Genomic DNA, 57,671 nt, shown 5'->3' on the forward strand with positions numbered 1-57,671 from the left:
CTGGTGCACGCGAGCAAGCCCTCGGCTCTGCGCAGTTGGGCCCTGGCGATCGCGCAGCGTCGTGGTCTGCAGAAGGCTCGAGTGGCGCTCGCGCGTCGCCTGGCTGTGGTCCTGCACCGCATATGGTCCGACGGAACCACGTTCCAGCCGCTCGGGAGGGCCGCCGCCGCGTAATCGGACCAGCCGCTCCAACGAGATCCGCGCGCGTCGCGGAGTGGTGTCCCCGTGGGGACGAGGGTGAAGCGAGGACGAAGCCGTTCCTGCTCCGGGCATCCCTGGGTGCCGAGGGCGCGTAAGGGAGATTGGTCCCGCCCCCCTTTAGAACCCCATCCTGGGGCGGCCAGTGCGCCGACCCCGAAGAGAAGCGTGAAACCCACGCGGGGCAGCACCACTGCCTGACGCACGTGCCCACGATTTCGGCTGGTGCGTGCTTGGCTGCGCTAGACGAAACTCTACAGGAGCGTCAATGCACCGATCGAGAGCTTCGAAGCGGCACTGAAGGGCGAACTCGTCGAGCCGCGCGCCTACCTGACGCGCGACGAAGCTAGGGCTGACGTATGCCAATCCTTGGAGAATTGTTACAATCGACGCTGCTTGCATTCGGCACCGGGCTATCTCACGCTAGAGCTGAAGGTGGCGACCTTCCATGCGGCTGCTTCAGCAACGCTCCTTCGCCTGGACTACGCGCTTCCGCCGCTTTGTGAAGGATTATGAGCGCTACGCCAGCACGCTCGCCAACCTCCACACCTCGTCGCCTTCGTCTGCCTCAAGCTCAAGCAAGCAGTTCTCCTGGCAGCAGGTATCTGACAAGTTCTAGGTCAAACCAACGGACCGACAATTGACCGCCTTAAGGATCAAGCTTGGCATCGCCTTGGAGTAAACTCTACCCGCCGGTCTAGCGCGTCCCGCATGTCATCCGTGCCGAGGCCGACGATCGGCTCTCGGCTGCCGCGCCCGACAGCGTCGCTGCGGTCCCGCAAGGGTGGTGCATGGCGCACCAGGGTGGCACGGACGGCTTGGGCCCGGGCGAGGGACAAGCGGTCATTGGTAATCGATGCCCCGGTCATGCTGGCATGGCCAGTCACCCGCAAACAAGTTTCCCGTTGCGCAACGCGCGACGCAATTTCCTCGAGCCACATCGGATAGGCTGCACTGACGCCTGGATCTCGCACGAACGCCGTGCCGCCCGGGCGGAACAGCAGCTTCAACCCCAGCCGATTCTTGCCCAAGCCGTAATCCACCACGCGACCGAAGGCGTCCCGTGCAGCGTCACGTTGGCCAAGCTCCAAATTCGCAAGATAAAGGCCGTTCAGCACGCGCAATTGCTGCCCACTCGGTTCGCCATCTGCCTGTCTGTAGAACGCCAGAGCGGATGCCATGTCGCCGCGCTCATAAGCCTGGATGCCTTCCGCAACCACGGCCTGAGCCCGAAGCCCACGCAGATAGGCAGGATCCATGGGTGTGCCCGGGGCTCCGGCACAGGTGCGGAGATACGCCGCCTTCGCCTCGTCGTCCGTCCAGGTCACGCTGTCGCGGAAGAAGGCGGTCGGCGTGGCATCGACGGTCTCGGCACGAACCCACGCCGTCGGATGCGACAGGATCATGCCGGTCTGCACATCCCCAAGCACCGCCCAAATGCGGTAGGTGTTGCTCGCCTCGGTACTATTGGTGAGGCTGCCAGCCTCGGTGACAGCCGTGATGGCACCGAGCAGGATCAATGGCTTCTCGTCGAGGGCGGCGAGGGTGAAAGGCTTGAGCTCCAGCTCGGGATGCTTGTCTCGAGCCAGTGCTGCGATCCGGCTCGCCATGGCGCGCGTCGCCGTCGTTTCTGCGCCGCTCGCGCGGTCAATCAATGGATCGATCACCAGGGTTCGGCGGGTCCCCGGCGGAATGTTCTTCTCGACGGCGAGGGTTGCCTCGGCCAGGCGCATCACCGCCTCGTCCAGAGGTAAGGCCTCCTTTGGAACAGCGACCGCGGCGGCGCTGGGCGGCGAGGGTGTTTGGGCGGCGCAAGCCGCGAGCAGCAGCATGACGGCGAGACCACAAGCTTGCAGCAGGTCACGGCCGCGGGGCGCAGGCCGATTGCAAGATCTGTCGAGCATCGGGAATTGGTACCTCGCCGAGTTGGAGACGTGCGAGCAGGGGCGCACAGCGGGAACTGACAGGTTGCCAGGGTGGCGCGGGGTGACCCGCATCGGCGGCCGCAAGCACCTTGTTCGGTACTGGTCGTTGTGCGCGCAGCCGTTCATCCGGCGGAGGCCGGAGACCGGGGGCCGTCGGTTGCCATCGAGGAGCATCCATCCGGGCCGAGGGCGTCCCCGGTGCGCCTCTAGCCACCGCAGTGGGGACCGGCGCCGCCGAACCAAGCATCATGCTCGGCATCGAGGCAGGCGCATCCACGGACGATGCCGCGGCAGCCGGCGGCTCCGTGACGCTGAGCGGCCAGGGTACCGCAGAATTTGGAGTGCGCGGGACGTGATGAGGCGGCGCGGATGCTGGGTCGTCAGGTTTGAGTGCCGGCAGCGCGCGATCGTCAATTATTGTGGCAGCAGCCGGGTCGTTGGGCCGGTGCAAAGCGTCACCAGCCGGCTTGGCTGTCGAACCAGGCTGCAGCGCATCGCTGAGCTCGCCAAGACGATTGATCGAGGCAACCGCGGACTCCGTCGACGCCAACGGCTCGGTGCGTTCAGATCGTCCCGCTGGTCCCTCGGACGGTATCTCACGGAATGCTCGCTCGGCAGTTTTAGATCGAATCGCACGTATAGATTGGTCATACAATGCCATGGCTGCTTCGAAGTCGCCTTGCTGAAACGCAGCATCACCGGCGCGCAGCAGGTCGCGGCTGGATGGTGATGGCTCGACCCTCGATTGGTGTTCGTTGGTTGCCGGATACAGCGGTCCTCGATGCAAAGAATTCACGCGAGCGTTGGCTGCGGCGTAGGCAGACGGCGAGACGCCGCTCATGTCAGCTGGCGTTGGCCCGTCATCCCACACAACCACCCCACCCAAGACCGCCAAGACCGCAACCGGCATGGAGATTGACAACCACAGTCCCAGCGCTCGGAACGGCCACCGCTTGTCATCTGCAACACCAACCGACCTTGGGGCCTGAAAGGTGTCGGCCGGCGAAGCCCTGCTGACACGCCACGCCGCTTCCGAAGGAGCATCGGCCAACGCTCGCGCCCTAACACTGTTGCGCTCGCTCAAAAAGCGAGAGCTCGGCATTGATCGAGGGGCCTGTTTGTTGCCGGAAAAAGACGCTGGCGCCGGAGATAACCCTTCCGGTCTGCGCGCGTCGGCAGAATTGGGCCATGGAAATGAAACTTGCATTCGAAAGTCGCGGTGCAGATGGCGGAATGGATGCCTGTCTGTTGGGGGCCGCGGCACGGTACCATCCGACATAAATGCCTCCTCGTACTTCATGTTCGTCCCTCTCCGACCGGAATTCTAGAGCATTTCAGGCTTGTACGGACTCACGGGGTCTGATTCGACGCTATTGGTGGAGCAGCGAGGCTGACGATGACGGCACCCCTGTCGCAGGACCTGCGGAAGCGTTTGGTTCGAGCTGTTGAGGAGGGCACCTCGGCCCGGGAGGCGGCGGCCCGCTTCGCGGTGAATGCCTCGGCGGCGATCAAGCTGGTGCGGCGGGTGCGCGAGACTGGCAGCACGGCACCAGCCCGGATGGTGGCTACCGCAAGCCGCTGCTGGCTGGGCAAGAAGAGTTCCTGCGCGACCTGACGGCCCAGCGGAAAGGCATCACTTTGGCCGAGATCCGGACAGCGCTGATTGAGCGCGGTGTGGTGCCGGTTTCGCTGATGACCATCTGGACCACACTGAAGCGGCTCGACCTGCCACACAAAAAAAGCTGCTGAGGCGGCCGAACAGGGTTCGAGGCACTGCCTCGGACGGCGATGTGGCCGAGCATCGGCGCCACTGGCGGGTCTGGCAGCGCTACATGGACCCTGAGCGCTTCGTCTTCCTGGATGAGACTGGCGCCGCCACGAACATGATCAGCCGCTACGGCTGGGGGCCGCGGAGCGAGCGTTTGGTCGACGCCACACCGCATGGCCACTGGCGCACTACCACCTTCATCGCAGGGCTGCGCAGCACCGGCCTGGTCGCCCCGCTCGTGCTGGACGGTCCCATGACCGGTGGGGCCTTCCTCGCCTATGTCGAGCAGCTCCTCGTGCCGGTCCTGTCCGAGGGCGACGTCGTGGTCCTCGATAACCTCGCAGCCCACAAGGTCGCCGGTGTCCGCGAAGCCATCCGCGCCACCGGCGCCAGCCTGCTCTACCTCCCACCCTACTCGCCGGACCTGAACCCGATCGAGCAGGCCTTCGCAAAGCTGAAGGCGTTGCTCCGCAAAGCCGCGGTCCGCACCCGTGAAGCGCTCTGGACCAGCATCGGCCGCCTGCTCGACACCTTCACCCCAGCCGAATGCCGCAACTACCTCGCCAACTCAGGCTATGCGTCCGAGTGAACTGGAAATGCTCTAGTGTCCTGACCGCGAAATAGCTAGCCACTGCTGATCACCTGTGATTCGCTGCGGGTTGCGGCGGAGATTGGGCATGGCGGCACCGAGGGCGGTTCAGATTGAGCTGTCTGACGCCGAGCGCGGCGAGTTGGAGGCGCGGCTGCGCCGTCGGAAGGTGGGCCGTAGCGACGCGCTGCGGGCACAGATCGTGCTGCTGGCGGCCGGAGGGTTGAGCAACCTGGCGATCGTGGAGCGGCTCGGGGTGGCTCGCATGACGGTGGCCCTATGGCGACGTCGTTTCGCCGAGCTGCGGATGGATGGGTTGGCCGAGGAGCCTCGTCCGGGCGCGCCGCGGACCGTCAGTGACGAGAAAGTGGCGGAGGTTGTGACGGCGACGTTGGAGACCTTGCCGGCGGGCCGGACGCACTGGAGTAAGCGTGGCATGGCAAAGGCGGCCGGGCTGGCACCATCCACCGTGCAGCGTATCTGGAAGGCGTTTTCGCTCCAGCCGCACCGGGTAGAGACCTTCAAGCTCTCGACCGATCCATTGTTTGTCGAGAAGGTCCGCGACATCGTCGGCCTCTATCTCAGCCCGCCGGAGCGTGCTCTCGTGCTGTGCGTCGACGAGAAAAGCCAGATCCAGGCCCTCGACCGCACGCAGCCACTGCTGCCGCTGTGCCCTGGCCGGGTCGAGCGGCGCACCCACGACTACAAGCGCTGCGGCACGACATCGCTGTTCGCCGCACTCGGCGTGAAAGCCGGTACCGTCATCGGCAAGTGCATGCCGCGGCACAGGGCAGCGGAGTTCCAGCGCTTTCTCGACACAGTCGAGGCCCGCGTGCCGGCGAACCTCGATGTCCACATGGTGATGGACAACGCCGCTGGCCACAAGAAGAAACTCATTCAGAGCTGGTTCGCCAAGCGGCCGCGCTGGCACGTCCACTACACGCCGACCTCGGCCTCTTGGATCAACCAGGTTGAGCGGTTCTTTGCGCTGCTGACTGAGGATGCCATTCGGCGCAGTGCCCACCGCTCAACAGCCGAACTCGAGGCCGCCATCAGAGCCTACATCGACGCCCACAATGCTGAACCGAAGCCGTTCACTTGGACGAAAAGCGCCGAGGACATCCTCGCCGCCGTCCAACGCTTCTGCCAGCGCACCGTGCACGTCCAAGCAAAGTGCCCACAAATTTCAGAATCAGTACACTAGCGGTCTGAGTCGGAAGTTGAGCTACAGTTTCCTGGGACTTGAGGATTAGGATGCTGCGCCTGGATTGGGAGGCGCATCATGTCCCGCGGGCCCAAGGCTGTGGCGCTGAAACTGACCGAAACGGAGCGGGCCGGGCTGCATCGCCTGTTGCGTCGGCGTGGCGTGGGCCAGGCTCTGGCCCAACGCATCCGCGTCGTGTTGGCTTGCGCCGAACCCAACGCGACCAACCTCGGGGTGGCCGAGGTCCTGGGCGTCAGCCGCCAGACGGTGGCGACCTGGCGCGGACGCTTCGCCGAGTACCGCTTGGAAGGATTGATGGACGCGCCGCGCTCTGGGGCACCACGCAGCATCAGCGACGATGCGGTCGAGCGCCTAGTCGCCCTGACGCTGGAGCAGGCGCCGCAGAACGCCACGCACTGGAGCACGCGCTCCATGGCGCGCCGCATCGGCATGAGCCAGACCGCGGTGTCGCGCATTTGGCGCGCCTTCGGCCTGCGACCGCACCGGGCAGAGACCTTCAAGCTGTCGTCCGACCCGGCCTTTGTTGAGAGGGTGCGCGACGTGGTCGGGCTCTACCTTGCCCCACCAGACCGCGCTTTGGTGCTGTGCGTGGACGAGAAGCCGCAGATCCAGGCGGCGCAAGGCACGGCACCGGCATTCCCGATGCGCCCAGGTCAGGCCGAACGCCCCACGCATGACTACCACCGTCATGGCACGGTCGACCTGTTCGCCGCGCTCGACGTGAAGTCCGGCAAGGTGATCGGCGCCTGCGAGCGGCGCCACCGCAGCGTTGAGTTCCGCGCCTTCCTAGATCGGGTCGATGGCTGTGTGCCGCCGGATCTTGAGATTCACCTCGTGCTTGATAACCTGAAGACCCATAAAACCCAGCTGATCCACGACTGGCTCGTCAAACGCCCGCGCTTGCATCTGCACTTCACGCCGACCAGTGCCTCCTGGCTCAACTTGGTCGAGTGCTGGTTTGCCCTCCTGAGCCGTCGACGCCTCGAGCGCGGCGCGTTTACCAGCACAGCTAGCCTGGAAGCGGCGATCCAGTCCTACATCGCCGAGACAAATGCCAATCCGAAGCCCTTCGTCTGGACCAAACCGGCAGACGACATCCTCGCCAGCGTCGCTCGGTTCTGCCTCAGAACTTCCAACTCAGACCACGAGGAAGCGGTTCACCAGATTCAGGTCGTTGACCGCCGCCTTCGCGCCAGCCAACTCTACCTGAAGCATCAGCACCTTCGCTTCGAGCGCGATGCTGGGTTGGGACCAGCTCGTAGCGCACGGTCCGGCACAGTGCTGCCAAGCCAACCTTGCTCGACATGCACCGGGGTTGGCCAGTCGGTTGGAGTACCGCCCTGGCGTGGCATCCGGATCCCAGCCCGCTCGGCTTCACGCAGCAAGCGGTTGGCCACGTCGAAGATCTGCTTCGCCGCCCTCATGGCGTTCTGATCGGGATTGACCTGCCGGTGGAGGGCTTGAGACTGCTGGTGGCTGGCAAGGAAGGTACGATCGGCGTCCCTGGCGGCCTCCAACCTCATCTCCAACCCGCGGCGGTAGATGGGGCGGTGTTGCTGGTAGATGGCATCGCGGACCAGGGCTTCCGCCGCAGCGATGCGGGGCTCCAGGCTGCGCGCTACGCTAGACGTGAAGGTCGCCCAGTTCGTCGCCTGAGTGGCAGCATCATGGGTGGCGTGGAGCTCTTTCGGCTGAACGACTTCGCCCGCCAAGGCTCGGGCCATTAGCCCCGGGATGGCGCTGCGGGTCTGCTCGACGGCGGCCTCAGCCTCATTCACCCGGGCCAAAGCCGCACCGTAGTCGGTTTTCGCTACTGCCAGAGCCTGGCGCGCAGCGTCGACTGGTTCTGCTAAGCCAAGATCGCCGGCGAATTCGCGTTTGAATAGCGCATCCTGGTCGGCCTGGGCCTTCTCAGCAATGCGGCGGGCTTCGTCGGCGATGCGCTGGGCTGCCTCGGCAGCTTTCATCTGCGCCTGGGCCGCGGCCAACACACGGAGGACGTGCTGCTTTTGGGCAATGGAGGCAAATCCCGCAGGATCGTTGAGCTCTCTCACTGCGCAACTCCCCCGTTGAGAAGGAGGTCGCAGTTTGCCAGTGCCAAGTCGGTTAGAACCGCAGAGACCGAGATCCGCACCCCATCGCGGGCAGCACGCTCGACAGCTGCACGCTGCAGAAAACGCAGGACTTCGGCCGGTAGCCGAATACCGGTCGTAATGTGCTCGTCAGATCTAGTTGGTACCGCTGCCATACCTTCCATCACACCGTCTCGTGCCACGATGTGAAGTTAGCAGTTTATCAAAACAAGAACGAATAAAGGTTTTCTGGCAAAGAAGGCCGATTTTTACCTATTCTGTTCGATAGAACCTTAAATTATCGTCGAGCGATACTGCTAGATCATCAAATAAGACCTGTTGAATTGCCTAGAAAATGGCTTGTTCGGGCGTTTGGCCAATGGTTTGAAGGTGAAGGGTGATACCCAGGAGCGACTCATCTTCAGCTTAAGAAGAACGAGAATTACGCTTAAAGCGTCGACGCCGACCGGATCTGCGCCGCCAACCATTGGAGCTCCACCTCGGCGTTGATGCTGTGGCCATAGAATGTCAACATGCCGAAGCATGCGATCGCAGTGAGGACCATCAATTCCAGGCCGGGGACAGTCGGGCGGCGTGGGCTAGCTAGGCAGGCGATGACCGATACGCCAACCAGACCAACCATTCCGCCGACGAGCACGTCTTCCAAAGTGTGGACCCGCAGCATCAAGCGAGTGAAACCAAAGATCAGGCTGAACATTGCTCCCGCCAGCAGGGCAAGGATCGTTCTTGATGCAAAGCGCTCTCCAATTAGGAACAACAAGCCAGCGTAGACAACGGTCCCGGCGGCGGTGTGGCCACTTGGGTTGACCAAACCCTCAAATTTGCCTGGATCAATAAAGACGAAGGTCAGCACTTTCAGCAGCAGCATCGTAGTCAAGGTGCAGATGACTGCGAGAGACCACGCGAGCGCATCGCGTCGTCGGCCAACGGCAGCAAGCGCCAAAGCGATCATCCCCACTAGCGGCAAGAGGAGACCGAGATCGGCGAAATTAGTAAGGAAGAGCATGGTGACCGCATAACACGTTCCGGCGTGGCATTTGGTCACAACTGGCAGGGATGGTTGAGCAGTTAGGCTGATCGGCAAGAAGGGGGGCTGGCTGCGGGTTTGGATCCCTGCAGGTGGCCCCCCGATCGACTACCGCAAACCCAAATCCTGTCCCTTCGGCCAAGAGCAGGATCGTGCCCCGGGCGTGGTGTAGGAGGCTGCCACCGTAATGGTGGCGGCCATCGTGGTGGTCCTCGGTAGGGCTTGGTTGTCGAAACCTACACCCGAACTCTGGATACCCACGATGACCGACAATAGGAATGCCCTTCGGGAGTTCTTGGAGGAGGGCTCGGATGCCGCTTTTCTCCGCGAGATGATCGCCTTCGCTGCTCAGCGGCTGATGGAGTTGGAGACCGATGGCTTGTGCGGCGCCGGCCATGGCGAGCGTAGCGCCGAGCGAGTGAATCAGCGCAACGGCTACCGCGAGCGGGATTGGCGGACCCGGGCCGGGACGGTGGAACTGCGCATTCCGAAGCTGCGGCGTGGCTCCTACTTCCCGGCCTTCCTCGAGCCGAGACGGCTGGCGGAAAGGCGCTGACGGCGGTGATCCAGGAAGCCTATGTCCAGGGTATCTCCACCCGCTCGGTGGACGACCTGGTCTGCGCCATGGGCATTGAGGGCATTAGCAACAGCCAGGTCAGCCGCCTGTGTGCCGAGATTGACGGTCGTGTGCAGGATTTCCTCTCCCGGCCGATCGAGGGCGACTGGCCCTATTTCTGGCTGGATGCGACCTACGTGAAGGTCCGCGAGGCGGGCCGGATTGTGTCGGTTGCGGTCACCATTGCAGTGGGCGTCAATGGCGATGGCCGGCGCGAGGTGCTCGGCATGGCGGTGGGCGCCTCCGAGGCGGAGACCTTTTGGACCGACTTTCTGCACGACCTGGCCCGACGCGGTCTGCGCGGCGTGAAGCTGGTGATCTCCGACGCCCATGAGGGTCTCAAGGCCGCGATGGCCAAGGTGCTCAGGGCGAGGTGGCAGCGCTGCCACGTTCATTTCGGCCGTAACGCTGCCGCCCATGCGGGCAAGACCCAGCGCCGCATCGTCTCGGCTTGGATCGGCACCGCTTATGCCGAGGCCGATGCTCCGGCCGCTCACGCTCAGTTGCGCCGGGTTGCCGACCAGCTCCGCCCCAAGGTGCCGAAGCTGGCCAGCTTGATGGACGCCGCCGAGGAGGACGTGCTCGCCTTTATGGACTTTCCCCGCGAACACCGAGCCAAGCTCCACAGCACAAACCCGATCGAGCGGCTCAACGGTGAGATCAAGCGCCGCACCGACGTGGTCGGCATCTTTCCCAACGAAGCTGCCGTTATCAGGCTCGTCGGCGCGTTGCTGCTCGAGCAGTCCGACGAATGGGCCACACAGCGCTCGCGCTACGTGACGCTGGAGACCATGACCGCGGTGAGCAATACTCCTGCCGTCAGCCTGCCCGTCGCGGCGGCCTGACGTCGCGGCTCAGCCCGCTAAGGAGCAGTGCTCCTACACCACGCTGTGGGACACGACCCGGGCCGCGCCGGGAAGGTGCTCCCTCACACTGTATCAAGTTCCGCGGTAAATCACCTCGTGTCCCGCTACGCCACCTAGGAGACCTGTGCGCGAATAGCGCTGGACGTTGGAGCTTGGCTCCGATTCGCTACCTGTAATCAGCGTCGGAGGCTTCCATGGCGCGTCGTCGGATTGGCCAGGACACGTTGATGTTCAGCTCTGTAGGTGCTGCACGTCAGTCGACCTTGGACAAGCTGCTGGAGCTGACCGACTGGACGCCGATCGAGTGGCAGCTGCGAGCTATCTCTTGTGCTGCGAAAGGCGAGCCAGCTTGGCCGCCCTTGGCCTTGTTTAAGGCCGTGCTGATCGCGGTCTGGCGTGACCTATCCGACGTGCGGCTGGCCGAGGCGCTCGATGATCGTGCCTCGTTCCGGCGCTTCTGCGGCTTCTCAGCCCACGAGCCGACGCCCGAGCGCACCGCCTTCGTGCGGCTGCGGGCTCAGCTTGTTGCGCGTGGCCTTGACCACGCACTGTTCGAGGTGGTGACAAGTCAGCTCCGGGCCAAGGCAATCACGGTCAAGACCGGCACCCTGGTCGACGCCACCGTGATCGCCTCGGCCAGCCACGCCGACCCTGAGGCCGGCTGGGCTGGCTACCAGCGCCGCAAGGCGATCCACAGCTTCAAGGCCCATGTCGGCGCCGATTCCGGTACCGCCCTGGTCGAGGCGCTCTGCGTGACCCCAGGCAATGTGCATGACGGCCGAGCCGGCGGCGATGCCCTGCCTGAGGCACCCGGCGAGGTCTATGCCGACAGCGCCTACCGTGGCCCCATCTTCGGCGCGGCGGTCGCCGCCCGCAGAGGCATGCCCCGCATCGTGCAGACCGGCATGTGGGGCCGCCCCGGCGATGACACGCTGCGCAAGCTCCGCCGCTGGAACTACGACATCCACCGTGTCCGCTGCCGCATTGAGAAGACTTTCGGCACCTGGAAGCGCAGCTACGGCCTGCGCCGCATGCGATGGCGAGGACTGGCCAAGGCCACCCTCCAGGTCCACCTCACCGCCATCGCCTACGACCTTCGCCGCTCCCTCACACTGCTAACTAGCCCAGCAGCATGAGCTGAGCAGTCTTCCCAAGCGACTCATTCCGTATCACTGTCGATCAGCCGACGTCAGCGATCGCAGTCAGCCATGCAGCGCGCCTCAAGCCCTACTCGCGCACAGATCTCCTAGGAAGCCGCGCAGGGGTGCAGCGTCGCTTGGCCGGAGCCCTCATCGCAGCGCCCAGCCTCAGCCCCGAAAGTAGCGCGGTGGCCACATCTCGCGGAGACGTGACGCACGATCTTTTGAACATAATTCTGCAGCTTTCTTGTGATTCAGCCGTTCATGCAATCTTGACCTTAGTAAAGTTACGTGTTCGTAACTTTTTTTTGCGCCTGCGAATAGATTTGGCAGTTGCCAATGATCACCCACAAATCGACGAGAGGCGGAATCTCTTAACTAAAGCAAAACGATACGGCTGCTCGTATAAATATCCCAAAAATAAGACTCTTGCTCGGATCCTGGATGAATTGTAGTCAAATTATGTGGAGAATGTGACGAGGCGCGGGATAATGGGTGAGTCCTCAAGCAGATGTCTCGTAAATATAGGTGGCACTCGCCAGGATGCTCTGCATAAGAGCAGCGTGCTGACAGGCATCCGCTGTTGGAAATCGGCGTTTGATGCTGAAATTATTTCCGCTTCTCAAGAACCTTATTCAGCAAGCAAGGCCGGAGACAAGCAGACATTGCTTAGGCGTTCGCTTAAGCGCGCGTTCGATGTCATCGGTGCAGCTATATTGCTTGCGCTTGCCGCGCCTATCATCTTCTTGGTCACTATTGCCATTGCGCTTGAAGGTCGTCCCATTTTCTTCGGGCATCAGCGTGTTGGCCGCGGAAATCGCACCTTCAGTTGTCTCAAATTCCGGACTATGGTGCCGAATGCTGAGGAGAAGCTTGCCGCGCTGCTGCAGGCTGACCCCGTGCTGGCGGCGGAATGGAGCGCGACTCAGAAGCTGCGCCTGGACCCTAGGGTGACCGCGATAGGCCGTATCCTGCGCGCCTACAGCCTCGACGAACTGGCGCAGCTCGTAAACGTCATTCGCGGTGATATGAGCCTAGTTGGACCGCGCCCGGTCACCGCCGGAGAGCTTGATCGCTACTACGGCGCTGCGGCGGCCGAATATGCTGCGGTGCGTCCCGGCCTCACCGGGCTCTGGCAAGTGAGCGGTCGCAGCGATGCCAGTTTTGCGCGCCGCGTCGCCCTCGATACCTCCTACGTCCGTAACTTCGGGTTTCGAAACGACCTACGCATCCTCCTCGCAACGCCGGCGGCGGTCTTGTTGCGCCGCGGCGCCTGCTGAGCAGCAGCGCAGGGTGATAGCTCCGTACCCTTTCCAGCGATGGTCTGTGAGCGGCCGGCGGGCCGCAATGTAAGGAAATTTGGTATGAAGGTCCTCATCACCGGCGGCGCCGGCTTCATCGGATCGCACCTCGCAAAACGGTTAGCGAAGGATGGAGCCGAGGTGACCGTGCTCGACAACCTGAGCGAGCAGATCCATGGCGCAGACACGGATTTTGCGCCCGATCTGCGCAGGGCCGCGAACTGCATCTACGGCGACATTTGTGACCGCGAACAGCTGACGCGCGCCATCCGTGGCCAGGACGCGGTTGTCCACCTCGCCGCGGAAACCGGCACCGGGCAGTCAATGTACGCCGTAGGCCGCTACTCCCGGGTCAATCTGCAGGGAACCGCAACCCTGCTCGACATTTTGGTCAACCGCAGCAGCCGGTCGGTGCAGCGCCTTGTCGTCGCGTCGTCACGCGCCGTCTACGGCGAGGGTGCCTATCGCTGTGCTTCGCACGGGCGCGTACACCCCTCCGCGCGTACTGCGGAAGCGATGGCGGCCGGGCGCTTCGATCCTATCTGTCCGGTCTGTGGTGGCGATGTCTCTGTACTTGCAACACAAGAGACCGCTCCGCTTGGGGCCTCGTCCTTTTACGGGCTCACGAAGCAGGCCCAAGAACAGATGGTGCTGCTCTTTGGGCGAAGCATGGGCATAAACGCCTTTGCGGTGCGATACCAGAACGTTTATGGGCCGGGCCAGAGCCTCGCCAATCCCTACACGGGCCTATTGGCTGCCTTCTCGAACCTTGCCAGGGCGGGTCGGGACCTGAATGTCTTTGAGGACGGACTGGAAAGCCGAGACTTCGTGCATGTCGAGGACGTCGTCGAGGCCACAGCCTCTTGCCTTGCGCCCACGGTTTCCGGACACCATGCATTGAATGTTGGCTCCGGTGAGGCGACCCCCGTTATCGAGGTCGCGAACGCTGTAATCCGCCACTTCGGATCCACCTCCCGGGTACGAGTGACAGGCGACTTCCGCGTTGGCGACATCCGTCACAACCTCGCCGACATCTCGCAGATCCGCGCCGTCACAGGCTTCGTGCCGCGTCGGCGGTTCCGCGACGGCGTCGTTGATTTCCTTGACTGGGCTGGGCGCAGCGCTCCGGTGGATGCGGGCTTTGATCGGTCAATGCGTGAGCTGCGAGAGCGCGGGCTTCTCGGAGTCCGGGCCACAGCGGATCTCGACCTGGCACTTGCAGAGACGGCGCTGTCGTGACCCAAACCCCACTGCCGGCCGAGGGCGCCGACACGCTGTTCATCTCGGCAAGCTTCTTCGGCTACGCCAAAGCCATTAAGGCCGCGCTCGAGGCTCGTGGACGGCGCGTCGCGTGGTTTGAAGACCGACCGCGCACGGATGCGGGTTCGAAGGCCCTTATCCGGTTGTTTCCCTCGGCTATGCAGGGGCTGTCTGACTCCTATTTTCGCGGCATTGCAGAACGGCTCCGTGGGCATCCAATTCGCGACGTGCTTATCATCAAGGGGGAGGCTCTCTCAATCGCAGCGACACAGGAGCTGCGCCGGGCGTTCCCGCAGGCCAGGTTCACGCTCTACTTTTGGGATAGTTACCGCAACATGGGTCGCGAGAGCCCGGCCAAGGTCAGCCTTTTCGATGCTGCCTACACCTTTGATCCGGTGGACGCCGAGGCGGACCTCAGACTCCGCTACAGGCCGCTGTTCTATCGTTCGGAATACGCGCAACTTCCGCTCCTGGACTCAGAAGTAGACCTCCTTTTCGTCGGAACGGCGCATACAGATCGCTTCGCGATCATGCAACGCATCGCCAACCAGCTTCCACCTACGCTGCGCTTCCGGCGCGTAATGTACCTTCCCTCGCGCGGCTTCTTCGAGCTTCGCCGCGTTCTCGACTCGCGCCTGTGGCGGGCGCGGCGAGAAGACTTCGTCTTCGCCCCGCTCTCCTTCGCTCAGGTGCTACGCCTCGTCGCAAGCGCGCGGACGCTGATCGACATTGAACGCGCCGTGCAGGCCGGTCTGACCATGAGGACCATTGAGGCGCTCGGTGCTGGGCGCAAGCTGGTAACGACGAACGCGCAGATTTTGCGAGCCGATTTCTACGATGCCCGCAATATTTGTGTCATCGACCGGCATCGCCCCGCCGTCCCGCTTGAGTTCTTAAGCGTCGCCTATCTCCGGCCGACGGAGGGCATACTGCGAAAGTACAGCCTCGAGGGTTGGCTCGACGAAGTGATGCCGGGCGCGCCCGCCGTCGCTGAGAGCCCTTTTGAGAAATCGGTTTGTGGAGTTCCCTTAAGGGCTGTGGCGTGATTCACGCTTGGGATGTGAACCAAGCGAAGCCGCGGCCGGATTGCCGAGATTGCCAGGAAGATGAGGCGCTACCCGTCTGATCTGACGGACGAGGAGTGGGCGCAGATCGCACCGTTGATGCCAAGGCCAAGCCGTCGAGGTCGTATCCATCCGGCCAAGGCTGCGGGTGTTGAGCGATGAGGTTTGACGCGGCGAGGGTCAGGCGGCGTTGGCTGTTTTGGTAGTGCGCGCTGCCTTCCAATGCCAGGACAGCAGCTCGTGCAAGCGGGATGCCAGGTGGTCAGCGATGCGGGCCAGCACGTCGGCGAGCCAGGCGCGCGGGTCGACGTCGTTCAGCTTGGCGGTGGCGATCAGCGAGTAGATCGCTGCGGCGCGCTCGCCGCCACGGTCGCTGCCGGCGAACATCCAGGCCTTTCTGCCAAGCGCCATGCCGCGCAGCTCGCGTTCGGCAGCATTATTTGTCAAGCAGATCCTGCTGTCTGTGAGGAAGCGGCTGAAGGCGTACCACCGGGTCGGGCCGTGGGTGCGGGCCATATTGGTCGAGGCTGTTTGGTCCCGGGATACGGTGGTGCGGATCATGGATGAACCTGGACGGCTCATCCGTCCAGGCTTTGCAGATGGCTTCGTAGGGGGTGAGGCCGCGTAAGGTCTTCAGCCGACGGGCAAGTTATAGGCGGCGACGAAGTCGGCGAGGTGCTGTCGGAGCTGGTCGTGGCTCTCGTAGTAGAACCGCTTGACTGTGGCATCCTTGATGGTGCGGTTCATGCGCTCGACCTGACCATTGGTCCAGGGGTGTCGAGGCTTGGTCAGCCTATGCTCGATGTCGAGCTCCGCGCAGGCGAACTCGAAGGCATGGCAGAGGAATGGCTGCTTGCTGGCCAGCATCTGCTTGATGTCTTGGGGCGTCCAGCCATCGCCTGTCGGTTCGGTGAAGTGCGTGCCGTTGTCGGTGAGCACGGTGTGGATCCTGTAGGGAACGGCTGCGGCGAGCGTTCGGAGGAAGTTGGCTGCAACCCGACGGGTGGCCTTCTCGTGCAGCTCGACGAAGGCGAACTTCGAAGTCCTGTCGATGGCAACAAGAAGGTACAGCTTGCCCTGCTCTGTCCGGACCTCGGCGATGTCGATGTGGAAATAGCCGATGGGGTAGCGCTTGAACTTCGAGCGGCTCGGCTTGTCACCCTCGGTGTCCGGCAGCCGGCTGATGCCATGGCGCTGGAGGCAGCGATGCAAGCTGGAGCGGGTGAGGTGCGGTAGGGTGGGCTGGAGGGCGTAAAGGCAATCGTCGAGCGGCAACAGCGTGTGACGGCGGAAGGCAACGACGACGGCCTCATCCTCGGCCGACAGGACCGTTGACCTAAGGTCCGGTGCGCAGATCGGAGACGGAGGTGCGCCTCCGCCATTTGGCCACGGTCTTGGGGTTGATCCCGTAGCGACTGGCGAGCCCCCTCAGGCTCTCTTGACTATTTTGTATCGCTCGACGGATCGCCGCTGTCGTTGTGGCGCTCCCGTGGCGAAACTGGCCCATAGCGCGTCCTTCCACGCCTGCTGGAAGACTGCACCATCAAAACTCGGGATCAAACATCTAGCGCATGACCGTGCCGGAAGACGTAGGGGAGGAAGACCCCGATTTGGCAATTCGTGATCTTGCCAGCCGAGCCGGTGTACTGCCGCGCGACGCCGCAGGACAGCTTGCCTGCTTGAGGAAACCCGTCTCGTCCACGACGAGCACGGCATCCGCATCGCCAAGCGTCTCCAGCGCATACTCGCGTACGACGTCCGCCTCCCATCGGCCCCGGCCGAGGATGGCCTGCTGCCGCCATGGGCCCGGGTCGCCTGCGGCCTCGGCCCGCATCCAGCCCGTCTTGCGCCGCTCGGCACCAAGCAGGCCATCGAGGAACAGCCCCGCCGAGCGCGCCATCCGCTCCTGCAGAAACAGGGGCCGCATTCGCGCCTTGGCCTCTCGCAGCGACGAGGCCCACAGCTACAACGCCACCTCGAAAGACGCACCCGCCATCGCGCTCGCTCCACGGCTCGAGCCAGCGGAGCAATGACCTCCAGAACCGCAACTGTAACGCTAAGATGCACCGCGCAGGTTGGGGAGCCCTTTTCGCGTACGATCTCGCAGCACTTGGCGCAGCAGAACCGCGTAGGAGACGGCCTCACAGCCATAAATGAGCACATACCCCGAGATGAAGGCCTCGAAGGTGCCACCCACCATCCATATTCCTGCAGAGAGCAACAGCATGGCGCCCAGCGTCGCCGAGGCACGATTCGCGAGCGGCAGTTGGAACCCCAGCGCCGCGAGCAGGCCGCCGCTGGCCGTTTGGACTAGCATGAAGGCGAGCATTATGCAGATGTGCAAGCGCATCCACGGTGAGACGAGTCCAGCCGTGTCGAGCAGCCGGGAGAAGATCTCGTCGCCGTAGAGGCCGACGGCGGCGATGGCGGCCAGAAAGGGCACGGACAGGAGCAGCAGCGTAATGCCAACAAGCCGACGCAGTCCGACCGCTGCCGCACCGTGGTACAGCCGGGTTTGCGCCGGCAGCATCGCTTCTACCCCCGCCATGTATGCAGTGATGCCGAACCGCGTCACCTTGAAGAACATGTCAAAAGCGACAACGGTGGCGGGGCTGCCGAAGGCTAGCATGAGGTAGCCGTAGGGGAAGGCATAGATCAAAAACTCGCATAGGGCGAGGCGCGCCGATGCGCGGATCGCGCCCACGTCAGCGCGGAGGTCCCGTAGGCCCGCGCCCAACTGCGTGCCGGCCAACACCCCGGCCATCTGGACCGCCGCCAGCAGCGCGCCAAGCGCTAGGAGGATTACAACGAGGTTGGCGACTGCATAGGTCCCGAGCGGCACGCCGAGTTGCAGCGAAACCGCCAGCAGCAGTTGTAGAAGCCGGCGCGCGAAATCCACCTGCTCGGCGAGCAAGAAGGCGTCGTGAGCGTTCAGTGCAGCTTTCAGAATGGTTATCGGTAGCACCAAGACTGCCGCCGTGAAAAATAGCACGAGGGCCGGCCGCGACCCCGCTACGCCGATTCCGAGTCGCCAAGTGGCCACGGCGAAGACGCCCGCAGCCAGTGTCGCCAAACTGAGATAGATGCAGAAGCTCGCCGCTGCAGCACTACGTGTAGCTGCATTTGTCGTGCCGCCGCGGCCGATGAAGTCGCTCCTCAGTCGCGCGAACAGCCGGACTGACAGCCCCAAATCCGCCTGCAGGACGAGCGCGGCCACGGCAAGCACGACGGTGAAGACAGCGTACTCCTCAATCCCGACCACGCGGACTAGGCTGTACGTAAGCGCGAAGGTCCAGGCGGTAGCCAGTGCCGTGTTGGCAGCTTTCAGCAGGACAAAGATGGCGGAATGCCGCATGACGGCCAGCCCGGCGGGTGATGGCACGCCGCTCAGCGCCGGCCGAGCAACATGTCGAGGTGATGCCGCATGCGGTGTCCGAAGGCATAGGCGCCGAACTTCGCAGCGCGGGCGAGCCACTCCGCGCCGGCCGGGAGGCCCGTACTACGCAGATTGTTCACAGAGGACCGGGCGGCCGCGTCCGGCGCCAGGTCAAGCAGGAAGCCGGCCGCCAACAGGCGATGCGACCATTCGAGGTCCTCGCCCTCGTCCCAGGCTACCTCGTCATGGAGCGGGCAAGCCGCATGCACATCACGCCGGACCATGAAGACGCCCCCGTCGATGTACGGCGCGCCGAGCCGGTACAGGTCTAGCCAGCGCCGCGCCGGCATGCGGCGCAGGTTGCAGGGGACGCGCTCCGGCGCGTAGCCCGTGAGCCCGGAATCGTGGACACCGAGCGAGAGGTAATCCACGGCCTTGCCGCCGCCCTCCGCCATTACCCGGGGCGTCGCCACCTCGAACTCGGGAAGCACGTTCGCCAGGCAGCGCTCGCCGAGGGAGATGCGTGTATGCATGACGATCACGCGCGGCCCGCGCAGCTGGCGGATGAGATCGTTCTTCTTTCGGCCGATCATCACCCGTGCGCCCGGCGGCATCTCGAAGGCGTGGTAGCGGATTGAGCGGTGGCCGGTGACGCAGTCTGCCGCGGCGGCCGGGCCGCTCACCACGATCTCGCCGCCGTTCTCGGGCCGGAGCTCGGGCTGCCTGAGGAGCGACTCGACGCAGGCGAGCAAGCGCGGACGTTCTTCTGCCCGGCCCGAGAACACAACCCCGGCGCCCCATCCCGGCGGGGTGGGTGGCGCCGTCCTCTCCAGCTCAATCTCTCGAGACGCCACGTCGAGCCGAACCGGCGCGGCGTAGGGCGCGAGCAGCTTGAAGGTCCACTGGCGCATGATTTTGAAGGAGACGAAGTGCGGCCAAAGGTCGTAGACGTCCGGCGCGTCGTCGCGGACCAAAATCCGACCGCCGGGCCGCACCGCCCAGGCGGCGTATTTGAGCGCGTGCGGCATCAAGTTGCGGTGCTTCAGCCGGCCGGTCCGGATGACCACGCGCGCGAGCCCGCGCATGGTCCTGAGCGCATAGAGGTCGCCCCGCCGCTCGGCGACGAACTCTGTCATGTGTTCTCTCTCCCCTGCCGCTACGCCGCCAGGGCGCCGCGGAGCCAAACCCGCAAAGCGGAAAACTTGCGGAACACCGCGTCCGCGCCGGCATGCGGGGTACATGGCCCGTCCTCGGTGAGCCTCTGCAGCGTCGCCACGTTCAACACCTCCTTGCTCGCCTCCACGTCGCACTCGGCATCGCCGATGCACCAGACGCGCTCGCGGGGATCCAGCCCCAGCTTCGACATGGCGAGGGAGAACGGCACGCCGCCCGCCTTGTCTACGCCGGCCTCCTCGGAGGTCACGACAACGTCGAAGTAGCGGTCGATCTCGAAGTAGACTAGCTTCCGGAACTGGATCTGCGCGGTGAGATCGGTGACGCAGGCGAGCGGTAACCCCGCCGCGCGCAGCTCGATCAGCGTCTCCTCGGCGCCGGGCAGCAGCCGCGCGCGGGCAAGCAGAGTGCGCCAGTAGGTCTGTTCCAGGTCAAGCGCGATCGCCACCTGGCTGTTCAGGCCAAGCGCCTCCAGGGTGCCCTGAAAGTAGAGCAGCCGGCTGTGCGAGCTGGCGGTCCTGCCGAGCCGCCGTTTCACCGCGTCCCGCGCCGACCGGAAGGCGTCCTCGAAGGCGTCCGGCCTGACGTTGAGCGATACGCGCGCCTTCTCGCGCACAGCGGCCATGGCCGCCCGGTGCGGCCCCTCATAGCCGTAGAGCGTGTCGTCGAGATCGATCAGGACGGCGCGGGGCCGCTCGCCGAACGCCGCCGGCGCGATCAGCCTCATTGGCGCGACTCCTGCATGCGCTTAGGGGAATGCCGGGCGAGTTGCATGAGGACGAAGAGCTGCATGATGCCGGTCAGGCCGGGCTGCCAGGCCGGGCTCCACGCAAGCAGCTCGGACAACATGGGGAACAGCTTCAGCACCACGACCTGCAGATCCTCCCCGCTCACATCCTCGCCGGCGATGGTGAGCTCCACCCCGTGCCCGCCGGCCTCGACCGCGACGTCCACCTGCGCGCCACAGACCGCCCCGAGATGCCGCACGACGCGCTCGTGCCCGACGGCGTCGTGCAGCCGCACGCGCAACAGCAGAGGGATCCGCCCCGTCGTGGCCCAGTCGGCGAGGCCGGCGCGGTCGGCGGGCAGCAACGCGAAGACGATGTCGGCGTGCGCGCGCTGCGGCTGGACGAAGCGCTCGTAATCCGGTCGGCGCCGCTCGAGCGAGGCGAGAACGCGCTCCACCGGATGGCCGCGCTCGCGCACGTCGCGGCGGATCTTGAAGAACCGGCGGAGCTCGTCGTCCATGTCGAGATAGATTGCGAGGTCGAGGCTGGCGCGCAGCGCCGGCGAGTAGAGCGCGTGCAGGCCGGTCACCAGCACCACGTCGGTCGCCTTGATCCGGCGCCGCGGCGTGAAGAGCCCGGTGGCATGGTCGTAGTGCCGGCAGAGGATCGGCTTCCAGCCCAGCAGCGATTGGGCGTCGCGCGCCATGCCGTCGAGGTCGTTGGCCCGAGGGTCGAGATGCGTCAGCGACTGCCACAGCCGGCCGTGGCGTTCGAACAGGTGGTAGTCGTCGCCGGACAGGTTCGTTACCGCGCCGCCGCCGAACAGCCCCGCGATCGCCAGGGCGAGGGTGTCCTTCCCGGTGCCGCTGTCGCCGGCGATCGCGATCGCCAGCGGCCGTTGCGACAAGCGGAAGAAGTCGTTCTCTTCGAGCCCGTGGCGTAGCATCGTGACGGCGAGGACGAGCCCGACGGCGGAGGTCGCCGTGTAGGCGAGGCCGGCGAGGTGCTCCGCGACCGGGCCGGTCCCGGGCAGCCATGGCGGAACCGGCCCCGCCATGCCGATCAGGGGCAGGGCGGGCCCGGGTTCCGTTAGCAGCCGGTGCAGCACGAAAGCAATGGCGAAGACCGTCGCCAGGGCCACGCCGCGCGCTCCGGCCCTCGTCTGGTAGGCGACGACGAAAGGCAGGACCCAAACATACCACCCGGTCGAGGCGGGCGTGAGGAGGAGGATGACGAAGTAGACTGCGCCCAGCACGGCGTGCAGCAGGTCGAAGCTCATGCGTCCGACGCGCCAGGCGCCGTAGAGCAGCAGCAGGTAGGCGAACGGCATGACATGAAGCGTCTGCCCCGGCGCGAGCGGCACCGTCATCCCGAGGATGCTGTCCACCTCCGCGCTCGCCAGCAGCATCGCCTGGACGCCGCCGGAGAGCAGAAGGAGGGGGGCCTGCAGCGCCAGCGCCAGGGCGAGGCAGGGGATAGTGAACGCCGCCAGCGTGTCGCGGTGCCGGCGATGGCTCCAGAGGAAGATCGCCATGAAGGGCAGCAGGGCGAGCGCGCTGATGTTCGCCCCTATCGCGGCGCCCAGGAGCGCGCCGGCCGCCCGCGGTCGGCCCTCGCGCAGCACAAGGAGCGAGGCGGTGACGAGTGCCGTCGGTACGATGTCCACCTCGCCGAAGTAGTAGGTGGCGACAAGCACGATCGGCGACAGCCAGTAGAAGGCCACAACGCGGTCCGCCGCGCCGTCGTGCAGGCGCCGCAGCAGGACCAGCATCGCGAGGTCGGCCAGGACGAGGCTCAGGCCGAAGCAGATCTGCGCGAGCGCCCCGCCGCCGCCCGCCGCGCGGTCGGCCAGCATGCCGAGGCCGACGAAGGGCGCGTGGTAGGCGACCATGACCGGCCCGTAAAGGAACGCGAGCGGATCGCCCCCCGTGCTCAGCCACTGCGTCCAGGGATCGAGGCTGGGCGCCGCGAGGCCCTGCCGGAGAAAGGGCGTGAACCCCTCCGCCTGGACGGGCGGCACCAGCAACAGGACAGCCACGAGCCGCAGCAGGAGCCCCGCGGCGAAGCGGGGGTCGTGACGGAGCAAGGGCGGGATCAGCGCCAGCGCTCCGGGGTCTTGGTGCAGATCGCCTCGGCGACAATCCCCTCCTCCGCCAAGTGCCGGCGCATCGCGGAGACCTCGGACGGGTCCGTGCGTCCCTGCAGCTCGGGCGAGACGAGGCACAGGCGCATTCCGGCGTCCCGCAGCCGTCCCGCAGCGGCACGGTCGAGCGGGAAGCGCGAGAAGCAGTCCACCCAGACCCAGTCCACCAGGCCAGCGAGGCTGAGCGCGGTGTCGATCGACTCGTACTCGGAGACTCGCACCGCGCAGCGCCGCTCTCCCCGCCGCGCGGTGCGCACCAGGAAGGGAAAGGACTGGTCGAGGAAGAAGAAGTCCCGGATGCCGCGCTGGTTCATTAAGGCCAGCAGCCGCTCCTCCAGCCCCTCCTCCTTGACGTTCAGGATCAGCGTGCCGTGCCGGTACGCCGCCAGCCAGGCCTCGAAGTCGGGCGCATCCTCGACGAAGGGATCGTGGTGGACCACGAGGCGCCTGCCCTGGCTCCGGATGTCCACCTCGACGCCCAGGTCAGCCGACGTCTTCGCAAGCTGGGCGAGCGTGTTCCGGCGGTGCGCCACGATGATCATCGGCCGGGATCCTGCAGGGTGGCGGCGAGGGTGATGGCGCGCGCGGTCCAGTCGTCGGCGCGGGCCGGCCGCGGCTCGGGCGACGGGCGCGCGGCGTATTCGGCGGCGAGGCCCGCCATGGCATGCTCCGGGACGCGGCTGTCACGCTGCAGCCGGTAGGGATGCCGATCCCATTTGTGGAAGCAGGACTGCCAGTACTGGAAAGTGCGGAGCTCGTCCGGCGTGCCCCAACCGAGGTAGTGGTCGATCTCCAGAAGACGGCAGTCGAGCCCCAGGGCAATCGCATCGTTGATGCAAGTGTCGAGGTAGAACTCGCCCTTGACGCGGGCGTCCCGCCCGATCATCCGGCGCACCGCCGCGGCGAGGTCGCGTGCGCGGCGGAAGGTGAAGGCGCCCACCACGATCGGGTCCGTCGCCGGGTCGAAGAGCGGTTCCTTCACCGCCACGCGCTGGATGCGTCCAGCCGGGTCGGCCGCGATCCAGCCGTAGCTCGACGGCCTGCGCCGCGCTTCGGGGTGGCCCCGCACGCCCCAGACCAGCACGTCCGGCCCGCCCGGCGCCAGCAGCTCCGCAAAGCGCCGGGGCGGGTAGAGCATGCCGTTGTCGCAGGCCCCGATGGTCAGCGGCTCCTCCGGGTCGAGCCCGTCCAGCCCGAGCAAGCAGGTGCGGGCTTGGCCGTCCGTTAGGCCGTCGAGCAGCACGACCTCCGCCCCCTCTGCCTGCAGGGCGGCGCCGATGCTGTCCGCCGCCGGGAGGTCCCGGCGCAGGATCGCGCGCAGCGTCGGCGCGCGCGGCAGGTCGGCCGTCGCCTGCAGCGCCATCGGCCGCCCGGAGACCGGGATGAGCGGCTTTGGCGCGGCATATCCCTCCGCGCGGAACCGCTGCCCCGCGCCGGCCATCGGCACCAGGACGGCGCCGCGCTGCTCCGGCCGGGTCGGAGGATCCGCCAGCGCGGCGAAGGCCGCCGACCAGCGGCGGTACTCCTCGAGGTCGGCCGGAGTCCCCCACTGCATGAAGTGTTGCAGTTCGTACACGGCGACCGGCAGCCCGGCATCGAGGAGCGGGCGGTACGCCAGGCTGACGTAGAACTCTCCGCTGACCGAGAGCTCCTGCCGGCATGCTGCCTCGAACGCCGCCCGCATCAGCGACGCGGTCGCGAAGTAGTAGGTCCCGCTGGACGCGTACTCGGCCATCGGCTGGTCGGTGAAGGGCTGCTTCTCCTGGATCGCCCGGACCCAGCCGCGCTCATGCCGAAGGTAGGCGTAGAAGGTGGAGCCAAGCGAGTGCGGGTGGAAACCGGCATAGGCGGGGATGGCGCCCGCGCAGTTGGTGCGGCGGACGAAGTCGGCGAAGTTGGGCCACGACCAGTAGCAGGCGAAGTCGCAGTAGTTCACCACCACGGGCCGGTCCGGGTCCAGCATGTCGGCGGCCTGCATCACTGCATGGACCGGCCCGAAGCGGTGCGGCGGAATGGCGACGATCCGGCCGCCCGGGCACAGGTCCCGCAGGATCCGCTCCATGCCGTACTCCGGCTCGGCCAGGTGGTCGGCGTTGCAGATGAAGGTGACGTCCGTCTCGCCTGGGAAGAGGTCGAGCACGTGGGCGATGATCGGCCTGCCATCCACCTCGATGAGCGGCTTCGGCACTTGATAGCCCGCGCGGCGGAACCGCTCGCCGAAGCCCGACATCGGGATCACGATCTGCATTCGGGGCCAGCTCCTCGGGTCAGGACGGTTGTCGGCCGAGCGACCGGCGGTAGCGCTCGGCCTCCCAACCCAGCAGCTCGGCTTCCTGCCCGCGCGTCAGCGTCCGGACGGACCAGTCCGGCGAGAGCCGCGCCGCCACGAGGCCGAAGCAGGCCAGCATCTCGTCCACCGCGTGCCCACCGCCGGCCTTCACCAGCGCCCCTGCGCCGGGGACCAGCACGCAAGGCGGCATGGCGGACAGCACCGCAGCCATCCCGTCGGGCGAGGCGAGGATGGGCATCGGCGAAGCGCCGAGGAAGACGACGTGGTCGGGATAGAGCGCCCCGCGGCGCGCCAAGCGCAGGCTGTCCAGGTCCGTAGCGCCCCAATGCGCCTCCGCCGGCATCGCCGGGCGGTACGCCCCCTGCGAGGCGGCCGCGAGCTGCGCGAGCCTGTCCTCGTCGGCCGGCGGCGCGGCGCGGGCCGGAACGGCCAGCCGCGCCTCGACCTCCGCGAGCAGGGCGGCGGCGCGCCCGACATCCTCGGCCGCCACGACCAGCCCATGGTTCTGAAGGAGCAGCACCTCGGGCATGCCCGTCATGGCGGCCTGCGCGGCGCGCGTCAGCGGCAGGCCCGGGCGTGCATAGGGAACCCAGGCCCAGTCCAGGCCCGCCAGCCGCCCCGCCACGACGCCTGCGGCGTCCCGCCGCACGGCATGCGCGATCGCGTTGACCGAGTGCACATGCAGCACCACGCGCTGCGGCAGCACGGCGTGGAGCGTCGCCTCGATCGAGGGCCGCAGCGTCTCGTCACGCACGAGGCGAGTCCCCGGCCCGGGCTCGACGCCGCCCGCCACGCAACGGAGCACGGCGGCACGGTCGAGCGCCACGAAGACGCGGTCCTGTGTCGCGTCCGCCAGCCAGACGCCCGACGCCTTCACCCAGAGCTCCCCGCCGTGCCCTTTCAGCGAGGTGTTGCCGCCCGCGCCCTGGATGAGCGTGCGGTCGCTTCCGATCTCCGCCGACACGGCGTGAAGCACCCGCAACTCAGCGTTGCATGCCAGGCTCATCGCGCCGCCCTCGCGGCCCGACCCGGTCCGCGCATCCCGGATCCCGCTATCCCGGGCCCGGCTCTTCCGGCCATGGTAATCCGTGGGCATGCCGCCGACCCGGGCTGCTTCGGCAGCACGCAGAGGACTAGGATCAGCACGTGCAGCCGCGCATCGAGCAGCATGCCGCCGAAGGTGAAATAGCCGATCACGAGCGCCAGGCTAACCCAGCCGGAGGGCGACCCGGCCACGACGGCGGCGAAGAACATCGGCCAGAAGGCTAGGGAGCCGATCAGCCCATATTCAAGAAGCAGCTTGGCCCATGCCGGGTCATGCGCCTCGAACAGCGCTGTGCGGGCAATCGGCAGGTAGCTGCCGGGGCCGAGGCCGATCAGCGTGTCCGTCCAGGAAGCCAGCACCTGCTCGCGAATCAGATAGGCGCCAGCGATGAAGCGCGCATGCGCGCTGGTGTTCTCGGAGCCGAACTCGCTTAGGCGGTTCGCGATGTAGCCGCCGCTCAGCGTCTCAACCAGGGTCACGAGCGCCGCCAAGGCGAAGCAGCCGCCGATGATTGCGACATAGCGGCGCCGCGCGATCAGCCACACGGGCAGCAGGATGAGGAGCATCAGCGGGCCGGTCCCTGAGAAAGCGAAGGGCAGCGCGAACGCGTAGGCTGCCAGACGCGCCGTGACACCGCGGAACAGAAACTCGGCGGCGATGGCTAGGCAGAGGTACTGAGAATAGATCGACGGCTCGAGGAAGAAGAAGCCGTTAGCCTTGAAGTAGGGCGACTGCCAGTGCAGAGGGTTCGCCGTATTGAAGTTGGGCACCAGGAACTGACTAGGTACGAAGCTGCCGAATGTGAACAGGTCGTCTGGGCCAATGGCAAACTGGAGGAAGAACTGCGCGGTGCCGCAGATCGCCGTGACCAGCACCATGCGTTGGAAAGCTTCCACGCACTTCTCGAATACGTCGCTGGGGTCGCGAAGCGACACCGTGAAAGCCGCATACATGACAATGAGGAGGCCAAGCGAGCCAATTGAGGCGCGGCCGTCATTCAGGGCCGTCGCCGCCAACCCGACCGCGACCAGCAGTAGCACCAGTGCCGCGCGGACCGGGTCGACGCGGAGGAACCCGCACAGGCCGAGATAGCCTACCACCGCGAGCGTGACGAAAAGGTTTAGCGCGATCCCGCCGGAAACGGGCAGTGCGAGGCGCTGCAGGAAAATCGATGCGAACAGGGCGGCGACGAGCAGACGCCGCACGACGAGCTGCTCCGCTTCCTCGCCGGCCGGCACGGCCGTGCCGGGCAGGGGCAGCCAGGCGGCACCGCCTGGGATCACGCCGGCCAACCGGCGCATCAACGCGGCGGCGCCGGCGCTTCGCGCGCCGGGGACCGCAGCTGGCCGGCGAAACGCGTGGCAAGCCTCTGGGGCCTAGCATACAGCCTGCGGGATTCAGCCGCCATGGTGCCGCATCCTGGGCCCGTACCGATGGATGGCTGTCGCAGCTAGAAGAGCCGTCCACGGCCTCGTTTTTGGGAGAACGCCGGTTACGATCTTTGGCATGAGCCGGTCGGCGCGCCCCAAGGGCAACGGCTGAAAGCTGCGCGTCATATCGTGGAAGCCAGCTCCGCACATTCAAACTGCAAACGCCGCCCAGAACGGCACGAGGAGAGCAGAGTTCAATTTGAGAGAGAACGCAAGTCACCAGGGATGTGCAGCGGAGTATCCGCAACATAAATCAGGGCGAAATAATGTTTAAGTTTTCAACTTATTGGCATAATTCAAGTTTCTAGGTTGAGGTGGACTCGCTCTGAAACCGGAAGACGCGTCGGTCGGCCCCGGCCGGACGATCAACGTTACCAATTTTGCTTGCTTCACGATTTTGGGAAATACGCCTTCGTCGACGTAGATTCAAGTGCCGGGCTCTGCCGGCGGTGCCGCAAGCTGGGTTTCGGTCGCTTGCGGTGACGCGATGGCGCGGTTGCGCCGCGCGCGGTTCTTTTCAAACCGATGTCAGCCCGGGACGCCGCCGACCCGCGACGGCGTTAGCCAAGGACGATATCCGCCGCCGCGAGGACGCGCAGGTTTGCCAGAAACAGGTGGCCTCCGTGATCGGCGATGCTCACCAGCGTACCGGACACCCCGTCGATGACGGCCGCGGAAATCCTGATGTCGGCGCGGTCCAGGCCGCCGTCGAGGCGGATCCGGTCGGTGCCGGAGGCGAAGTCCCACACGGTGTAGTGGCCGGTGTCGAGTGCGATGACGAAGGCATCGCTGCCGGCGCCGCCGACGACATGGCCGCCGCCAGAGCCGGCGAAGAAGGTGTCGTCCGCGCCGGCGCCGGTGACCACGCAGTCGCCGGGGCCGGCATGCACCACCAGCTTCACCATGCCTTGCGCCTTGACGGTGTCGTAGCCCCCGTCCAGCGTGACCTCCGCCGTGGAGTTCCGCCCGTCATAAGCGGCATTCCAAAGACGCCCGTTCCCGCCGGAACGCTCGGCATCCAGCGTGCTCACCCCGACTGCCGTCACCAACACCGTGTCGTTCCCGTCGCCGGTCGCAACCCGCATCGTATTGCCCACTCGGCCGTCGTTGCTGTGGGCGGCCCAGGTGAACCTGTCGTCGCCGCTGCCGAGCGCGACGGCGCCACGCTTCGCGCCGACGACGAGCACCTCGGTCCGTGTCGTGGCGACACCGAAGTCGAGGTTGACCTCCACGAAGTTGTCGTAGGCGAGGCGGAAGGCATTGTCCTGCGCCCAGCTGGCGGGCGCGGACCGCACGCTCCCGACGCAGTTCCAGTCGCGCGGGCAGAGCGTGGTCGTGTAGGTCTGCGTGTCGTAGGTGGCGAGGCCCACCGTCACGCCGGCCTGCGCGGCGGAGAGTGCCGTGGCGCCGAAGGTGGCGGCGGGAGCCGGCGCGACATGCCCGGCAAACTCCGGGAACTGAGAGGCACGGATCCAATCGATGTGCATCGTGGCCGTGCTCACGCCATCGGCCGGCCCTGGCCAGCTGCCCGGCCCGCCCACGGCGAGGTTGGCCAGCATGTACATCGGCTTGCCGAGCATGTCCGCCGGCGTCGCCGTGTGGAACATCTCCACGCCGTCGACGTACCAGCGAATCTCCTCCGGGCGCCAGCTGACGCCGAAGGTGTGGTAGCCGGCGGAAAGATCAGCGCCCGTCGTGCCGCCGTTGTTGACCGTCCGATGCATGCCGTCCGCCTCGGTCACGACGCCGCCGAAGAAGGTGTTGGGGTCGTTGCCGAGCACCTCCATGACGTCAATTTCCGGCGGCCAGCTGAGGTCGGCGGGCAGCAGCCAGAAGGCGGGCCAGAACCCCGCCCCCTTCGGCAGGTCGGCCCGAATCTCGAAGTAGCCGTAGGTCTGGTCGAAGGTCGTCTTCGTGGTGATCAGGCCGGAGGTGTAGGTGAGCCCGTCTGGCAGGCCCGATTTCGGCGCGGCGGTGATGTCGAGCGCGCCGTTGCGTACTGCGAAGGGACTCACGCCGGTCGAGGCGTCGGAATAGTACTCGGCCTCATTGTTGCCGGAGAGGGTCCGCTCCCCGAACCACGGATAGGTCGTGCTCCAGACCGCGGCCCCGGTCACGGGATCGCGGCCCCGTGGCGCAGAGGCGAAGCTCGTGAAGTCGTCGAAGAAGGTCTGCTTCAGGCCCGCAAGGGATGGGGGAAGCTCGAAGTCGCGCGCGGTGAAGTCGGAAACCTTGTGGTTGCGGAGCAGCAGCCTGTCCTGCCCGAGGCTTAGCACGACGTCGGCGCCGACCTGCGTAAGGGCCGAAGTGACGGCGGCGAAGCTGGTCGGCTGGGCTGCGCCGCGCAGGTGGATGCGGTCCACCCCGGCCTGGAAATCCGTGATGACGTCGGAGCCGGTGCCCTGCGCGACGATAAAGCAGTCGGCGCCGGCGCCGCCGGTCAGCACGTCGTGGCCTGCGCCCCCATCGAGAGTCTGCGATCCGCTGCCGGCGGTAATCCAGTTCGCCAGCGCATTGCCGGTGCCAGCGCCGCCCGCCGTCTGGATAACGAGGTTCTCGACGTTGTCCGGCAGCACGAGGCGCGGCGCGTTCGAGACGGCAGTGTCCGTCCCGCCCAAGGTCTGCTCGACGATGCGGTCGCCGCTCTCCCAGAGGGAGTAAATATCGTCGTCGGCGTTGCCGGAGAGCGTGGCGGCTCCTCCCGGGCTGTAGATCGCGTCCGCGCCGCTGCCGCCCTGCAGCAGCGATCCGCGCGGCGCGCCGGTGATCCAGTTGGTCGGCGCCGCGCTCTGCCAAAGTGTCGTTCCGACGTAGTTGACTGCCGATTGCGACTGGCCCATGACGTACGAGTTCTCCGATTTATCGCGGAATCGTGAGAACCGATAGCTTGTTTATATTGCTTGGATGTTGACGGGCACTTTGTGCGTTTTCCTAACGAAAGCACAGTTCGAACAGGCCGGGAATGGGCCGATGCACCGGGGCGCGGCACGTCCGTCGCCCCGCATCGACCGGTCACGCGTGGGATTTCAGGTGACGTGCGACCAGTGCGATCCGTCGAAGCGGAAATGCGCGCGGCTGCCGGGCGCAGCGAGGCGCAGCAGCGTGCGTCCGTCGTGGTTCTGCACGCGCGCTTCGGGAAGCCCCGGCGGCCCGGCTTCGCGGATCACCGTCACCAACGCGCCGGTCGGGACCGGCAGCGCCGCGCCGGGCCCGTCAGCTCGTACTCGGTTGCTCAGGACCACGACGCAGCTGCGCAACGGGATGGCCGGGCACACCAGCACGGCATCCGCGTGGTACCCGTAATGCGTGTGGTCCGGCCCCACCGCCAGCCGGCCGCCACGCAGCGTCGAGAACAGCGCCCCGCGCCGGTACTCCTCCAACAATCCGGGCACCGGCTCCGCGATGCGGTCGTCCAGTGTGACAGATAGCTGGTTGTCCCCCGCATCGTCCGTCACCGAAATGTCGGAGAGCCGCACCTGCGGTTCCGCATCGACCGGGCCGCCGGCCGCGATGCCGACCACCCGCAGCGGCCGCCGGACGCGCGACGCGGCGTTCCATTCGAGATGCAAGCCGTTCGCGGTGAGCCGGTTCTGCCCCCAGAGCTTGCAGAGCGCCGCTTCCCCCTCGCCTTGCGCCGCGTCCGTGGAGATCTCCTGGAAGGTGCAGGCGGAAAGCTGCGCCTCGGCGTTGGCGAGCCGGAGGAGGGCGGGCTGCCGGCCGGTCAGCTCCAGACCTTCGAAGTGGCACGACAGGAAGGTCAGGTTCCGCACGTTCTCTAGTTGCAGCATCGTGCGGCCGCTCGCCCATTCGAAGTTGCACTGCTCGAAGACGCCTTCCTGTTGCGTGCCGCGCCCGTCAAGCAGCATCAGCCCGGCGGCGACGGGCCGCGGTCCCGGCGGGCTTCCGGACTGCTTGACATAGACGTTCTGGAATAAGTTGCCGGACCCGAAAATCGAGAGGTTCAGCACGCAGTGCCCAGCACCGGCGATGTGGAGGTCGCGTAACGTGTTGCTGAAGAAGCCGGTTGCGGTCCGGCCGGAGGTCACATGCAGGCCGCGAAAGGCATCTGCCGAGGATCCCCGCTCGTCATAGGCCGGGGAGACGAAGCCGTCCTCGATGACGCAGCCGGTCAGCAGGCCGAGCCGCAGCGCCGTGGAGCGCGGCTGGCCGTGCTGGTGGCGGGCATAGTCCAGGCGGAAGCCACTCAGCCGTAGCCGACCAGTGTAGGTCCTTCCGTGCTGGGTGTCGCCCACCGACAGGATCGGCGCATTGTCGGCGAACTGGCGGATGTGCGAGGCGGTGGAGCCCTGCCAGCGGAAAGCGTCGGCTGCCGGCACCACTAGGCCCAATTCGCTCTCGATCTCAAACAGGCCGGGCTCGAGCTCGAAGAAGCGGCCGGCGGAGGCCGCGCGGTCTACCGCGGCTTGCAGCGCGGCGGCGTTGCGCACGCGCGCGGCGCGTCCGATATGCGCGCCGGCCGTCACGCCGGGCCATCGGCTCGCGACAACGGTGCCCTGCAGCAAAATCGGCGCGGAGCGCGGAGCCTGAGCGGCGGAGGCCGCGTCGCCCGGCTCCGCCGCTGCTGCTTCTCCGCCGCCTCGGGCGTCCGCGAGCGTCGCGGCGAGGCCAGCCGCGAGCCTCCGGCGCCTCATCGCATGTCCGCCGGGGTGTATTGCCATCGGCAGCCGCGGCGCTCAGGCACGGGCAATCCGTGCGCGCGACCCCGCCGCTAGCGATCCGCGGAGCGAGCGTGCAAAGTCAAGCAGGGCCGTCGCCCGGCGGTCCCAGTCGAAGCGGCCACGCGCGTGCTCAAACGCCGCCTGCTGCATGGTGTCGAGCCGCCCGACGTCCCGCAGCACAGCCGGCAGTGCGCGCACGAGCGAGGCGAGATCTGGGAATTCCAAGAAATGCCGCCCCGCAGCCAGCCCCATCCCGTCCAGCGCCCCGGCAACCGCGAGTATGGGCACGCGGTGGAAGACGAGGCTGAGCGCGCGCAGCTTGAAGCCGCCGCCGACGGTATCGGCGAGGATCGCTGCCCTCGCCCCGGCCAGCGTGGCCGCCAAGTCCGGCACGTAGCCGACGACACGGAGCCCCGGCCCGGCGGTCGCCGCCGCGCGGGCATGGAACTCGCCGTCGATGTCACCGACCACGTCAATGGACAACTCCGCGGCCTCGTTAAGACATTGGAGGCTGGCCAGCGCCTGCTCGAGAACCAGACGCTTGTGGAAGGCAGTCGTGCTGCCGAGCAGCACCGCCCGCACGGGGCTCGCCGGCGAGATTCGCCGGTCGCCAACCACCGGGCCATCGTAGCCCGGCGGCAGGACGAGCAGGGGCAAGGTCTCGTGGTCGGCCCGGAACGCCGCCAAGTCGGCCTCGGTGATGCAAGTCGCCGCATCTACCGCGCGCAGCGTCCTAGCCTCGAGCCGCGCCGCCTTCCAAGAGTCAAGGCGCAGCGCCGCCCGCAGCAGCGGGTCGCCAACGCCGGCCGTCATGCCCCGCCGGAGGCTCGCCTCGTGGTTGTGCGTAACGGCGATGACGGGCGGGCCGCCGGCTCGCCTGACATCGGTGGCGAAGCGGGCGGCGCCGCCCCACACGCCTAGGTGGTCCAGGAAGACCGCGTCGGCCTCGGCCGAGAGCGTGCGCAGCCTCGCCCAGAAGGCGGGCCGATCGAACTGGAAGGCGATGTTCGGCACGCGATGCGCCACGCTCTGCCACCCCGGCCGCTTTCGCCAGGCGAGGCGGTGCCAGTAGACGCCCGGATCTGCGTCCCGCTCCGCGCCGCCCCCGCCGTCGTGGCACAGCACATCCACCCTCGCTTGGCGGCCGAGGCTGCGCACCAGCTTAGCGGTGTAAATGGCATCGCCGCCCCGGAAGGCGTCAGACGGCGGGAAGCGAGTCGCCCAGACGATGCGCGGCCCGGCCACGGCAGGAATCAGGGCGTCCGGAGCGGGCATCGAGCTAGCGGCGGCACCGCAGGTCCGGGTAGATTCCGGCGACAGGGACACGGCCGTCATCTGGCCAGGACGCCGCGCGTTAGGGGCAGGACCGGGTTCGTCTGCGCGTATCCCTGATAGTAGCCGCAATCGTCGAGGTGGTTCGGGCGCACCCGCGTCAGCACGGTGGCAATGCGGGTGCCCTCCGGCAGCCGCCGCAGTACCTCTGCCAGTTCGGCGCGAGAGGTCCGTTCCCAGGCGACGACAAGCAGCGTGACATCCGCTTGCGGTGCCAGCAGGGCCGCATCTGCGACCCGCATGACAGGCGGACTGTCCATAACCACCAACTGATAGCGGGACTGCGCTTCTTCAAGCATTGCGCGGAAGCCCGGCGTGTCCAGCAGCCTGTGCGCCTGCGCGACGGACTGATCGGAGGGCAGGTAATGCAGCCCTGACCCGGCATCGACCCAAACCGAGTCCTGCAGGCCGCCCCTGCCCTCAATGACCGCCTCCAGCCCGCGCCCGCGCTGTGCTGGCTTCAGCCACGCAGCAAGCCGCGGGCGCCGCATGTCTGTCTCGAGTAGCAGGACCTTTTGCCCATCCAGCGCGGCGAGGCGCGCCAAGGCGGCCGCGATGCTCGTCTTGCCATCGCCGATAGTTGGCGAGGTGACCAGCACGGTCGCCGCGAGGCCGGGCGGCACGACGGACTGGAGTTGCATGCGCAGCGCGCGGAGCGTCTCGGCCACCGCCGACTGGCTGTCCTGTAGCACGAGGGCTGGAAGGGAGCCCGACAGTGCTGGTAGGCTGCCGAGGTTCGTCGAGCCAGTCACATCCAGGAGGTCGCGCGACGATTCGATCCGGCTGCGCGTTGCCTTGCGAAGCACCGCAACCGCCGATGCCAGGAGAAGTCCAGCCACGCCGCCGAGGATGCCGAGCACTGCCACCGGCGTGTTGCCCGGGCGCACCGAGGCCACCGCATCAGAGACGACGCGCGCACCGGGAAACTGCGCGCTGGCCAAGCGTGTCTGTTCTGCCCGCCGGAGAAAGACCTCGTAAAGCCCCCGCTTGGCGTCAGCCTCGCGCCGCAAGCGCGCCAGCACCTCGTTCCCGGTCGCCGTACGCTGCGCCGTAGCACGCGCGCCCTCCAGCGCGTGCTCGGCCTCCTCAACCCGGCTGCCCGCGACCGCCACCTCTCGCCGCTGCCCGGCCGCAAGCTTCTCGATCTCCAATCCGATCTGCTGGCGCAGGTCTCGCAGCTCGACCTCGCCCGCCCGCAGGTCCGGATGACGCGGGCCGAGCCGCTGGCCGAGGCTGCCGAGCCGCTGCAGCACCTCCGCCTCCCGAATCCGTAGCGCCTGCACGAGGGGGGCGCGGATCGCCTCCTGCAAGACGCCGTTCTCCAACGCTGCCTGGACGCGCTCGAACTCCTCCCGCGCCGTCGCGAGCCGGGTCTGCAGCTCCCCCACGGTGAGCGAAGCGATGGACCCAGCCGTTACCTCGATGAGCCCGCGCCGCAGCCGCTCCTCCTGCATGCGCTGCTCGAGCGCCTCGACCTCGGCTCCCAGCACGCCGAGCCGCTCGTTCAGCCAAGCGTTCGCCTGCACCGTGGCGTTGCGCTTTGCCTCGAAGTCCTGCGCTATGTAGTTGTGCATCAGGCCGTTGACGAAGGCGGCCGCCTTTTCCGCCGAGCCGTGGGCGAAGCGGATCTGCACAATATTGCTGTTCTCGGCGGCTCGGACGTCGAGCTTCCGTTGCACCGCCAGCGTGGTCTCCTCGAGCGCGTTGCGCGGCGGAGCGGCGTCCTCTGGCCAAAGCGCGGAGGCGAAGGCGCGCAGCTTTTGCAATGCGTCGGCCAGCCAATCAATAGTCTGCGACCGACGTGAACCCGCGAAGTCCGGGCCGGCGACCGCGGCGAGGCCAATCTGCGTGACCGTCTGCTCCACTAGCGCGCGAGAGCGGAGGATATCCATCTCGGTACGGACGCGCACGATTCCCGTCGAACCGCCGCCCGGTAGCTGGAGTTCCGGAACCCCCATCTCGCGGTTCTCAATAAGCAACAAACCTTCGCTGCCAAAGGTCGGCGTACGCAGTTGCGCGATTGCCATGGCCAGGGAAGCGCAAACAAGCGCGGACGTAAGCAACAACCCCAGATAGCGCCAAAGTGTTTGACAAATCTCGCTTATTTGCATGCGCACAAGGTCGCGCGAAACAGGTAGAGCCGTCCAGACACCTCCTGTCACAAGGCGTTTATCTCTCGTTTCACACTCAGACAAACGGGATCGGTTTCCGCGTGCGGCCGCAATGTGGAATGAGCTACATCCCGACCGAACATCCGGCGCAACGCTGACCCAGGGCGGCATTGTCACGCCGTTGAGCGCTGGGCGGAATGATCTGGTTGGGCCACGGTGGCCGGATGTCGATCGAGTTCACCACCTATCCTGGACTTCCCCGACTTGTGTGGACACCGGTTTAGGGGTGATAAGGCTGCGGTGAGCTCCATCTGCTCTGGGGTGGTGTAATCAAGGGCCGAATGAAGGCGCTGACGGTTATACCAGACCTCCATGAAGGCGAATACGTCGCGGCGCGCTTCTGAATGGGTGGCGTACTCGACATTGTCGACGAGTTCGGCCTTGAGAGTTTTCCATCGGCGCATTGTCGAGAGGATCGCCTTTCCGGCTTATGGAGGCGCGGGCGCCGATGCCGGCCAACGCCGCTCGATAGGCAGATGCCGCATATTGCGATCCGCGGTCCGAATGCGCGATCAAGTCTGGAGCCGGTCGCTGGCGCGCAATGGCCATGTGGAGTGCAGCCAGCGTCAACTCGCCGCGCATGTGGTCGGCCATGGCCCATCCGACGACCCTACGGCTGAAGAGATCGAGCACCGCGGCAAGGTAGAGCCAGCCCTCTCCAATTCGGATGTATGTCAGATCGGCCAGCCATATCCGGTTTGGCGCCAGTGCGGTGAACCGCCGTTCCGGCAGGTTGGGGGCAATCGGGAGGGCGTGCCGACTATCGGTGGTGCGCGGCTTGCCACGCCGGGACCGGCGCGCGGCCATGCCGTGCTGGTGCATGAGGCGGGCCACTCGATGCCGCCCGGCTCGGAGGCCCTCGGCGCGGAGTGCGGCATGCACGCGCGGACTGCCGTAGCGGCCGCGGCTGGCCTCGTGGACGCGGCGGATCTCGCCAAGCAGCTCGCGGTTGGCGGTGGTCCTGCCGCTCTCCGGCCGCCCATGCCAAGCGTAGTAGATGGCCGGGGAGACCTCCAGCACCTTGCACAGGACCCGGACGGGGAAGGTTTGGCGGTGTTCATCGATGAAGCGGAACCTCATTTCGCAGGTCTTAAGCAGATGCTGATGGCCTTTCTTAAAATGCCGCGCTCCATCTGCGCCCGCTCGAGTTCACGGCGCAGGCGGCGGGTCTCAGCCTGGTCGGCCGTTATCGCAGGCATCGTCGCCGCATGACCTTTGCCGGGCGACGCAGCAGGACGCGATGACTGCACTCCCGATGGCCGTAGCTCGCACCGCCAAAGGTTGTTATGAACCTCAACTTAAGCCACTGAGTTTGCTCGGCTTTCGCTCTGGAGGTTGCCACGAAAAAGCCTTTCGAAACAAAAGTTTAGCGGCGGTCCATAACAGCCTCTAGCACTACCTGGGCAGTCTGAAATCAGGGGGTGGCCTGAGCTTGCGTCGGCAGTGTGGACATCGGATCGGGGTGACGAGGTCGGCGAACAGCCGCGTCATGATGGCGCGGCGCACGGCCGGCAGGCTCGGCGATAGTGGCGGTCCCGGAACCTGACCCGGCATTTTTCCCCGGCCCCGCCGAGCGGTGCCCGGCGAGGCGGAGGTGCTGCAGCCAGGCAAAGGCGATGCAGGTCATCAGCGCGTGTCGGTGCAAGCCGGTCCAGGACCGTCCCTCGAAGTGGCCCAAGCCCAGCTCTTGCTTGAGCTGCTGGTGGCCTTGCTCGCACACCCAGCGCGCCTTGATGGCCGCGGCCAGCGCACGGAGCGAGGTCCGTGGCGGCAGGCTGCTCAAGTAGTATTTGCGCTCGCCGCTCGAGCGCCACTCGCCCACCAGCCAGACCTCGTCGCCGGGCATGTGCCGGTTGTTGGCCCAGACCACCCCGTCACCGACCCGGATGCGGGTAGCGGCAAAGCGCGCCACGAGCGGGCCCTTGGTGCCCTGCCGCCAAGTCACCCGGCGCCAGGGCAGGTTGGCGAGCACCGCCTCCGCGTCCTTGGGTTCCTGGTCCGGCACCGGGCGCCGCTTGCGCCCGCCGGGCGGGACCAGCTCAACATCGGCGCCATAAACCTTCTGGTTGTGCGGGATACCCACCGCCCAGGCCAAGCCCCGCTCGCTCAAGCCGGCGCGGAATGCCGCGCTCGCACCATAGCCAGCATCGGCCAGCACGATGCCGAACCGCACCTGGGCGGCGAGCAATCGGTCCAGCTCGGCCAGCGCAATCGCACCCTTGCTGCGAGCCACCACCTCTACCTCCGGCACGCCAGCGGCGCCACAGCGCTCGGGATCGGCCGTCCAGCTCTCTGGCAGAAACAGCCGCAGCCCCACAGGCACCGGCACTTCCCTACCGGCCAGCGTCAGCGAGACCAGCGCCTGGCAGCTCGCCCGCTTGTCCAGCTGGCCACAGTATTGCCGCTCCACCCCGACCGAGAGCGTGCCCTTCTTCGGCAACGCGGTGTCATCGATCACCAGCGCCGCCCGCGGCCCACCTACCAGCCGATCCGCCTGCGCGGCCAGTACCCGCCAAAGCGGGGCGTCGTCCCAGGCCGGGCTGGCGATGAAGTGCTGCAGCTGATCATGACCCGACAACCCCAGGCACGCTGCCATCGGCTGCAGGCTCTTGCGCTCACTCGGGCCCAGCAGCCCGCGCAGGTAAAGCGGCGCCCAGAGCCGCCGCTTCTTGTGCCCAACCGCGGCCAGGAACGGCTCCACCCAGCTGTCCAGATCAGGCATCGTGCGGCCCATCGCACGCCTCCCTAAACCAAGCCTTCTCAGCCCAGTTCAGACAACGCCCATCAACCACAACAGTGCCCAGGTAGCGCTAGGTCCGCAGGACTGACTGCTCAATGCCGAGTTCCTGCGACAGCTGCCACAATGGCCGATCGCTGCTCTCCAACAGCGCCACCGTCTCCGCCTTGAACTCGTCCGTGAAGTTCCGCCTCGTCTTGCTGGACATCAGAACACCTCGCTCCTCTCGAGCTTAGCAGCGGTGTCCACCATCTGCGGGGAGGTCCATGGACGACTTGATGCGGGCCGTGGGCCTGGGGGGCGTCTCCAAGAGCTAGGTGTCGCCCCTCTGCGCTGAGATCGATGAACGCGCCCGCGACCTCCTCGCCCGCCCCATCGAGGGCGAATGGCCCTACCTCTGGCTCGACGCCACCTACGTGAAGGTCCGCGAGGCAGGCTGCTATTGAGTACCTCCACTTGTCCCCGTTTACTTCTGATTTTTCCTTCACCTGATGGGAAGGATGCCCCCTGCTCCGCGGCATCGAGGTGCCATAGTGTGGTTGGTGCTGAGCCTGACCACGAGGGAGAGGAGGCATCCATGGAAAAGGTTAAGACAATCGGGCTCGACTTGGCCAAGAGCGTTTTCCAGGTGCATGGGGTCAATGCAGCAGGCGGGGTGGTAGTGCGGCGCAAGCTCCGCCGGTCAGCCCTGCTGGAATTCTTCGCGGCCTGCCGCCGGCGTTGATTGGCATGGAGGCCTGTAGCGGAGCGCACTACTGGGCGCGCGAGCTCACCCGCCTCGGCCATACGGTCCGGCTCATGCCACCGGCCTACGTGAAGCCCTATTTCAAGCGCGGCAAGACAGACGCGGCCGACGCCGAGGCGATTTGCGAGGCGGTAACACGTCCGACCATGCGCTTTGTGCCGGCCAAGATTGAGGCGCAGCAGGCGAGCCTGGTGGAGCTCAAGGTCCGCGACATGCTGGTGCGCCAGCGCACCCAGACCGTCAACGCGCTGCGCTCCCATCTTGCCGAGTACGGCATCGTGGCGGCGCAGGGGCGCAAGGTTTCCGAGCTGATCGAGGTAGTCCGCGATGGCGACGATGCCCGGCTGCCTGATCTGGCACGCCAGGCGCTATGCGAGCTGGTGACCCAGATTGAAGCCCTGGAGGAGCGCATTGAACGGCTCGACCGCCGCATGGTCCGCCATGCGCGTGAGGACCAGACGGCTCGGCGGCTGGCGGGCATCCCCGGCATTGGGGTGATTGGCGCGACAGCCCTGGCCGCGATGGTGCCCGATCCGCATGGCTTTGCCTCGGCGCGGCACTTTGCTGCCTCGCTAGGCCTGACCCCGAAGCCGCACTCGAGCGGTGGCAAGGAGCGCCTGGGGCGGATCTCCCGGCAGGGCAACGCCATGTTGCGCCGGCTGCTGGTGCTCGGTGCTACGAGCCGCCTGCGCTATGCCCGGCGCAGCCCGGAGGCAGCGGATTGGGCCACGCGCCTGCTGGCGCGGCGGCCCTTCAAGGTCGCGGCTGTGGCGCTGGCCAACAAGATGGCCCGCATCGCCTAGGCCTTGCTGGCCCGGGGAGGGACCTACACCACAACCGCGACCGCCTAGGCGGTCGCGTCCGAGCTCGCCGGGCGCCGCGCCCGGCGGGGGCCAAGGTGCTGAAGCGACGATGACAGCGAGAGACCGGTGAGCCGGTGACGAGACAGGCCGTTTATCGCAATGCGCCACCCGAGCGCGCTCACCTGATTGCCCCTCGTTCCGCGCAGCTCATCAGGGCTCGCGGCCAGACCGGCCGCATACTGAGGCCGTACACATGACCGTACCCGTGCTCTCAGTGCCAGAGTTGTAGACGTGTCTTGACCCGCAGGGCCATTCACACATGCGATAAACCCCCCTTCTCGCGTGTTCCACCGGCCTGCCCTTTTCCCTCGCCTGCGTCCCCGAAGTTGCTGTCATCCGGGAGATAACCGAACCGGCGATCCCAAGCCTCCTCCACACTCGCGATCGCCTAGCCGGCCGAAGCCTTTGCCCGGCAGTCCCTTCCACGCGGGACGCTGTGTGCCTACCGCGGTGGCCGGCGGGGCCCTACCGGCTATGCCAGAGACCGTAAGCCGACCACCTGGCCGACCTCGCCCCACCCATAGCCGCGGCATGTCGCCAAGCACCTAACCGCCATCGGCCAAAAGACGCCGCCAGGGGACGCGCGCCAGGGAGCACTCTCCTGGCAGCTGTTACCTGCGGCGGTGGTACCGGAGGCGAGAGGTGTTGGTCCCTGCGCCAGCCAAGACCGCACCCAGCGCCGCCGCCATGAGCCCGGCCACCAGCGCCGCCGCCTTGCCGGGATTTATCTGCGCGTCCAGCAGCAGGCTCCTGCCACGTGGGGCCGGTCCGGCGAGGCTGCTGCGTTCGGAGAGATCCTCCTTCGGCTCGTACAGGTTGTCGCGCCGCTCCGCCCGCCCGGGGTCCTCACTCGTCTGCGTCGGCTTGGCGAGCACCTCCATGGCATAGTCGGTCAGCCGGGGTGCGAGCGCGCCGCCAAGGCTGGTCAGCCAGCCCGCGGTCCCGACGTAGAGATCGCGCACTGGCGTCTCGCAGGCGTGCAGAATGGCGCGTGCGGCGACCCGAGGATGGTAGGCCGGGGGCGGATTCCGAGTGCCCTGTGTGCCCATGGCGTTGCGGGCATGCTCCATGAAGGGTGTATCTATCGGCCCGGGTTTGATCAGCGTAACCGAGATCGGCAGCCCTTCACCCTCGAACTCCATCCGGAACGCGTCGGTAGCGTTCTTCACCGCACCCTTTGCCGCACAGTAGGGGCCCTGCAGCGCTATGGCACGGTCACCCAGCACGCTGCCGACGTTGATGATTGCTCCGCCCTGGTGCCGGAGATGGCGCGCAGCGGCGAGGGTGCCGTGGACCACACCCCAGTAGGTCACGTCGAACAGGCGCCGCTGGTCGGCGAGGGAGACGTCCTCCATCCGACCGTAGATGAAGGCGCCGGCGTCGTTGACCCAGGAGTCGAAACTGCCGAAGGCCTCGACGGCCTTGGCCGCAACTGCGTCCACCTGTGCCGGGTCGGCGACGTCGGCCACCTGATACTCAGCCCGGCCGCCGCGGCCCCGGATCTCCTCTGCCAACCGCTGCAGCGCGTCCTCGTTGCGGGCGACCAGCACCACCGCGGCACCGCGCTCGGTGGCCATGCGCACGGTGGCCAGACCGATGCCCGAGGTCGCACCTGTCACGACGATGGTTTGCCGCGAGAGCGGCTTCAGACGGACTCGCGGCAAGGAAGTTCTCCCAGGGTTCGGGTCTCAATCCTACTTGGTGAAGCAGTTACCACCGACAAGCCTGCGTCTATGGATACCGCTTGACGGAACGGCGCTCTGGCATTCGGTGCGCAACTTTGACGACGCGCTGCAGCCCGTGGCTCACCGTCAGCGTGAGGCGCTTCGCCAAGCCGTTCTCCGCACCAATCCCGCTGGCGGAAAGGAATCGCACCTTCGCAGGAAGCAGGTGTTGATCCTTTATGCTGAACGAAGATTGTCTGAATATCCGTCTCGGCGATTACCTGGATCGCCGTCGAGAGCTTCTTCCTGAGGCCGCCATCGATGTGGCTAGGGCTGAGGGTGATGCATCGCCAGACGACACGGAAAGTGGCGGGTAGCGCGAGGCAAGCCTGGTAGATGTAGCCGAGACAGACTCCTGGCCCGACTGCCAGCAGGCGTATCACCTGTAGCCGTCCGGTTCATTGCTGCGACGCGAAAGCGTCCCGCTTGTTTGCCCGGGACGTCGGCGCGTTAACGACGCTGCGGGGGCGGAGATAAGGAATGTGGATGGAGCAGTTGGGCGCCTTCGCACAAGCGTCGGAGACACTCGAGGTTGCGCGCTTGGTGCGCCGGCCCGGTTTGGTGGCGGAGATGCAAGCACGGCTTGCGCATCACGGGCTGCTAGACCCGCCGGCAGACGGCCTCCTCGACCCCGCCTCGCAATGGGCGCTCGGCGCCTTCTGTCGCGCAGTCCGCCTGCCTTTCAACAGCGCGCTGGCGCCACCCGTCGCTGCTGCTCTGCTACAACAGGATCCCGTGCTGCCATTGCAGCCTGATGACAGCCTGGCGGGGCGGATAGTTGCAGCCTCTATCCGGCATAGCCATTGGCTATGTCGCCATCCCGACTGCGTCAACATCGTCTATGTTGAAGGCGTGGACGAGCAGGGGTGTGAGGTGCTGCGCCGGCGTGACGCCTTTGACGATCTGCGGGTGCTGCTGCGCATCGCATCCGGAGGGCGCCCGGAAATCGTGGGCGCTTGGCACGCGACGACCGCCTCGGGCCGCGCAGCGGTGGAAACGCCTGCCGAGCCCGAAGGCGCGCCGCGCCTTGCGGCGGGCCAGCATCGCGCTTGGGTCATAGGCCGCACGGCCATCGGCACGGAGCTGGAGCAGGAGGCTCTCATTCAGGCTCTGCCGCTGCTGGTGACGCGGGATGCTGACAGGAACTTCCGGCGCAAGGGTGACCCGCCGGAGCGGGGCATCTTCCTCATCGACCAGCATGGCGGCCACGACGCGCCGCGTGAGCGGGTGGGCGGCATCGGTGCGGGCTGCTTGGTTGGTCGTAGCCAAGATGGGCATCGCAGCTTCATGGCGAGGTTGCGGGAGGATCCGCGCTGGCGCGTGAACGCTGCCCATCTCTTCACTACGTCCATCCTGCAGGCGAAGCAGGTGGCTAGCTGATTAAGCCTTTGTCCGGCCAAGTCTCGGAACTCAAACCCGAACACTATAAGGGAAGCAGATCGTAACCTGCGATAATCCCCGTTGGGGGCAGGTTAGCTCCACTGCCCGCTGCTCGCGTCTGCCCAGCAGCGCTACAGCTGCATCTGACCCTGAGCGGACTCTGCTGGCCAAGCACCGGCTCAAGACGCAGAGCCGGTTTCCGGTGGCTCGGCGACGCACTGACGTGATCAAGTGGTGGTGCGGCCCCGTCCTATCTGCCCATCGTGTAGAACTCATCGTTGGGCCGCATGCTGGTGACATTCGCCATACGGTTCGACATGCCGAAGAAAGCGGCGATGGCCGCGATATCCCAGGTGTCCTCCTTATGGAAGCCGTGCTCCGCGAGGGTGGCGAGGTCGTCGTCGCCCACTGCATAGGCCTCAAAGGCGACCTTCATCGCGAAGTCCAGCATGGCTTTCTGCCGCGGCGTGATGTCCGCTTTGCGGTAGTTGATGGCGATCTGGTCGGCGATCAGCGGGTTCTTCGCCCGGATCCGGAGGATCGCGCCATGCGCGACGACGCAGTACTGGCACTGGTTCGCATTGCTCGTCGCCACCACGATCATCTCGCGCTCGGCCTTGGTGAGGACGCCAGGTTTATCCATCAGGGCGTCGTGGTAGGCCATGAAGGCTCGGAACTCGTCGGGCCGGTGCGCCAGCACGAGGAAGACGTTAGGGATGAAGCCGGCCTTCTCCTGCACCGCGAGCAGCCGCTCACGGATGTCCGCCGGCATCTCCTCCAGCGTCGGCACGGGAAAGCGGCTGATAGCGAATTGCGTCTGTGCGGACATGGTGTTGCTCTCGTCTGGAACTGTGAGGTGGGCGGGGCTCAGCCGGCGATCATCCGATCGGCCGTCGGGATGACATCGGCCAAGGTGATATCGGCGGTGAGCGCGGTGAGGTGAACTGGCTGCCCTGATCGGTATTGAAGATCCTCAACCGCCTGAACCGCGCCAAGGCTTCCTCCAGCACTTGTCCGCCTGCGGCGGCACCTCATGACCGCAGCCCGGTACCGGCATGCCCGCGCTGAGGCTTTCGGGGTGTGGCAGCAGGAGACCTGCGCTCGGACGGCGGTGTGACGACGCATGTCGTCACGCAATGCGTCCCAGCGCGGCTGTTGAGCAAACAAGTTGGCAATGCCTAGGCGAGGGCTCGCCGACAACCTGATCTCGGTCGCTGCGTCGACGTCCCTAACGAAGTTCTGCAGACATGGCGCAGTGTGCAGCGCAATCCAGGTGCTGAAGGCTAGCAGGACCAAGCTGCCGACCATCAGCTAGGCAGCGCGAATCACCGACTGCTGCCAGTCTGGCCGCCCTGCAAGAAGTTGCCAAGCACCCGACCCAGTGCCCGGCCCGCCTCTCCGCCCAAGCCATCCTGCGGCCGGCGGAACAAGGCTTGATCCTGAAGCCCATAGCGGACACTGACCGCTTCTGCCGTGTTCCTTGAGCCTTCTTCTTGGGCGCGCAGCGGCACGCCATCGCTTGTGACGCAAACGCGTATCGGTCGCCGCTTCGGTGGAGCCGATCTCGGCAGCAGGCGCCAGACCGTACAAGGCAGGCCCGCCACTCGATCAACACCCTCACGCCGAGCCTGAGCGGACAACAGCTCACGCTCAGATTCCTCGGCTCGGCTTGCCAGTTGCGGCAGGTCGAGCGTTAGCCCGGTACTGTCCTGGACGGCGAAGGCACGGCCTGCCGCCTGGTTGATGATCACTCGGCTTCCTGGTGGCAATGGTATGCCGCCGATAGATGCCGGTTCACCAGGCTCAGCTTCGGCCCGAAGGGCTCGCAGCACGGACGACCAAGCCAAGCGGATGCGCAAATGTTGGCTGTCCCGCTCCACCCGGTAGGTGACGGCCACGTCCCGGCTGGGCGGGAAGACCGGACGATCCTGGGCTGCAACAGGCCGGGCAGCATTGCCGAAAAGCAGCAGGACACTTACGGCCATAACGCCAGCCTGAATCGGGTGCCTGGTGGGTGTCAGAACGTTCCCAAATATTCCCATTGCCTGACCCCACGCTCGCATTGAAGGTAGGCTACCATTGATCGTCGCCCAGTCGCTCGCTTTGTGCGTCCTGCCTCCCTTCTAGTTGTGGCAGGTCTATGTTGCGATAAGTGCCGCTTATCGCAGGTGATCCGGCGCTGCCGTTACCGAGAATTTTCAGAGGGTGGAACAGCATCACGGTCGTGACATTACCTGACCGTATGGCATCTGCCTCGATGCCATGCAGTCGGAGGTTGCTGCATGGCTACCCCCCGCTGCCATGCAGCCCAAAGGGCCGCCCGGAGACCCCCAAGCCGATGGGCGGCCCGCCTCTTTAGCGCAGAAAGGTGCGGCGGGCAGAGCCCGCACGCAGGACGAAAACCGGGGGGCCGCGCGCCTGCGATCGGTCCCCTTCCCTGTCCGCCGCCTGGACAGCATGTGCCCGCCGCCGGGGCCATACCACTACGCCCCGGTTGTGTCTGAAATGGCATGCACGCTGGGGCTTCCCCCGCTTATCAGGTCATAGCCGGCACCGCAGTTTCGGGCAGCAGCGGCCAAGGCGCGGCGGCCCGGCCGCGGTAGGATCCGCTGCTCCAATCCCCGCAAGAGTTCGATCCGTTGCCCAAACCGCGTGAAGTGGACGCCTTCCGGTTTCGCACCCAATTCTGGGTCGAGTGTCCGTTCTGCCGCGGCACCCACTTCCACGGCTCGCCCTCGGGGCACCGCATGGCGCACTGCCCCCCGGGCCCGGACGGCCAGCAGGCCCCGGCCGAGGGCTACATCATCAGGGATGCCGGCCCCAAGCGCCCGCCACCACCAAGCTCGCAACACCGCCGTGCTGCTGGTGGTCTTACCCGGCAGCGCCAGGGCTGCCGAGGCTCGCGGAGCTACCGCGCCAGCAGATAGGCGACCGCCACGAGGTAGACGGCATAGCCGCCCACGAAGATCGAGACCCGGCCGAGGCTGAGTTCCTGGCCCCAGCGGAGGTGGTTGAGGGCGATGTAGCTCACGAGCACGAAGCCGAGGAAGGCGAGGTTGGCGAGGTTGGCGAGGTAGAGCGGGACGTCGCCGACCGTGGCACCGGCCAGGGCCGGCGCGACCATCGCCACGGTGAGCGAGACGATGCCGTCGGCCATGGCGGTGGAGACCGCGGTGGTGGTCTTGCCCTCGCGCGCGAGGTGCCAGGCGGCGAAGCTCTCCGGCAGGGCGCAGAGCAGGCCGATGACGAAGAGGCCGACCACCAGGTCCGAGGCGCCGAAGGCCTGGCCCAGCCGCTGCGCGGCCACGACGCTGGCCAGGGCGCCGAGCCCGATCGCCGGCACCCCGAGGAGCGCCGCCCGGCTGACCGGGAGCTCGGCGGCGGGCCCGGGCTCCGCCGCCCGGCGCGGGCGCAGCAGGGCGCGGGCGAGGTAGACGCCCCAGGCGACCAGCAGCAGGAGGGCATCGATCGGCTGGAGACCGGCCCAGCCCGGCGGCAGGGTGAGCCCGGCCAGCAGTAGCACGACCAGCAGGTAGGGCAGCGCCTGCACGGGGACCGCCGCCGCCGCGACCACCGGCACGGGTGTTTCGCTGGCGGGAGCGGCGGCGCCGACGGAGGCGGGCCGCGGCGATCCGGCCCCGGTACCTGCCCCCTGCGCCGGGGGTGGAGGGATTCGAACCCGCGCGTCTTGCGACACCGGGTTTTGTCAGCGCTCACGCCAAACCTGACGACGCGAAATGCTGGCCGGTTCCGGCTACACCACTTGCAGAATAGCGAGCGCAGTGCTGGCGCGGGTATCGCCAACTTGTTGGACGGCATTAGGCGTGGAGCCGTGCGGCGATCCGTCGCGCGACATCACGCTGCCGCTTGGACGCGCGTCTCCTCCCGCCACAGCTGGAAGGCCTGGGCACGAGCATGCCGATACTCACCAGCGGTCATTAGATGTCGACGTGGACGGAAATGGCCGTAGATCATGGCGTGAGATGACAGGAAGCGCTGCGCCTGCGCCGGTGACTTGAAGCGCTGCATCTTCCGCTCTCGCCGACGCGTCGGCCGGTGCGAGTTCTCAGCACAGTTGTTTAGATACCGGCTGGTCCAGTGCTTGACCTCGGGCATGACCTCGCGGTGCGCGACACCGTAGCTGTGGGGGCCATCGGTGACGAGGCGCCGCGGCCTGTACTTAAGGCCGACGAGCAAGCGCTTGAAGAAGCGCTTTGCAGCCGTAGCATTCCGGCGGCCCTGCACCAGGATGTCGAGCACGACGCCGTGCTGGTCGACCGCGCGCCAGAGATAGTGCAGCTCGCCGCCAATCTTTAGGAACACCTCACCGAGGTGCCAGGTGTCGCCCGACTTGGGTCGGCGCCGGCGGAGCTTGCGAACAAAGCCGGCGCCGAACTTGCGGCACCATTGCCACATGCTCTCGTGGGTGACGACAATGCCCCGCTCGGCCAAGAGCAACTCCACCTCGCGCAGGCTCAGGCCGAAGACGTGATACAGCCAGACGGCGTAGCTGATGATCGAAGCCGGGAAGCGATAGCCGGGGAAGGTCGCGGGCTCGGGCGTCATCCCGCCATCCTGGCCCGTGCTCCTCGGCAAAGCCAGGAGCTGTCAAGTTGGCAATGCCAGCGTGGATCCTCTCGCGTCGAGGTAATAGCAACTGTGCTTGGTCCAAGGTAGCTTTCAGCATGTCGAACCTCACACTCCTTGCCACCTTCTGGGCAGCTTTCTTCCTCGCTCTCATCAGTCCAGGCCCGAGCTTCGCCCTCGTCGCCGGCACAGCCCTGCGCGAAGGTCGCCGCCGCGCCCTTCGCACGGCGATAGGGCTCGCAGCTGGCGAAGCAGCCTGGGCCTGCGCGGCAGTCTTTGGCGTTTCGGCGCTTGCCGCCCAACATCCCTCTCTCGCCACTGCCTTGAAAATCGGCGGTGGAGCTTTTCTCCTCTTCCTCGGCCTCTCCGCTCTTTGGACTGCTATCCGCAACCCTGCCCGCGCCGAAGTGGCCCAGGCCACTTCCACAGACGGTACCAGCTTCTGGCGAGGTTTCAGCCTGATGCTACTCAATCCCAAAGCCGGCGTGTTCTGGGTATCCCTCTCAAGTCTTTTCCTCGGTCCTGATATCACCGCCGGTCTGGCGGCCGCGGCGGTGGCGGGCGCTGTCTTGCTTTCCATGCTCTGGCACTGCGCACTCGCCTGGGTGCTCTCAGCCGGCTACGTCGCGCGTCTCTTCCGCCGCGTTCGCCGAGGCATCGACGCCGTATTCGGAGTGGTCATGGCCGCCCTCGGCGTGCGGTTAATCCTCTCAAACTAAAACAGAAGCCGAACATTCGCGCTCGTAGCCTGCGTGCCGCCTCAGGGCGTTGCGGCATCGGCGAGCGGACGGTCGAGCGCCTCGACCATTTGGGCGGCGAGCTGATGATCCGAGCTTGGGTTCTGACCGGTGATCAGCTCGCGATCGACGACCACATAGGGCGCGAAGTCGACCGGGTTGGTGGACACTTTGCCCCCTGCCGCCTCCAGTGCCTCGGGCATGTCGAAGTACAGCTTACCGTGCAGGAGCGCGCCTTCCGCGATCTTCTCCTCGCTGGCCGAGAAGACGGTCATCCGGTAGTCTGCATAGATCCAACCTTGAGCGTATTCGGCTGCCTTGGCGCGCCGGCTCACCTGCGATGCGCGAGCGTTACCGCAGGTGATCGAGAGGGCAAAAGAAAGCCCGCCCTCCTGCAGGAGAGGGCGGGCTTGCAATCGACCGTGACTTCCGAGAAGTCGGATCGCAAACGCGACCTGAACCAGATCGGTTCCATGCGTCTTACCGCGCCTCGCGTCGCGTACGGTTCAAGGTGTCGTGGTATCCGCTGTAGTGGAGCCTGTTGGAATACAGGCGGCCAAACATGGAGGGGCCACAACGGCAGAGGCGGCCTCACCGTGAGCGTAAGACGTCTTGGCGCCTTCCTCGGCGCCATACTCGCCTTTACCCAAGCAAGTGGGAGCCGGGTGGTTCTCTCGCACCTCAGGGCCACGTTTCGGACCTATCATCCGAAAAAACAGCTGGCCAGCGTGGCCTTCAGCTGGCCCGACCTCGGCCTCGGCGCGGCGCTGGGCTCCAACGTCCCGGCGCTGCCGCTGGTCTTCCTGATCGCGTGGCTGTCGCTCCGCTCCGCCCCACCAAAAAGGGGAGCCGGAGCCCCCCTTCTCAGTAGATCGTGGCGAGAGCGTTAGCCGCCGCCAGCCGCGCCTCCGGTGTTGCCACCCGTGCCCTCACCGCCCGGAGTGGCGCCAGGACGGATACCGCCCTGCGAGTTGAGATTGCTCCCACCCGTGCTGGAGCCCGTCGCCGAGGGATAAGCCGTCCCAGGTGCGGGCGCACCGCGGCCAACCTGACCGCTGGGCTCGACTTGCGAGGAGCCGGTATTGGCAGGCGGCACCGCACCTGTGGCTGCCGTACCCGGTGTGGTGGGCTGGATCGTGGTTGCGTTCAGCCGATCCGCAGTCGTCCCCGTGGTGCCAGAGGTCGTCCCGGGCACGGCCGTGGTCACGCCCGTACCAGGGGCGGCGCCAGGAGCGACCGTCGCGGTGCCGGTGTTGGCGGTTGTCCCACGATCATTCGACGATCCCGCGCCGGGCGGTGCCGTGGTCGGCCGTCGCTCCAACTGGGTTGCCGGAGTGGGTGCCCCTGGACCCGCGGAGACGCCACCGCCCGGCTCGGGCAGTGTCCCAGGCTGATTGGCCCCTGGAAGGCGGTTGGTCGATCCGTCCGTATTGGTCTGCGCCAGAACCGGCGTCGCCAACGCGGCAAGAACCGCAGCCATATAGAGTGGACGCATGATGCTCTCCCTTCGCCGTTTGTGTACGGCGTAGGCAAATGAAACGCGGGCAAGACTGGGACGTTGCATGGCGGGATTTTGGCACGCGGTGTCCCATCCGTCGAAAGGACTGAGATGGTGCGGCCAGAGAGGAGCGAACTATCGGGGCAATCTTGGGCCAGTACTTCTCGCAAGCGGCTTGGATGGCGTGGTAGTGCCGCTCGTGCAGATAGATCTTTGAGGCAGCCGCCGCGTCAAAGACCCCGAAATGGGCGGCCCAGCCCGGCCCGGTCGAATAGGTGCCAAGCCGGGGATGATCGCGCAGCAGCATCAGGCTGTGAGGGATGTCGATCTCGTAGGTCACTCGTCGCAGGGGCGTTGGCAAGTTGTTGAAGCAAGGGTCGCGCTGGATTGTGCAGCATGATGGCGTGCAGGATCACACTGCGATTTAGACGCAGGTCTCCTCGCGCCAGACCCGGAGTGTCTTGTCGCGGGCACGGCGGTACTGCCCGGCGGTCATGAGGTGCCGCCGCGGTCGGAAATGGCCGTAGATCATGTGTGGGGACGAGAGGAACCGCTGTGCCTGCTCCGCGACTGAAACGCTGCACCTGCCTCTCTCGCCATCGCGTTGGCCGATGCGAGTTTTCAGCTCTGTTGTTCAGGTAGTCGCGGGCCCAATGGTGCGCTCCCCCACAGGCCTTCATGCCGACGAGCGCGGGCGGCAGGGTCGCGAAAAGTCCAACAGCGCTAACCGGTGCAGCTTGCTGCCGTACCACCACCTCGCCTGTCGCATTGACCCTATGCACTTGGATGACGCTCTTGGCCAGGTCGAAGCCGATCGTCCTAATCTCCTCCATGGGTGCCTCCTCTCCCTCGTGGTGGAGCTCAATACCAACCACGCTATGGCACCTCGATGCCGCGGAGCAGAGCGCATCCAACCCATCAGGTTAGGACCCAATAAGCCAAGCCTCCCGCACCGCGAGCGGCTGCTGCAGCAGCGCGGCCTCGTCGAGCATGGGTTAGGCGGATGGTGACACGGGTAATTCTTTGCTGGAAGTTTGCGATGCACGAGCCGCGCCAGTGCCCGCTTTAACCTGTTGGCGCGGGGCACCAAGCCCTAACTGTCTCACCACAACGCCTTAACAAATCGCCGCAGCGATCGCGTAACACGAACACCTACCTGCTGAACGGATCCCGCCTGAGCGCCTTTGGCACCTGCTGGGCCAACCCATCAAATCCATGCTGCATGCCGGTGGCACCCGCAGCCAGCCAGACCCGCACGCTAGGCGATGGCCCGTCTCAACAAGGGACGAAATGGCCAACCCAGGAGCAGATGCGCAGTTTTCGGTTACCTCTTCGCTGGTGAGATGGCTGCGGCGGTGGGGCTCAGGAGTTCAGCAGGATGTTGAACAAGATCTGCAGCAGCGGTCCTCCGGCTAACAGCGACAGTAGGAACATCGCGGCAAAGAAGAAGAAGATCAGCATCACCAGCCGTCTGACCAAGCCGGCCGCCGCGCTTCGGGGCAGTAGGGGGTCGAGCGTCTCGGGTCGCCGTATCTCGGGATCGCGGCCGGACGGTCCTCGTATGAGGATGTTGCGTAGCCGCCGCGACATTGCCTCTCGCTCGACGGCTCCGGAATCCTCGTGGATTGGGACCGACGACGATGTAGCCATCGAAGGCGGCACCGATCCTGGGGACCGCCGGCTAGGGGCGCTCCGGATCCATGGAGTCGACGTATCTGACCCACGTGCCGGTTGCCGCTTGGGCGTTACTGGGGGCGGCTGGGTGGACGCCGGCGTCCTGGTATTGGAGGCGGCTTCGCCGAACCGGGCTCCACAATGGGCGCAAGTCGGTACTTTCAGCCAACGGCCCGGGCTGTGGTTGGTGCAGTAATAGGCAACCTGCGCTCCGTGGCAGGCCTCGCATTCGCCAGTGCCAGCCTGTGTGGTCCCGCAATTCGGGCATCTCAGGATAACGCCGCTCATTTAGGCGCCTCCACGGCGGCCCGCATCTCCTGCTCCATCGGGTCCGGATAAAATTCGTCGATCAGACTGTCTGGGATGTGCATCCGGTACACCTGCGGCAGGGCGCCTTCGACATAGCGTGCTAGCGTCGGCACCCGTCGGTAGGGCCCGAAGGCCTCCCGCGGCAGACGCCGTGACAACGCCACCGTCGTCAGAACAGGATGCAGAGCATAGGCGGGAGGGACGGCGTAGCGGTCTTCGACATGGTCGTGGCCGCGCACCATGTGAGTGACCGGCCGGCCAAGCCGGACGCCAAGATCGCAGAAGGCGGCAAAGTCTTGATGGCCGAACTGACTGCCGCGAGAGAAACGGTTCGGAATTTTGCGGCGCGCGGTCGGATGGCAACGTGTCCAGACGAAATCCGAAAGGCAGGCGGGCTCGTTCCAGTCGCCGGTCTCCTGCAGCTTTGCGTGCAGGTCACTCAGCGGGAACCCGCCATGGGCGACAAGCAGCCCGTCCAGGAAGAACAGTGCCCGCGGTGCCTGCCGGAAGAAGCGCACCGCCAGCTTGCCCGCGCGGCTAATCCACTCATGCGCCAAGTTCGCGTTAAGAAACTCCGCGAAGTCGGCGGGCACGACGCTAGAGGCGAAATAGGCACCGTCGTAGGACAGCGCCTCGTCGTGGTTGCCTGCGATGACACAAACATCGCCGGGTGACCGCAGGGCGAGCTCGAAGACGCGCAGCAGGATTTCGAGGCCATAGCCCTCGTCGTCGAAGAGGTCACCGAGGAAGACCAGCTGTGGCCTGTCAGGACCCGCGCTTTCCTTATCAATCACGGCCAGGGCCGTCTCCAGCGCGAGCAGGTCGCCATGAAGATCGCCGATGATCCATAGCGGCGCTGAGGTTGCGCGGTGTCTGACCTGGATCGCGCGATCCTCCGCCGCTGCCCTGTCCACATCGAATAGGAGGCCCGCCCCGCCGACACGGTCGAGCAGCGCTTCCATGGCCTCGACCGTGTGGTGCATCCGCGCGCGGATCCCGGCAGGGTCCACCGTGTTGCGAATGGTTTTCCAGTCGAGGTCACGTATATCCCTTACGGGCGGAGTTGCGATTGGTTTAGGAGCGGGGAGTGCCTCCCCGATAAGTGGCGCGACCTCGCCAACTGGCGCCGTTACACAATCGACGAACGGGGCCGGAGCTGTGTCATCCGATCCGGGCTTGCTTGGATTTTCTGGATTATCGCTCATTAGCCCGCTCGTACCGTCAACGGCAGCTTGGCGATCCCCTTCGCCTCGCGGCCTACGGCGATCTGGTCTCCGGAGCTAAGGGTGCTCGCGTTCGTTAAGGCGCGGCCGTTGATGAGTGTTTCGTTGGTAGTTGGGCTGACCGGGATGAGGATCCAACGACCGTCAGCGTTGCGCTCGACCACGCACTGTCGATGATCCCAGAACTCAGCATCCTGCCCAAACTGCCGCATTAGCGCCTTGCCAAGCTCCGTCCGCACGCCCAGGCGCAACGATCTGCCGTCCGGCGTCTGCAGCACCAGAGCCCCTGCCACCAGGGGCGGGCGGGGTACACCCGCCGCAGTCGGAGGCATTTTCGGCACAGAGGCTGATTTGCCGAGGCCGCTCAGCACTGAGCGCAACTCTGCCGCCGATGGTCGGGCCGCCGCGTCAGGCGATAGACAACGATGCAACGCCTGGCTGACCTCAGCATTATCCGCCGGCGCGGGCATCAACCCTGCCAACGCCGGCGGTCCTGCCGCATAAGCCTGAACTTGCCTAGCATACTCGGCTTGGTCTTCGGACCAGTAGGGATGTTGCCCGGCCAGGAGCTCATGAAGAATCAGCCCGCAGGTGAAAACATCAGACGCTTTAGTCGGAACGCCACCACGGACTAGGTGCTCCGGAGATCGGTAGTTGTCCGTCCCGACATAGCCCTGATATCCGTGCCACGGCGCACGCTGGTCTGCCAGTAACGAGAAATCCATGTCAATCAACTTGAGCTGGTAGCCCGAACCGATTGTCCGATCCTCGACGAGATAGGCGTTTGCTGGTTTAAGGTCGGCATGCACAATGCCAGCCTCGTGCAGCGCCGCGATGCCTGATACCAGCACCTTCGCCCAAGTGACGTGCCGCGCCCAGACGACGGTATCTCGCGTCGGCGCCACCTTGGTTTGACGATGCTGCTCGTGCTCCGCGTCAAGGACCTGTTGCAGGTCAGCGCCGTTCTCGACGAACTCATAGGCCTGAAAGTAGCAGCGCCCTCCCCAAGCCTCCTCAAAGGCATCCACTTGGCGAACGGCGAAGTTGCCAACCCTGCCGCTGCCAACCCGCGCCGACAGCTCTCTCTGGTAAGCAACAAAATCTTTGTACCATACCACCGTAGGCGCCGGGGATTTGTATTGCTTGAAGAAGACCTTGGCACCACTCGGCGACAACGCGGCGTACGAGATCGCCATCATCCCAGGGCCAAACACCTTGGCAATCCGGTATCCGCGGATGACGTCGCCCGCTTTGAGCTTCTTAGCCATGTTCCGCGCTCATCTTCCAGCCGCTGTCAGAGCGCGACAGTTTCGGCCGACCGCGACACACTGGCGGCTAATTGCTTCAGCGTGTTGCGAAAGTTGGTGGGTTCGGAGGTGAATTTTTGCAATGCTGCCTGCGGGCTCAGCCCCTCGTATTCCACCGCCTCCCATTCAGATTTATCGATCTGGCTGAGCCGGTCATATCCCTCGAAATTCGGCGCAAAAAGACTGAGGATGATGCGGTTCGCCATAACGACGTTGGCGACATCCTGGAGCGACCCACCTTTTGCCTCCGGAATACCCATCGTCTCCTTGAACGACGCGTCGGTGAAGACAACGACCACCCGGGCCGCGTCACTCCTGTAGCGCCACTTGTTCGGGTCTACAGTCTGCGATCCCTTCGGTACCGCTTCCATGGTTGCGACCTTATACAGCGCATCCAGCAGCGACTCCGGCTCATCGGCCCCCCCCATAGCGCGCAAAACCGCGAGTTGTGCCTTTATTTCTGTAACGTCCCGCACAAACGGATTGTCTACAATCCACGGAATTCCCTCACTCCCAGCGCTATCGAGATCTCGGTATCCGACGATCTTGGCGCGCCAATCTTTAACGGGTGCCGCGTTGTTCGCATCGCCGCGGCTGAGTGATTCGGCGAAAGCTTCGATATTTGTGCGAAGAGCGTCGATGCATGGTTCCATGCTGCCGCTGACATCAATCAAGAAGACGATGTCCGCAATGCCTTTGGTTTTGCCTCTCGATTGCGGGACCTGCGTCTCCGGCGCAACCTCCGCGACACCTGGTGGCGCCGCTCCTCCTACAGGCACGTCTGCTGCTTCGCTGCCACTCGTAGGCGGTTGGGAGGCGGGTGCAGATGCGACGTCGGTTTCGGCTGAAGTCGAGCCAGTGGGTGGGGAAGCGGCCGGGGCCGTGTCGCGCAGTCCGCCTAGATCGTCGGTTCCGCTCATTGTTTGCTCCACATCTGACGAAAAACAGCCAAGCGTGAGGGTTTGTGTCCGTGGCAACGAGCGCCATGTTTGAAAGTTGCCGAACCGTAGCCTTGCACCGGGCTAGCCACTGCTAACAGGTTCTTGGCAGTTGGATTGTTCTGGTTGGGTGGGCACCGGTGAAGCTGTCGCACCAAGTGAGCCATGATGGCAGGCTTTATGCGCAATGAGCTCTCGTGTGCGGAACGCGACGAGGTCGCGTCCCTGGGCATGGTGTAGGAGGTCGTCGCCGTAACGGAGGCGGCCATCGCAATAGTCCTCCGTAGGGTTGTGTTGCGACACGCAACTTTTGACCCAAGGACGCCACGATGACCGACGAGGGGATTGCTCTTCGGGAGCTGTTGGAGAAGGGCTCTGATGCCACGTTCCTGCGGGAGATGATCGGCTTTGCGGACCATCGACTGATGGAGCTGGATGCTGAGGGGACCTGCGGCGCCGGCCACGGCGAGCGCAGCGCCGAGCGGGTGAACCAGGGCAACGGCTACTGCGAGCGCGACTGGCAGACCCGGGTTGGCACGGTGGAGCTGCGCATTCCGAAGCTGCGGCGCGGCTCCTATTTCCCAGCCTTCCTGGAGCCGCGGCGGCTGGCGGAGCGGGCGCCGACGGCGGTGATCCAGGAGGCCTATGTGCAAGGCATCTCCACTCGCTCGGTGGACGAGCTGGTCCAGGCCTTGGGCATAGAGGGCGTCATCCAGAGCCAGGTGAGCCGCCTGTGTGCCGAGGTCGATGGCCGGGTGCAGGATCTCCTCGGCCGCCCGATCGAGGGCGACTGGCCCTATCTCTGGCTCGACGCGGGATGAATGGGCGGCAGGTGGCTGAGGCGGTGCGCGAGCAGCGGCCTGGGCTGCCCGTGTTGTTCATCACCGGCTACGCGGGCACAACGCTGCCGCCCGGCATTGAGGTCATCGACAAACCCTTTGATCTCGACACTCTGGTACGGCGGGTCCAGGAACTGCTGGAGGCCTGTCCGCAAACCGGCGATTAGAATCCCGGCGCTTAGCGTACTGTTTCGAACACATCGTCCAATGACGCCATATAGCTCTCGGTCCTGCAGATTATGCGCCAACGGTACGCCGCCGGTCAGCAGGTCCAGGATGCGGTGCAGAACCGCTAGGGAGCCACATAGGAGGCCCCAAAGGCCAACCTGTCGGAGGCTCTTTTCTTTCGAAATTGAAATGATCTCCGTGACCCGAAGCCTAGCGCAGCCTGGCGCCTTCCGGCGCCTGCGCCGGCTGGCGCCGCCGCTCGCCCGCTGCTTGCAATCTTTCGCATTGGCCGTTCTCGCCCACGCCGAGCTGGATCGTCGGCAGCAAGGCTAACGGCGGAAACAGCAAGCCGAGCCCCACGGCCGCGCCTGCCCGCGCCGCTGCTTCCCCCAGTTCCGGCTGTATGGCCGGGTTCTTCAAAGTCCCGCCGATGCGGATTGGCGTTGGCAAGGACGCGACAGTGGGCTGCTTGGGGTCAGTGCGCAGCCGGAGGTCAAGCTGCTCCCGTCCGAGGTCGAGCGTGCCGGCGCCTGTCACCACATGAGCATCGGTGTCGAGCAGGAGAGTGCGATGCCGTAGCGTCCCGCGTTGCAGGGCGAAGTCCCCGATCAGGCATTCGATGCTTTCCCTGGCCGGAATGCCGAGCGCGGACAGGAGAGCATTGCCGAACTGCAGGCCGGACAGGTCCACCAGGAGCGAGCTGATGTTGCCGCCCACCGTGACCACTGTGGCCTCGCCGTTGCCACGTCCGAGAATTTCGGACAAGGACTTGCCACTGCCCTCTAAGCGGGCGACCCCGCCTAGAGTGCCGGCCCCGCCCGCGCCGGTGGTGCCAAGCAAGCGCGACAGGTCGGCGCGGCGCAGTTCCACCTCGATCTTGGCACGCAGGCCGCCGCCCTCCTGGGGCGTCAGCGTGCCGTTGGCTGTCAACCGCCCCTGCCCGATGCCGAAAGACACCGGATGGAGCGAAACCACGCCGTCCACGATGTCGGTTTCCGCGCTCAAGCTATCGAAGGGCATGCCCTGCCCTTGGATGCGCTCCGCCCTGTAGCGGAGGTGCACGTTTGCCGCAGTCAGACGCGGCATGTTGACGGGTGTGTTCGGGAGCAGCTTCGGGTTCGCTTCCGCGCGGGCCTGGGCAGCGCGCTGGTGAGGCGTTTGTCCCGGCGTGTTGGCACGCCCGGGCTGGGTGCCGATCAGGCCGCCGAGATCCGCGAGGTCCACGCTGCGCGAGCGCAGGTCGGCGGTGACATCCGGCCGGCTGCCAGCAGTGGAAACGCTGAGGCTGCCGCCGATGTCGCTGCGCCCAACCTTCCCTTCCGCGTCGAACAGCCGCACCCGGCCTTCCGCGTAGTCCGCCTTGCCTTCGAGCCTGAACGGTGGGGTTTTCGGGAAGGGCACGCCGGTGAGCGGGATCAGGTCCGCCATGTCTTTTCCGGCAAACTCCACCCGCAGGTCAGCGCCACGCAGCTTCAGCGGCTCGCGCACCGTACCCTGCAAAGCG

General features: G+C 66.0%; 34 protein-coding genes and 13 pseudogenes (1 of these 47 running past the window's edge). 17 read left to right on the forward strand and 30 right to left on the reverse strand.

What is annotated here, in order from left to right:
* Both JMJ56_RS34100 and JMJ56_RS23990 read left to right on the forward strand, forming a co-directional pair.
* A pseudogene (locus tag JMJ56_RS34100) lies at positions 1 to 174 on the forward strand (IS110 family transposase); the annotation flags it as partial.
* Between the two features lie 475 nt (positions 175 to 649).
* Positions 650 to 807: pseudogene (locus tag JMJ56_RS23990) on the forward strand (IS5/IS1182 family transposase); the annotation flags it as partial.
* 47 nt (positions 808 to 854) lie between these two features.
* Here JMJ56_RS23990 and JMJ56_RS23995 read toward each other — a convergent pair.
* Complete coding sequence (locus tag JMJ56_RS23995) at positions 855 to 2,030, reverse strand: OmpA family protein (protein WP_202834305.1); 1,176 nt, start codon at positions 2,028 to 2,030, stop codon at positions 855 to 857.
* A gap of 1,489 nt (positions 2,031 to 3,519) precedes the next feature.
* Between JMJ56_RS23995 and JMJ56_RS24000 the strand changes: the two are divergent.
* The 3 genes and pseudogenes from JMJ56_RS24000 to JMJ56_RS24010 all read left to right on the forward strand — a co-directional run.
* A pseudogene (locus JMJ56_RS24000) lies at positions 3,520 to 4,480 on the forward strand (IS630 family transposase).
* Between the two features lie 88 nt (positions 4,481 to 4,568).
* Entirely contained in the window at positions 4,569 to 5,684 is a 1,116-nt protein-coding gene (locus tag JMJ56_RS24005; RefSeq protein ID WP_202834306.1) for an IS630 family transposase, read from the forward strand.
* Positions 5,685 to 5,762: 78 nt separating this feature from the next.
* Positions 5,763 to 6,836, forward strand: a pseudogene (locus JMJ56_RS24010) (IS630 family transposase); the annotation flags it as partial.
* A 1,389-nt stretch (positions 6,837 to 8,225) separates the two neighbouring features.
* Here the strand turns inward: JMJ56_RS24010 and JMJ56_RS24015 are convergent.
* Positions 8,226 to 8,804, reverse strand: a complete 579-nt coding sequence (locus tag JMJ56_RS24015) for a phosphatase PAP2 family protein (protein ID WP_202834307.1) — start codon at positions 8,802 to 8,804, stop codon at positions 8,226 to 8,228.
* Between the two features lie 283 nt (positions 8,805 to 9,087).
* Between JMJ56_RS24015 and JMJ56_RS24020 the strand changes: the two are divergent.
* The 6 genes and pseudogenes from JMJ56_RS24020 to JMJ56_RS34105 form a co-directional block, all read left to right on the forward strand.
* A pseudogene (locus tag JMJ56_RS24020) lies at positions 9,088 to 10,286 on the forward strand (IS256 family transposase).
* Between the two features lie 248 nt (positions 10,287 to 10,534).
* On the forward strand, positions 10,535 to 11,443 hold the full coding sequence (locus tag JMJ56_RS24025) for an IS5 family transposase (protein WP_236038390.1): 909 nt from the start codon (positions 10,535 to 10,537) through the stop codon (positions 11,441 to 11,443).
* A gap of 566 nt (positions 11,444 to 12,009) precedes the next feature.
* Entirely contained in the window at positions 12,010 to 12,726 is a 717-nt protein-coding gene (locus tag JMJ56_RS24030) for a sugar transferase (protein WP_202834309.1), read from the forward strand.
* Positions 12,727 to 12,810: 84 nt separating this feature from the next.
* Positions 12,811 to 13,986 carry an NAD-dependent epimerase/dehydratase family protein gene (locus tag JMJ56_RS24035; RefSeq protein WP_202834310.1) on the forward strand — a complete coding sequence of 392 codons (1,176 nt, stop codon included), beginning with the start codon at positions 12,811 to 12,813 and terminating at the stop codon, positions 13,984 to 13,986.
* Positions 13,983 to 15,053 (forward strand): CgeB family protein, encoded by a 1,071-nt coding sequence (locus JMJ56_RS24040; protein ID WP_202834311.1) that lies wholly within the window; start codon positions 13,983 to 13,985, stop codon positions 15,051 to 15,053. The genes JMJ56_RS24035 and JMJ56_RS24040 overlap by 4 nt, the downstream gene beginning before the upstream one ends.
* A gap of 60 nt (positions 15,054 to 15,113) precedes the next feature.
* A pseudogene (locus JMJ56_RS34105) lies at positions 15,114 to 15,197 on the forward strand (transposase); the annotation flags it as partial.
* A gap of 54 nt (positions 15,198 to 15,251) precedes the next feature.
* Here JMJ56_RS34105 and JMJ56_RS24045 read toward each other — a convergent pair.
* The 19 genes and pseudogenes from JMJ56_RS24045 to JMJ56_RS34110 all read right to left on the reverse strand — a co-directional run.
* Positions 15,252 to 15,563: pseudogene (locus tag JMJ56_RS24045) on the reverse strand (transposase domain-containing protein); the annotation flags it as partial.
* Positions 15,508 to 16,578, reverse strand: a pseudogene (locus JMJ56_RS24050) (IS481 family transposase). The pseudogenes JMJ56_RS24050 and JMJ56_RS24045, both read right to left, overlap by 56 nt.
* Positions 16,579 to 16,639: 61 nt before the next feature.
* Positions 16,640 to 17,034, reverse strand: a pseudogene (locus JMJ56_RS24055) (transposase); the annotation flags it as partial.
* Positions 17,035 to 17,127: 93 nt separating this feature from the next.
* Entirely contained in the window at positions 17,128 to 18,426 is a 1,299-nt protein-coding gene (locus tag JMJ56_RS24060) for a hypothetical protein (RefSeq protein ID WP_202834312.1), read from the reverse strand.
* A gap of 32 nt (positions 18,427 to 18,458) precedes the next feature.
* Positions 18,459 to 19,583, reverse strand: coding sequence for a hypothetical protein (locus tag JMJ56_RS24065; protein ID WP_202834313.1), 1,125 nt, complete (start codon positions 19,581 to 19,583; stop codon positions 18,459 to 18,461).
* A 20-nt stretch (positions 19,584 to 19,603) separates the two neighbouring features.
* Positions 19,604 to 20,347 (reverse strand): HAD family hydrolase, encoded by a 744-nt coding sequence (locus tag JMJ56_RS24070; protein ID WP_202834314.1) that lies wholly within the window; start codon positions 20,345 to 20,347, stop codon positions 19,604 to 19,606.
* Positions 20,344 to 22,434: a glycosyltransferase 87 family protein gene (locus tag JMJ56_RS24075; protein ID WP_202834315.1), complete on the reverse strand. Its 2,091-nt coding sequence runs from the start codon at positions 22,432 to 22,434 to the stop codon at positions 20,344 to 20,346. Before JMJ56_RS24075 ends, JMJ56_RS24070 begins: the two co-directional genes overlap by 4 nt.
* Before the next feature lie 8 nt (positions 22,435 to 22,442).
* Positions 22,443 to 23,033: a phosphatidylinositol-specific phospholipase C/glycerophosphodiester phosphodiesterase family protein gene (locus JMJ56_RS24080; protein WP_202834316.1), complete on the reverse strand. Its 591-nt coding sequence runs from the start codon at positions 23,031 to 23,033 to the stop codon at positions 22,443 to 22,445.
* Positions 23,030 to 24,739, reverse strand: a complete 1,710-nt coding sequence (locus JMJ56_RS24085; RefSeq protein WP_202834317.1) for an NTP transferase domain-containing protein — start codon at positions 24,737 to 24,739, stop codon at positions 23,030 to 23,032. Before JMJ56_RS24085 ends, JMJ56_RS24080 begins: the two co-directional genes overlap by 4 nt.
* A 19-nt stretch (positions 24,740 to 24,758) precedes the next feature.
* Positions 24,759 to 25,745: a class II aldolase/adducin family protein gene (locus JMJ56_RS24090; RefSeq protein ID WP_202834318.1), complete on the reverse strand. Its 987-nt coding sequence runs from the start codon at positions 25,743 to 25,745 to the stop codon at positions 24,759 to 24,761.
* 38 nt (positions 25,746 to 25,783) lie between these two features.
* On the reverse strand, positions 25,784 to 27,118 hold the full coding sequence (locus JMJ56_RS24095) for a hypothetical protein (RefSeq protein ID WP_202834319.1): 1,335 nt from the start codon (positions 27,116 to 27,118) through the stop codon (positions 25,784 to 25,786).
* A 698-nt stretch (positions 27,119 to 27,816) separates the two neighbouring features.
* Positions 27,817 to 30,096 (reverse strand): family 16 glycosylhydrolase, encoded by a 2,280-nt coding sequence (locus JMJ56_RS24100; protein WP_202834320.1) that lies wholly within the window; start codon positions 30,094 to 30,096, stop codon positions 27,817 to 27,819.
* Between the two features lie 186 nt (positions 30,097 to 30,282).
* Positions 30,283 to 31,779: a hypothetical protein gene (locus tag JMJ56_RS24105; protein ID WP_202834321.1), complete on the reverse strand. Its 1,497-nt coding sequence runs from the start codon at positions 31,777 to 31,779 to the stop codon at positions 30,283 to 30,285.
* A 171-nt stretch (positions 31,780 to 31,950) separates the two neighbouring features.
* A complete protein-coding gene (locus JMJ56_RS24110; RefSeq protein ID WP_202834322.1) occupies positions 31,951 to 33,210 on the reverse strand; it encodes a glycosyltransferase in 1,260 nt (419 codons plus the stop codon).
* Positions 33,211 to 33,266: 56 nt separating this feature from the next.
* Positions 33,267 to 35,294: a GumC family protein gene (locus JMJ56_RS24115; protein ID WP_202834323.1), complete on the reverse strand. Its 2,028-nt coding sequence runs from the start codon at positions 35,292 to 35,294 to the stop codon at positions 33,267 to 33,269.
* A 257-nt stretch (positions 35,295 to 35,551) separates the two neighbouring features.
* Positions 35,552 to 35,842: an integrase core domain-containing protein gene (locus tag JMJ56_RS35610; protein WP_407927940.1), complete on the reverse strand. Its 291-nt coding sequence runs from the start codon at positions 35,840 to 35,842 to the stop codon at positions 35,552 to 35,554.
* Positions 35,736 to 36,545 (reverse strand): annotated as a pseudogene (locus JMJ56_RS24120) (IS3 family transposase); the annotation flags it as partial. The gene JMJ56_RS35610 and the pseudogene JMJ56_RS24120, both read right to left, overlap by 107 nt.
* A gap of 307 nt (positions 36,546 to 36,852) precedes the next feature.
* Positions 36,853 to 38,172 (reverse strand): IS701 family transposase, encoded by a 1,320-nt coding sequence (locus tag JMJ56_RS24125; protein ID WP_236038386.1) that lies wholly within the window; start codon positions 38,170 to 38,172, stop codon positions 36,853 to 36,855.
* 76 nt (positions 38,173 to 38,248) lie between these two features.
* Entirely contained in the window at positions 38,249 to 38,383 is a 135-nt protein-coding gene (locus tag JMJ56_RS34110; protein WP_407927941.1) for a hypothetical protein, read from the reverse strand.
* A 52-nt stretch (positions 38,384 to 38,435) separates the two neighbouring features.
* On the opposite strand from JMJ56_RS34110, the pseudogene JMJ56_RS24130 reads away from it, so the two are divergent.
* A pseudogene (locus JMJ56_RS24130) lies at positions 38,436 to 38,612 on the forward strand (transposase); the annotation flags it as partial.
* Between the two features lie 140 nt (positions 38,613 to 38,752).
* Positions 38,753 to 39,723: pseudogene (locus JMJ56_RS24135) on the forward strand (IS110 family RNA-guided transposase).
* 671 nt (positions 39,724 to 40,394) lie between these two features.
* Here JMJ56_RS24135 and JMJ56_RS24140 read toward each other — a convergent pair.
* Complete coding sequence (locus tag JMJ56_RS24140) at positions 40,395 to 41,447, reverse strand: SDR family oxidoreductase (RefSeq protein WP_202834325.1); 1,053 nt, start codon at positions 41,445 to 41,447, stop codon at positions 40,395 to 40,397.
* A gap of 795 nt (positions 41,448 to 42,242) precedes the next feature.
* On the opposite strand from JMJ56_RS24140, the gene JMJ56_RS24145 reads away from it, so the two are divergent.
* On the forward strand, positions 42,243 to 42,887 hold the full coding sequence (locus tag JMJ56_RS24145) for a hypothetical protein (RefSeq protein ID WP_202834326.1): 645 nt from the start codon (positions 42,243 to 42,245) through the stop codon (positions 42,885 to 42,887).
* Between the two features lie 250 nt (positions 42,888 to 43,137).
* Here the strand turns inward: JMJ56_RS24145 and JMJ56_RS24150 are convergent, their stop codons facing one another.
* From JMJ56_RS24150 to JMJ56_RS24165, 3 genes are all read right to left on the reverse strand, one after another.
* On the reverse strand, positions 43,138 to 43,677 hold the full coding sequence (locus tag JMJ56_RS24150) for a peroxidase-related enzyme (RefSeq protein ID WP_328702462.1): 540 nt from the start codon (positions 43,675 to 43,677) through the stop codon (positions 43,138 to 43,140).
* Between the two features lie 2,118 nt (positions 43,678 to 45,795).
* On the reverse strand, positions 45,796 to 46,467 hold the full coding sequence (locus JMJ56_RS24160) for a hypothetical protein (RefSeq protein WP_202834329.1): 672 nt from the start codon (positions 46,465 to 46,467) through the stop codon (positions 45,796 to 45,798).
* Between the two features lie 275 nt (positions 46,468 to 46,742).
* On the reverse strand, positions 46,743 to 47,453 hold the full coding sequence (locus JMJ56_RS24165; RefSeq protein ID WP_202834330.1) for an IS6 family transposase: 711 nt from the start codon (positions 47,451 to 47,453) through the stop codon (positions 46,743 to 46,745).
* Between the two features lie 119 nt (positions 47,454 to 47,572).
* On the opposite strand from JMJ56_RS24165, the gene JMJ56_RS24170 reads away from it, so the two are divergent.
* A complete protein-coding gene (locus tag JMJ56_RS24170; RefSeq protein ID WP_202834331.1) occupies positions 47,573 to 48,193 on the forward strand; it encodes a LysE family translocator in 621 nt (206 codons plus the stop codon).
* Between the two features lie 41 nt (positions 48,194 to 48,234).
* On the opposite strand, the gene JMJ56_RS24175 is transcribed toward JMJ56_RS24170, so the two are convergent.
* The 4 genes from JMJ56_RS24175 to JMJ56_RS24190 all read right to left on the reverse strand — a co-directional run bounded on the left by JMJ56_RS24175 (position 48,235) and on the right by JMJ56_RS24190 (position 55,142).
* The gene (locus JMJ56_RS24175; protein ID WP_202834332.1) at positions 48,235 to 48,627 is read right to left on the reverse strand and encodes a type 1 glutamine amidotransferase family protein; all 393 of its coding nucleotides are present in this window, start codon (positions 48,625 to 48,627) and stop codon (positions 48,235 to 48,237) included.
* A 3,040-nt stretch (positions 48,628 to 51,667) separates the two neighbouring features.
* Entirely contained in the window at positions 51,668 to 52,675 is a 1,008-nt protein-coding gene (locus JMJ56_RS24180; RefSeq protein ID WP_202834333.1) for a metallophosphoesterase, read from the reverse strand.
* 221 nt (positions 52,676 to 52,896) lie between these two features.
* Complete coding sequence (locus tag JMJ56_RS24185) at positions 52,897 to 54,183, reverse strand: protein kinase domain-containing protein (RefSeq protein WP_202834334.1); 1,287 nt, start codon at positions 54,181 to 54,183, stop codon at positions 52,897 to 52,899.
* Positions 54,184 to 54,209: 26 nt separating this feature from the next.
* On the reverse strand, positions 54,210 to 55,142 hold the full coding sequence (locus JMJ56_RS24190) for a vWA domain-containing protein (protein ID WP_202834335.1): 933 nt from the start codon (positions 55,140 to 55,142) through the stop codon (positions 54,210 to 54,212).
* Between the two features lie 347 nt (positions 55,143 to 55,489).
* On the opposite strand from JMJ56_RS24190, the pseudogene JMJ56_RS24195 reads away from it, so the two are divergent.
* Positions 55,490 to 55,975 (forward strand): annotated as a pseudogene (locus JMJ56_RS24195) (transposase); the annotation flags it as partial.
* A gap of 17 nt (positions 55,976 to 55,992) precedes the next feature.
* A complete protein-coding gene (locus tag JMJ56_RS24200) occupies positions 55,993 to 56,166 on the forward strand; it encodes a response regulator (RefSeq protein ID WP_202834336.1) in 174 nt (57 codons plus the stop codon).
* Positions 56,167 to 56,377: 211 nt separating this feature from the next.
* On the opposite strand, the gene JMJ56_RS24205 is transcribed toward JMJ56_RS24200, so the two are convergent.
* Positions 56,378 to 57,671, reverse strand: the 3' portion of a protein-coding gene (locus JMJ56_RS24205) for an AsmA family protein (RefSeq protein WP_202834337.1). The gene runs 692 nt beyond the window's last position; 1,294 of the gene's 1,986 nt are visible here — the last part of the coding sequence; its start codon lies beyond the right edge, outside the window — the gene reads right to left on this strand; the stop codon is at positions 56,378 to 56,380.

Origin of the sequence: Belnapia arida (genome assembly GCF_016773205.1) — a bacterium.
GTDB lineage: Bacteria > Pseudomonadota > Alphaproteobacteria > Acetobacterales > Acetobacteraceae > Belnapia > Belnapia arida.

What these genes read in the sequence shown, in the direction of transcription:
- JMJ56_RS23995 (WP_202834305.1), bottom strand. Translation starts at nt 2,030, where the DNA reads ATGCTGCTGCTCGCGGCTTGCGCCGCCCAAACACCCTCGCCGCCCAGC.
- JMJ56_RS24080 (WP_202834316.1), bottom strand. Translation starts at nt 23,033, where the DNA reads ATGATCATCGTGGCGCACCGCCGGAACACGCTCGCCCAGCTTGCGAAG.
- JMJ56_RS24065 (WP_202834313.1), bottom strand. Translation starts at nt 19,583, where the DNA reads ATGACAGAGTTCGTCGCCGAGCGGCGGGGCGACCTCTATGCGCTCAGG.
- JMJ56_RS34110 (WP_407927941.1), bottom strand. Translation starts at nt 38,383, where the DNA reads ATGTCCAGCAAGACGAGGCGGAACTTCACGGACGAGTTCAAGGCGGAG.
- JMJ56_RS24190 (WP_202834335.1), bottom strand. Translation starts at nt 55,142, where the DNA reads ATGAGCGGAACCGACGATCTAGGCGGACTGCGCGACACGGCCCCGGCC.
- JMJ56_RS24015 (WP_202834307.1), bottom strand. Translation starts at nt 8,804, where the DNA reads ATGCTCTTCCTTACTAATTTCGCCGATCTCGGTCTCCTCTTGCCGCTA.
- JMJ56_RS24025 (WP_236038390.1), top strand. Translation starts at nt 10,535, where the DNA reads ATGTTCAGCTCTGTAGGTGCTGCACGTCAGTCGACCTTGGACAAGCTG.
- JMJ56_RS24185 (WP_202834334.1), bottom strand. Translation starts at nt 54,183, where the DNA reads ATGGCTAAGAAGCTCAAAGCGGGCGACGTCATCCGCGGATACCGGATT.
- JMJ56_RS35610 (WP_407927940.1), bottom strand. Translation starts at nt 35,842, where the DNA reads ATGCGCCGATGGAAAACTCTCAAGGCCGAACTCGTCGACAATGTCGAG.
- JMJ56_RS24035 (WP_202834310.1), top strand. Translation starts at nt 12,811, where the DNA reads ATGAAGGTCCTCATCACCGGCGGCGCCGGCTTCATCGGATCGCACCTC.
- JMJ56_RS24005 (WP_202834306.1), top strand. Translation starts at nt 4,569, where the DNA reads ATGGCGGCACCGAGGGCGGTTCAGATTGAGCTGTCTGACGCCGAGCGC.
- JMJ56_RS24085 (WP_202834317.1), bottom strand. Translation starts at nt 24,739, where the DNA reads ATGCAGATCGTGATCCCGATGTCGGGCTTCGGCGAGCGGTTCCGCCGC.
- JMJ56_RS24170 (WP_202834331.1), top strand. Translation starts at nt 47,573, where the DNA reads ATGTCGAACCTCACACTCCTTGCCACCTTCTGGGCAGCTTTCTTCCTC.
- JMJ56_RS24125 (WP_236038386.1), bottom strand. Translation starts at nt 38,172, where the DNA reads ATGGGCCGCACGATGCCTGATCTGGACAGCTGGGTGGAGCCGTTCCTG.
- JMJ56_RS24060 (WP_202834312.1), bottom strand. Translation starts at nt 18,426, where the DNA reads ATGCGGCATTCCGCCATCTTTGTCCTGCTGAAAGCTGCCAACACGGCA.
- JMJ56_RS24115 (WP_202834323.1), bottom strand. Translation starts at nt 35,294, where the DNA reads ATGGCAATCGCGCAACTGCGTACGCCGACCTTTGGCAGCGAAGGTTTG.
- JMJ56_RS24070 (WP_202834314.1), bottom strand. Translation starts at nt 20,347, where the DNA reads ATGAGGCTGATCGCGCCGGCGGCGTTCGGCGAGCGGCCCCGCGCCGTC.
- JMJ56_RS24180 (WP_202834333.1), bottom strand. Translation starts at nt 52,675, where the DNA reads ATGCACCACACGGTCGAGGCCATGGAAGCGCTGCTCGACCGTGTCGGC.
- JMJ56_RS24100 (WP_202834320.1), bottom strand. Translation starts at nt 30,096, where the DNA reads ATGGGCCAGTCGCAATCGGCAGTCAACTACGTCGGAACGACACTTTGG.
- JMJ56_RS24110 (WP_202834322.1), bottom strand. Translation starts at nt 33,210, where the DNA reads ATGCCCGCTCCGGACGCCCTGATTCCTGCCGTGGCCGGGCCGCGCATC.
- JMJ56_RS24165 (WP_202834330.1), bottom strand. Translation starts at nt 47,453, where the DNA reads ATGACGCCCGAGCCCGCGACCTTCCCCGGCTATCGCTTCCCGGCTTCG.